A 54991-nucleotide genomic window follows, 5' to 3' on the forward strand; every position below is an offset into this window, starting at 1 on the left:
CTCGGGTGCACCTTCCATCGTGTTCGGTGTCACCGTTTATGGCCTGTTGAGTCCCGCGTTTCCGGCGCCGGATGTGGAGAAGGTGCGCATAGTCTCGGAAGTTCATGAGGGGAGGGACGAACACGTGACTGATTCCGAAAGTCCCGGGGGCCGGATTCACCCCTGCCCGCAGTGCGGGGCGCCGAGGCAACCGGACCACAGCCCGTCCTGCGACTGCGCCGAGCGCGCCGCCGAGACCCTCCGCGAGACGCGCTCGGCCGAGGCGGCAGCGGCGGAGGACTTCGACCCGCTGCGGATACGGCCGTACGTGGAGGTCGAGGGGGCCCGTACGGCACCGGGCCCGCCCGGCGTGCCGCCCGCCGCGGAGACCCAGCCGGTACCGGCCGTGGAGGCCACCCTGCCGTTACCGTCGCCGACCGGCCCCATGCCGGCCGGCTTGCGGATGTCCGGGGACGCCGGGGCCGGTCGGATGGCCGCCACGAGTGATGCAGACGGGGCAGACGGGGCCGACGAGACTGGCAGGGTCAGGGGCCACGGGGACACGAGGGGCTGGGGCGCCACTGGGCGGACCGGGGCGGCGGTGTCCCTGGGCGGCGGGGTGGACCGTCGGCGGGCCCGTCGTGGCGTCCTGGTGTCCGTCGCGGGGGCGGGCGTGGCCGTCGTGGCGGTGGCCGGGTTCGCGAGCGGGCTGTTCTCGTACCACCCACCGTCCCGGAACCAGGCCGCCCACGAGGTCAGGGAGAGCGTCCCGGACGTGAGCACACCGGGCCCGGCGTCAGCGACGGCCCCCGCATCGCCCACCGTCCCCCGCCCGCCCGCGGCGCCACCGTCCGCGCCGGTGCGTCGTCCGGGCCCGTCGGCCACGCCGTCCGCCTCACCGGCCGCGTCCCCGTCAGCCGGAACCTCCCGCCCTGCCTCACCCAGCCCGCCCATGACGGCCACCACCACCCCGCGGACCACACCCGCCGCCACGGTGCTGCACCGCGGCGACAGCGGCCCGGAGGTGACCGAACTCCAGCGGCGACTGCGGCAGGTGAACCTCTACGGCGACCGGATCAGCGGGATCTTCACCCGCTCGGTGGAGGACGCCGTCCGCACCTACCAACTGGCCCGTGGCATCCAGGGCGACCCCCTCGGCGCGTACGGCCCGGCGACCCGGAAGAGCCTGGAGTCGGAGACGTCCGGCCCGTCCAGCTCACCCAGCCCGTCCGGCACGTGAGGCCAGACCGCCCAGGCCGATCCGGGGTCCAGGGGGCCGCCCCCCTACGGCAGCACCCGACCCGGGCCCGAGCCCGGAGCGCCCGTCACCCGATGTGCAGCCGCAGCGCGCCGTCCGCCGCAGCCTCGACCCGCACCCGCGTGAGGTCGGGCACGGTCACGTCGGGCGCGTGGGCACCGGCCCGGGGCCCGACGCCCACCACCGTCATGCCCGCGGCGCGCCCCGCGGCGATGCCCGCGCCGGAGTCCTCGAAGACCACGCAGTCGGCCGGAGCCACCCCCAGTTCGGCCGCGCCCTTCAGAAAGCCCTCGGGGTCGGGCTTGCTCGCCCCGACCGACTCGGCGGTGACGCGGACCTCCGGCAGCGGCAGCCCGGCCGCGTTCATGCGGGCGGTGGAGAGGGGGACGTCGGCGGAGGTCACCAGGGCGTGCGGGAGACCCCGCAGGGAGGCGAGGAAGGCGCGCGCGCCGGGGATCTCGACCACGCCGTCGGTGTCGGCGGTCTCCTCGGCGAGGAGGCGGGCGTTGTCGGCGAGGTTCTCCTCCACCGGCCGGCCGGGCAGCAGCACGGCCATGGAGGCGTGCCCCTGCCGGCCGTGGACGACCTTCATCACCTCGTCGCCGTCCAGCCCGTGCCGCCCGGCCCAGCGCCGCCAGACGCGTTCGACGACGGCGTCCGAGTTGACCAGGGTGCCGTCCATGTCGAGCAGAAGGGCGCGGGCGGTGAGGACGGTGGACGTGGCGGTGGCCGTCATCGGCTGCTCCAGGAAGCTCCAGGGAGAAAAGGAACAAGGCGGCCCCGCCCGCCGGTCAGGGTAAACGGGCGGGAGCCACTTTGTTCCTCAACGATACAAAACCTGGGGCCAAGGGTCCACCACCTCGGTCCGGCTCGCCGGACGGGCTCAGCCCGCCACCGCCTCGTACAGGCTCCACGCGCCGAGCGCGAGCATCAGCAGCGCCGCGATCTGCGTGATCAGCCGCAGCGGCACCTTCTTCATCAGGGCCTTTCCACCGACGATGCCGAGTCCGGCGACGGCCCACAGGCCGAGCACCGCGCCGAGTCCGACGGAGACCGGGTCGTCGTAGCGGGCGGCGAGGTTGGCGGTCATGATCTGGGTGAGATCGCCGAACTCGGCGACCAGGATGAGCATGAAGCCCGTCCCCGCGACCTTCCAGAAGGACTGGTCGGCGGGCTTCTTGATCTCCTCCTCGCCCTCGTCCTTCTTCAGCAGCAGCATCGCGGCACCACCGAGGAAGAGGACGCCGGTGAGGGCGTGCACGAGCCGCTGGGGCAGCAGGGTCAGCACGCTGCCGGCCGCGACGGCCAGCACCACATGCAGCAGGAACGCGGCGGCGACACCCGCGAAGACGTGGCTCGCGCGGTAGCGGGTGCCGAGGACGAGACCGGCGAGCGCGGTCTTGTCCGGCAGTTCGGCGAGGAAGATGACGCCGAAGACGAGCGCCGTCACGGTGATACTGATCAAGATTCCTCAATCGGTCGGGGCTGCCCCACCGAGAGTGCGGTACGTCACGCGATGACACCTCGGCACGGCAGCACACTCGGCGTCCGTGTCGCGGGGACACGGACGTGCACTGCTTGCCGAAGGTCTCGCTGGCGGTCCTCGAACGACTCGAAGTCCGCCTCCGGGCGCCGGCTCAGGCTGGCTGAGCAGTATGTCGACGGTCCGGCGAAGAGCTACTCCCCTTCTGCGCCCCCCATCGTAAGGGATGTGAAGGTTCGACCCCGAAGCCAGCGCGAGCCTTGCCGTGTCATGTCCACGTCATTAGCTTCTTACCGAGCGCTCACCCCACGGCCACACGGGCTCGCGAGCATTCCCCTGCCCGCATCCAACGCCCCTACCCCACAAGGGAGTTCACGCATGTCCAGGTTCTACGCGCGTCGACGGCTGAGCATACTCGCCACGCTCACCGGCCTCCTGGCCTCCGCCGCCCTGTTCGACTCCCCCAGCGCCTCCGCCGCCCTGCCCACGCCGGTCAGCGCCGCGACCGCCCGCGGCTACCTCGCCCAGCTCAAGGTCGCCACCGAGAACCGCACCGGCTACAGCCGCGACAAGTTCCCGACCTGGATCACCGTCTCCGGCACCTGCAACACCCGCGAGTGGATCCTCAAGCGGGACGGCACGAACGTCGTCACCGACTCCGCCTGCAGGGCCACCAGCGGCAGCTGGTACTCCCCGTACGACGGCGCGACCTGGAGCTCCACGTCCGACGTCGACATCGACCACCTCGTCCCGCTCGCCGAGGCCTGGGACTCCGGGGCGGGCAAGTGGACCACCGCCCAGCGGCAGGCCTTCGCCAACGACGTCACCCGCCCCCAGCTCCTCGCCGTCACCGACAACGTGAACCAGGCCAAGGGCGACCAGGACCCCGCGACCTGGGTCCCGTCCCGGTCCGCCTACGTCTGCACCTACGTGCGCGCCTGGGTCCAGGTGAAGTACTACTACGACCTCTCGGTCGACTCCGCCGAGAAGACGGCCCTGACGAAGGACCTGGCGAGCTGCTGACCGCCCGCTCAGGCCGGGCGGCGGCGCATCAGGTACCCCGCCGCCGCGCCCGCGGCGAACAGGGCCGCGCACGAGACACCCGTGGCGAGCCAGGTCGCGCCGAGCCACTGGGCGCCGTAGTAGCCGAGGGCGACGCTGTACGCGGCCCAGGAGAGGCCGGCCAGGGCGGACCAGGGGACGAAGTCGCGGGCGCGGCGGTGGGCGGCGCCGGCGCAGAAGGACACGACCGAGCGGCCGGCGGGGGCGAAGCGGGCGAGCACGACCAGCGCGCCGCCGCCGCGGGCCAGGGCGTCGCCGAGACGTTCCTGCGCGGTGGTGAGCCGACGGGAGCGGGCGATCGCCCGGTCCAGCCGCTCACCGCCCCGCCAGGCCAGCCGGTAGGCCACCAGATCGCCGAGGACCGAGGCGGTCGCCGCGGAGAGGATCAGGGCCAGCAGGTCCGGCACGTCGTGCGGGACCCGGCCGGCCGCCGCGCCCGAGCCCGCCGCCGCTGCCGTACCCGCCGTGATGACGAGCACACCGCTCGGCAGCACCGGCAGGAACACATCGAGCAGCACGGACACGACCACCGCGGCATAGATCCATGGTCCGCTGGCCAGCGCCCCCACACTCTCGAACACGACTACTCCCGTTGCTCCCCCGTTGACAGCCATACAGCGTACGCGGGAGGTGTGACAGGAGGGGCTCGGGGGGTCAAGGCGGGATCATCGCCGCACATGAGGCGGCGCCCTTCCCCCTCGTGACGGGGAAGGGCGCCGTGCGCCGGCCCTCGTGGCGGTCGAGGGCGTCGCGCGGGTCAGGCGGCCATCGGGGCCCGCTCGGCGGTGGGCCTGCCGCCCTCGGCCGTGCGGCGGCCGACGAGCCGGTCGAGGCCGAAGGCGCCGGAGCCGGTGAAGACCAGCACGAGGAAGGCCCAGCAGAACAGGGCCGCCAGCTCACCGCCGTTCTGGATGGGCCACAGCGCGACCCGCTGGTGGATGTCGAAGTAGGCGAACGCCATCGAGCCCGAGGCGATCAGCGCGGCGCCGCGGGTACCGAGGCCGAGGAACACCAGGGCGCCGGCGGCGAGCTGGATCACGGCCGCGTACCAGCCGGGCCAGGTGCCGGACGGGATGGTGCCGCCGTGGGTGCCCGCGGCGCCGCCGAGGACGCCGAAGAGCGAGGCGGCGCCGTGCACGGCGAAGAGCAGGCCTATGACGATGCGGAAGAGCCCGAGGACGTAGGGCTGAGCGGAGTTGAGACGTGCGGTCATGAGGGGTTCTCCTCTTCGGTGTCGGTCGGGCCGGCCGGGGACGTGGGGGGTGGCCGGTCGTGGGGCGGCGGTACCGAATGGAGCCCCAGGTTAGGGGTACCTAATCAATGCTTGCAAGTTCAACATTTGGCCAACGGCGCCGGCTCGGACCGGATCCACCGCCGGCCGGACCCCGCGCCGGGTCACCGCCGCACACCCTCCGCGGGCGACACACAGGGTGACTCCCCCGGCTGGAGGGCGCCTTGACAGACAGTCAGGCGCGGGGGGACGGGCCGGCCCGAAGGCGCACCCTTATGACAGGCCTCACACGGGCCCGCGTCACCCCGCGCTCCTGACCGGCCCGCGCACCTCAAGGCCGCCGAGCAACTCGGCCGTCGCTTCGGCCACCGCGGCCACCGCGCGGTCGAAGACCTCGCGGTTGTGCGCGGCGGGAGCCCGGAAGCCCGAGACCTTCCGTACGTACTGCAGCGCGGCTGCGTGGATGTCCTCGTCCGTGGCCTCGCCGGGCAGGATGGGCGGGCGCAGTGTCTTGATGCTCCGGCACATGCCCCCAGTCTTTCGCAGACCGCGAGCCCCTGCGATGATCGCGCACAAGGCGGCCACCGACACCCGGGGCCGACCCTCGAAAGGAACAGCCTCATGGCGACCAAGAACACCGTGGCCGTGCTCGGCCCCGGCGGCACCGGCGGCCTCCTCGCCGCCCTGCTCTCCCGCTCCGGCCACCGCGTCATCTGCCTGGCCCAGGACCGTACGGCCGACACCCTGCGCCGGACCGGAATCGCCGTCCGCAGCCCCCAGTTCGGCGACTTCACGGCCCGCGTCGAGGCGGACACCGAGCTGCGCGAACCGGTGGACGCCTGCCTGGTGGCCGTCAAGCACACCGTGCTCGACGCCGCGCTCACCCGGGTGCCGCCCGCCGCCCTCGGCGACGCCCTCGTCGTACCGCTCCTGAACGGCGTGGAGCACCCCGCGCGGCTGCGCGCCCGCTACCGCCCCGACCGGGTCGCCCCGGCGGCGATCCGCGTGGAGTCCACCCGTGTCGCCCCGGGTGTGATCGAACACGGCAGCCCGTTCACGGAGATCGACCTCGCCGGGGACGGCGTGCCCCGCGCCCGTCTCGACGCGCTCGCCGCCGGCCTCGCCGCGGCCGGCACGACCGCGCGCGTGGCCGGGGACGAGACGGCGGCCCTGTGGGCCAAGATGGCGTTCCTGGCCCCCTTCGCGCTGCTCACCACCCGGTACGGCCTCCCGCTCGGCGAGGTCCGCACCCGGCACCGTGCGGAACTGGAGTCCCTGGTCGCGGAGACCACCGCGGTCAGCCGCGCCTGCGGCGCCCCCGCCGACCCGGCCCAGGCCCTGGCGCGGTACGACGCCTTCCCGCCCGGCGCCAAGTCGTCCATGCAGCGCGACGCCGAGGCGGGCCGCCCCCTCGAACTCGACGCCATCGGCGGGGCCCTGCTGCGCGCGGCCGAGCGGCACGGCGTACCGGCTCCGGTGGCGGCCCGCCTGGTGAGCGAGCTGCGCGCGGCCGGCCACTGACACCCGCCGGCCGGCCACCCGTTCGGCTGAACCTCCCCTGAACCTCAGGAAGGAACTCGCCCCTCAAAATCGAACAGGCGTAGCATTGCCGTGTGGCTACGACCTATGAATTCCCCAGTGACCTCCTCGCCGGCCAGGAGGAGCTGCATCAGGTCCGGGCCGAGCTGTCGGCCCTGCTCAAGCGCCTGCCGTGGTCGGTCGAGCCGATGGACGGCTTCAGCGACGACAACGGCTGGCGCAAGGTGGAGCGGCCCGCCTCCCCCGGCTGGACGGCGGACGAGCAGGCCGAGGTGGAGAAGCTGCGCCGCCGCGAGCACGAACTGGCGGTGTTCGTCAGCACACACCGCTTCTGGACCGAGGTCGCGGCGGCGGACCGGGTGGAGGCCCGCACCCAGCTGAAGCACGCCCACGAGAAGCCGAGCGAGGAGGAATGACAAAGCCCCCGGCCAGCCGGCCGGGGGCTTTGCCGCCGGTGGGCGCGGACGGTTTCGAACCGCCGACATCCTGCTTGTAAGGCAGGCGCTCTACCCCTGAGCTACGCACCCGGACACCCGGGCTGTGCACCCAGGACGAGTCGACAGCCTACCTTGCCTGGACGGGTGCACGGCAAACCCGTAGCGCCGGGTCACAGGGGGACACGGGGGTTATCCCCACCCCCGGCCGGGGAGCTGGCCGGATCACGGCCCTCTCCTAGATCATCTACTGTCGTGGCAGACCGTCCAGGGGGAGAACCTGTCATGACCCGTTCCATTTCTGTCCGTGCCGCCGTCCTGGCCCTGGGCACCGGTGTGCTCGTCGCCGGGCTCAGTGCCTGTGGTGCCTCCGCGGACGACGACAAGCACCCGGACCACCGGTCCTTCGCGCTGCACGGGCACACGCTCACCGTCGACGCCGACGACGCGGCGATCGAACTGGTCACCGCGCGAGGAAACAAGCAGGGAGACAAGGCCGAGGCGGTCGAGGTCACCCGGTGGTTCGACGGGTCGGTGGCCATCGGCAGCGGGCCGAAGCTCAGCTGGTCGCTCGACGGCGACCGGCTGGTGCTGCGGGAGCACTGCTCCGGGCTGTTCGCCGACTGCTCGGCCCGCTACCGCATCGAGGTGCCGTCCGGGATCGCCGTCAAGGTCGTCGACGGGAACGGAAGCGTGCGCGCGAGCGGGTTCACGGCCGCGCTCGGCATCCGTACGAGCAACGGCGATGTGCACGTCACCGATTCGTCGGGGCCGCTGGACCTGGAGTCCGACAACGGCACGGTCCGGGCGGAGGTCACCTCGCGCCGGGTGCGGGCCGAGGACAGCAACGGCGCGGTGGACCTCGAACTCGCTGCCGTACCCGACGTGGTGAACGCCCACAGCGACAACGGAGAGGTGACGGTGACCCTGCCCCGCTCCGAGTACCACGTGAAGGCCGACTCGGACAACGGGGCGGTGTCGGTGGGGGTGTCGCAGCGCGACCGGAGCCCGCACCGGGTGACCGCCGAGTCCTCGAACGGGAAGGTCACGGTGCGGAACCCGAACTGACCGGCCGGTGTCTTCGTCTGCAACGGGTGGGAGAATGACACCACCCACGGCGAGACACGGCACGGGAGAGGGATGTGACGGCGACACCGGGCACGCCAGCGACGCGGTCGTACCCGCCGTCGGCCGTTCGGGCCCGGCCCGGGTCCACGGCGCTGCGCGACACCCTCACCCTGATGAGCCTGCCGGTGCTGGCCGTACTCGCCCTGCCCGCCGCGTTCGCCGGCGGCGGCACCCGGCGCTGGTTCGGCGGCCGGGCGGAGAGCCAGCGGGCCGAGGCGCAGGCCGCCAAGGACGCCGCGGCGTCCGCGTTCTACGAATTGGACACCGCCCAGCGGGATCTGAGGATCTCCATCGAGACGATCACGGCCGTGGACGACTCCCCCGCCGCCCGGCGTGCCGCCACCGACTTCGCGGCGCTCGGGCAGCGGATCGACGAGGTCAGCCGGCGGTACATCCAGGCCGTCGACGCCCATGATCTCGACCGGGACGACCTGGAGGCCTCGGCGGCCTCCCGGGCGCGTGCCGAGCTGACCTCCGCCAAGGACGAGCTGGTCCGGGTCAAACAGGAGCTGGACCGTTTCGGCACCTCGCTCGGGCCGCTGCTCGGCACGGCCGAGACCCAGTTGGCCCGGCTGGCGCCCGCCGTGGAGCGGGCCCGGCAGGCACTGCTGGGCGCGAGCAACGCCCTGGACGCCGTACGTGAGCAGGGGCTGCGGGCCGATGACCTCGCCGGGCGGCTCGCCGCCCTCTCCCCCGAGCTGACCAGGCTGAACCAGGGCGCCGGGCAGCACGGGGTGCAGCAGACCCTGGAGCGGGCCGAGCGGGTGCAGCGGGAAGCCGGGGCGATCCGGGCCGAGGCCGAGCGGCTGCCGGAGCGGGCGGCCGAGATCGATCACCGGCTGGTCAGCCTGCGCACCCGGGCCCAGGCGCTGACCACCCGGGCCGGGCAGGTCGACCCGGTGCTGAGCGAGCTGCGGCGCCGGTTCGCCGCCGCCTGCTGGCAGGACCTGCAGCAGGTGCCCGAACAGGCCGCGCAGAACGTACGGCAGGCCGAGCTGAAGCTCCGCGAGGCACAGCAGGCGCGGGACGCCCAGCACTGGCCGGACGCCACCTCGCTGCTGTCGACGGTACGGGCCCTGCTGAACGCCACCGACGAGGCCGTGTCGGCCGCGGGTGAGCGGCTGCGGCGCCTGAACGAGGCGCAGAAGGATCCGCAGGCGGAGATCGAGCGGACCCGGTTCGCGATCCGGGACGCCCAGCGGCTGGCCATGACGGGCCGTACGACGCCGGATCCCCGGCACGCGGGCCCGCTGGACGAGGCGGTGGAGCGGCTGGAAAGGGCGATCGGTTCGCTGGAGGGACGGCACCCGGACTACTGGCACTTCCTGACCGAGACGGAGGCCGTCCGGCAGACCGCCGCTCGGGTGGTGGCGCGGATCCGGGAAGAGCGCGGGCATTGAGCGGGGCTCGCCGTAAGCGGAACGGACTCCGTCGGTTGCGGGGTGCCGCGGGGCGGGCGGATATTGGGTGGACGGATGGCCTCCGCTAGCGCCCGAGGGAGGCGGACATGGCCACACACGCAGTGCACACGAGGCCGCGACGGCGGATCCGGTTCGACGAGCACCTGCCCGTCGACCACAAGCTGAACACGGTCTACCGGATCGGCGCGGGCCTGATCGGCGCCTTCCTCGTCGCGTTCGGCATCCTGGGACTGATCAACCACATCGGTTTCTTCGACACCGGGGGCAACTCCGTCGCCGGGCTGAACACCAACGGCACGCTGAGCGTGCTGTCGATCGCCGTCGGGGCGATCCTGCTCGCGGGCATGGTGATCGGCGGGAATGTGGCGTCCACGCTGAACATGGTGTTCGGGGTGCTGTTCCTGCTGGCGGGCTTCCTGACCCTCGGCCTGCTGGACAGCAACTACAACTTCCTGGCGTTCCGGATCCAGAACGTGTTCTTCAGCTTCATCGTGGGCCTGCTGCTGATGACCTTCGGCATGTACGGCCGGGTCGGCTCGACCCTGCCGCACGACAACCCGTACTGGCGGGCACGGCATCCCGATCCCGGCACCGAGCCCCCGGGCCGGGAGCACGAGACCGGGGTCCCGCCGGTGACGATGCCGCTGCCCGGGGCGGAGGACGAGCGCGGGACGGACTGAGCCGCCCCGCGCCGGCCGGACCGGATCAGGTGCGGTAGGCGTAGAAGTACGCGTTCGGGTACGACGCGACCAGGCTGGCCACCGACCTGTTGTAGGTGTTGGTGGAGTGGTACGTCACGTACGGCACGCCATAGCGGTCGCGGTAGGTGACGATCATCGAGTGGTCCTTGGATCCGTCCCGGTTGAAGTCCATCTGGATCACGTCACCGAGGTTCGCCTGGTAGACGTTGGCGAGCGGGGTGACGCGCTTGGAGGACAGGGCGAACCACGAGAACTCGTTGACGCCGACGAACGAGTCCGACTGGATGTCGGCGTTGCCGAACCACTTGTGGAAGTCGTTCGTGTAGCCCGGGACGTGCTTCCAGCCGCCCGCCTTCAGGGACTGGCTGACGAAGTTGGTGCAGTCACCGCCGTCGGTCTCCCCGTTGTAGTTCGGGTAGGCCGGGTTGTAGTGGGACCAGTACTTCGTCGCGTACGCCACCATGGCCGTGTAGTCGTAGGCGCCGCCGGTGAGGTTCTTCGGGTTGGACGGAGCCGGCCAGCTGGTGGCCGCGCGGGGCGCGTCCGGGGGGCCGTCGTCGGCGGCGGTGGTCTTCGCCTTGGCGATGGCCGGCTTGGCGACCTGGTTCACGGCGAGATAGCCGTCGTCCGTGTCGCGGATGCCGGTCAGCTGCCAGTCCCCGTGGCCGTCGGCCTTGAAGGTCAGCTCGTGATGGGCCTGGAACCCCGTGGTCTTCGGGCCCTTGGCCGTGCGCTTCTGGTAGGTCAGGGTCGTGGTCTCGGTGACGGCGACCTTGGCGCGCCGGCCGTGGACCTCGGTCGCGTCGAGCGTGACCTTGGTGCTGCCGTCGCTGTACTTCTCGCCCAGCTTGGCGAGGCGGGTCCTGCGGGCGCGCAGCTCGCCCAGGGCGGAGCTCTGCTCGTGGGACTGCCCGCCGGACAGGCGGACGGACCCGGAGAAGCCGGACGCGTGCCGTGTCCGGGCGCTGCCCGCCCCGTCCACCAGGGCCTGGGTGCGGTCGGTGAAGACCGCGTCGGCGAGCCGCTGGAAGGTCGCCTTGGTGGCCGCGTCCACCGTCGGGTCGTTGGTGACCGCCGCGCCCGCGCTCCAGTTCGGCACGAGGGCCACGCCCGCGACCACGGAGGCAGCCGCAGCCGTGACTATGGTCGCGCGGCGCCGCTTACGGCTCAGTCTTCTTGATTTCAATGGTGTTTCCCCTTTTCGCCGGTACACCTACCGGGATGGAGCATCTTTGCATGCCGGGTGCGGTGGATGTGAAGGAAGTTGCACAAGTGGAATCCGCGCCGGGCGCAGGTCACTTGACGACCTGCGACCAGTCCGGCGACTGGGCCGGGTCGAGACTGCGCAGCGCGGTCAGGGTCTGCGGCTTCTGCACGTCGAGCCAGTCGGCCAGTTCCTTGAAGGACACGCACTTGACGCCCTTTTTGGTGCATATCTTCGGGATGATCTGGTCGATGGCTTTCATGTAGACGCCGCCGTTCCAGTTCTCGAAGTGGTTGCCGATGAACAGCGGGGCGCGGCTGCCGTAGTAGACGCGGTTGAAGCCGGCCAGGTAGGAATCGACGGTCATCTGCTGCCACTGTGCGTACTTGGCCGGGTCGCCGTTCGTCTCGCCGTTGGACTGGTTGTAGAGGAAGTTGAAGTCCATCGACAGGCCCTGGAACTTGCCGTTCTCGTACGGCAGCATCTGCAGCGGGAAGTCCCAGACGCCGTTCTTCTTCGTGGGCCATATCTGGAAGTCGCCCGGGGAACTGGCGTCGTAGCGCCAGCCGTAGCCCTTGATGGCCTTCAGCAGGTTGGGCTGGCCTTCCAGGCAGGGTGCGCGACCGCCGGCGACCTCCTTCCTGAAGTCGAAGGGCAGCGCGGGAATGTCCTTGTCACCGGTGTTGGTCTTCCAGTTCTCCACGAATTGGTAGAACTGGTCGATCTCGCTCTTCCACTGGGCGACGGACCAGTCGCCGCCGCCCTTCTTGCCGCAGAAGTGGCCGTTGAAGTGGGTGCCTATCTCGTTGCTCTGCTGGTAGGCCAGGCGGAGCTGCTCCAGGGTGGTGCGGATGTGCTCGTCGGTGGCGTAGTCGATGGCGGCGTCGCCGGGTGAGTGCATCGGGCCGTGGTAGAGCGACTTCTTGCTCTTGGGCAGCAGGTAGATGCCGGTGAGGAAGAAGGTCATGTGGGCGTGGTACTGCTCGGCCATCTTCCGGTAGTGCGAGAAGAGATGGTCGTCGCCCTCCAGGGCGCCGTCCCAGGAGAAGACGACGAACTGGGGCGGCTTCTCACCGGGCTTGAGCGGCACCGGCTTCAACTGCCCCTGCTGCGGGCCGGTGTAGGAGGTCGAGCCGTCACCGAGGATGTGGGTTTTGCCGTCCCAGGTGGGCTTCGGGCTGGGCTTCGGGGCGGCCGCCCTGGCCTTCTTGCCGGCCGAGGCCGTCGGCTCGGTGTGGTCCGGCCGGGTCAGCGCGAGGAAGCCGGCCACCAGGGAGGCCACGACGAGGAGGAGGGCGAGCGTCAGGACCTGCGGACGGGTGGCGGCGGGGGCAAGGCGACGGCCGGGGGCACGACGCCGGCCCGTCGGTGACTTCTTGCGAGACATGCGCGGCTCAATCTCCGAAAGGGGCGAGTGGGAGGTCTGTGGGGTCCGGAGTCAGCCGAGACCCATGGCGGCCGACCAGAGGGCGTACGGGACGCCGTCCGCCGGTGGGCCCGCCAGGCCCTTGAGGGGCAGCGGCTGCAGGGACTTCGCCAGGTCCATGCGGTAGACGACGACCGCTGTCGACACGGAGTCGGCCGTGCCGGCGTACCAGGCGGCGGTGTCCTTGTCGTCGGTACCGGCCTTTCCGGCCGTCCCCGGCCTGGTGGCGGCCGTGGCGGGGTGTGCGGTGCGGAAGGAGTCGGCGAGCGCCTCGTCGACCTCCTGGGCCACCTGGGCGCCGACCGCGCGCCGGGGGCGCGGGGTGGTGAGGGCGACCGGGGCGCCGTTGCGGGTGATCCGGCGCACCGAGTACGGCTCCGTGTGCGTGCCGCCGGCCGCGAAGGTGGCGTATCCGCTGGCCATGCGGATGGCGCTGGGCGTGGAGTTGCCGAGCGACAGGGCGGGCACCTGGGGGCCCATGCTGTCGGACAGCAGTCCGGAGGCCTCGGCGGTCTGGCGCACGGTCTCCAGGCCGGTGTCCATGCCGAGCTGCATGAAGGGCGTGTTGACCGACCGGGCGAGCGCCTGGCGCAGGGTGATCTGCCCGTAGGACTTCCCGCCGTCGTTGCGCGCGGCGACCTTCTTGCCGCTGCGGTCCCAGTAGGGGCCCTCGGGGGTGGTGACGGGGATGTTGTCGTCGCCGTTGTAGACGGTCTCCGGGGTGACGGGGGTGGCGGGTCCGCTGCGCGTCTTGTGGACGCCGTGTTCGAGCCCGGCGGCGTAGACGAACGGCAGGAACGAGGTGCCGGCCGGGACGGTGGCGGCGTTGGACTCGTTGTAGCCCTGCGTACGGTGGTCGGGGCCGCCGTAGACGGCGAGGATCCGGCCGTCGGTGGCGACCGACGCGGCGCCGTAGTGCGCGGTCTTCGCCGTGTCCGGGTGGTCCTTCGCCGCCTGCCTGCGGGCCTTGGTGACGGCGTCGGTGAGCGCCTGCTCCCGCTTGCGGTCGAAGGTCGTGTAGATCTGGTAGCCGCCGAGGTCGAACTGCTGGTCGGTCAGATGTCCGGCCTTCTTGGCGTACTGCGACGCCAGCTCCACCAGGTAGTCGCTCTGCGCACCGGTGTTGTACAGCGGGTTGCTCTTCAGCGGCTCGGGGAAGGTCTTGTACGTGGCGCGTTCCTGCGGCGACAGCCGGTGGATCTTGACCATGCGGTCCAGGATCCACTTCCAGCGTTCCACGGCCCGCTTGTGGTTGGCCTTGCCGAGCGTGGGGTCGTACAGGCCGGCGCCCTTGAGGAGTCCGGCGAGCATGGCCGCCTCGGAGGCGTTGAGCCTGCTGACGTCCTTGCCGTAGTAGGCCTGGGCGGCGCGCTGGATGCCGTAGCTGCCGCGGCCGAACCAGCTGGTGTTGAGGTAGCCCTCCAGGATCTGGTCCTTGCTCATCTTGTTGTCGAGCTTGAGGGCGATCATCGCCTCGGTGAACTTGCGGCTGAGGGTCTGGTTCTGGGAGAGGTAGACGTTTTTGACGTACTGCTGGGTGATGGTGGATCCGCCCTCGGTGTCCCCCTTGCCCACCGTGCGGTACAGGGCCCGCGTGATGCCTTTGACGGATATGCCCGGGTCCGTGTAGAAGCTCTCGTTCTCCGCCGCCAGCACCGCCCAGCGGACGTCCTGGGGTATGTCCTTCAGCGGCATGGCCTGCCGCTGCACCCAGCCCGTGCGGGCCATCGGGGTGCCGTCCGACCAGAAGTAGACGTTGTCCTGCTGCGTCGCGTAGGTGTTCAGGTCGGTCGGTATGTCGGTCATCGCGTACGCGGTGACGAGGAAGAGGCTCAGCAGGCAGAACGAGGACACCGTGGCGCCGAGCCACTGGCGCCAGGACGGTATCCAGCGGCGCCAGCCGGTCCGGCCGGCGCGGGGGTAGACGGGCTTCAGACGGCGCGCGTAGGGCGCGAGCCTGCGGGCGTACGGGGCCAGCCTGCGGGCGTACGGGGCGAGCGGCCCGAGCAGGCGCCGGGTGACGGCCACGGCGCGCTGCCGCGCGGAGGGGCGCGCACTGCGCCGGCGCTCGGCCCGGCCGACGGCGGCGGACGGCTCCGGCGGCGCCGGCACCCGCAGCTGCACGGTCTCGTCCGCTCTGAGGGCCTCCACCCTCAGATGCATGGTCACGTCCGCGTCGAGCGGCCTGTCATCATCGGCTCCCCCCTTGGGAGCGCCGTCCCCCTGCGACGCATCGGTCACCTGCGTCTCCCCTCCGCACTCGTTCTTGCTCGCGCGGTGAGCTGAGCACCCTCGCAACGGCGTCCACAAGTTATCAACGAAGTTTTCGATTCCCCCGTTCAAGGGGCGTGGTTTCTCGCAACACTCATGCAACATTGAGAAACGGCGCCCCGGGGCGCCACCGCTACGCTGGGCCCATGCCTCGCTATGAGTACCGTTGCCGGACCTGCGGCGACACGTTCGAACTGAGCCGTCCGATGGCGGAGTCCTCCGCCCCTGCGCCGTGCCCGGCCGGGCATGACGACACGGTGAAGCTGTTGTCCGCCGTGGCGGTGGGCGGCACCGCCACGCAGGCCCCCGCGCAGGGCGGGGGCGGCTGCTGCGGTGGGGGCTGCTGCGGTTAGCCCCTGGGGTCCGTCTCCGGCCGTCGTGCCGCTCTCAGGAACTCCCGGACGATCCGCTCCCCCGCCAGGACCCCGCGCTCCGGCAGCGCGCTGATCCCCGGCGCTGTCCAGCCCGTGTCGGCCAGCTCGCCGTGGCCGGGGCGCCAGCCCCGGTCGGCGGCGAGGAGCAGGTCGGCGTCCAGGAGGGAGTCGCCTGCCGCCAGGGTGAGGTCCGCGCCGGTGCGGCGGGCGACCTCGCGTACGGCCGCGCTCTTGGTGAGCGGCTGGGGGACGGCGTAGATCTTTCGGCCCTGGAGGGAGACGGTCCAGCCGCGGTTCTCGGCCCACACCGCGAGTTCCTTCACCCAGTCCTCGGGCAGCAGCTCGCGCTCGACGACGAGATAGGCGAAGAGGTCCTCGGCGACCCGGTGCTTGCGCACCCAGACGGGGTCGGCCGTCCGCAGCAGGTGCTCGCGCACCTCGTCCAGCGGCGCGCACTCGTCGGCGAGACGGGCCTGCACGCCCGCGTGCCAGTCGGTGTCCGTCACCCCGTCGACCAGCAGATGGCCGCCGTTGGCGCAGATCGCGTAGGCGGGGGGCGGGCCGGGCAGGTTGATCCGCTGGTACTGCTTGCGGGTCCGGGTCGTGGTCGGCACGAAGACGGCCGTGTCGCCGAGGTCGGTCAGCAGCCGGGCCGCCGTCTCGGTCATGTACGACAGCGGCCTGCTCTCGTGGACCTCCACACACAGCAGCCGGGGCGCCCGCGGGTCCGGCATGGTCAGCGCGAGGGCCGCCGAGGAGTAGATCAGCGTACGGTCGAGGTCGCTCGCCACCATCACCGGCATCAGGCGTTCACCGCCTTGCCGTCGGCGCCCGTGGCACCGCGCGTGTACTGGGGGTGGATCAGGCCGACGCAGGTGTACGGCAGGTCGCCGACCTCCTCGACGGGCACGCCCCGCTGCTCGGCGAGCAGGCGGACATGGTCGAGGTCGGCGCCCGCCCCGGCCCGCGCGAGGATCTTCCACGGCACCCGGCGCAGCAGCACCCGGGTGGTCTCGCCGACGCCGGGCTTGACCAGGTTCACGTCGTGGATGCCGTACGCCTCGCTGATCCGCTCGACGGCCCGCCAGCCGGCCCAGGTCGGGGTGCGGTCCTCGGCCATCAGCTCCTTGACCGCGGCGTCGACGGGGTCGGCGACGTCGGGGAAGCGGGCGGAGACGGCGTCGAGGAAGGCGACGGAGACGTCGGCGCCGGCGAGTTCGCGGTAGAACTTCGCGCCGTGGAAGTCGTGCGGGCCGACCAGGTCGGCGCGCAGGACCGTACGCGATATCAGCCCGGAGACGGTGGAGTTGAGGCAGGCGGAGGGGATGAGGAAGTCCTCGCGGGTGCCGTAGGTGCGCACACAGGACCCGGGGTCGGCGAGTACGGCGATCTCCGGGTCGAAGCCGGTGACGCCCTCCTTCTCCTCGAACTCCTCGATCGCCTGGGCGAGTTCGCGGGTGATGGCGCCCTTGCCGGTCCAGCCGTCGACGAACACCACGTCACGGGGGTCGTGACGGTCGGCCAGCCAGCGCAGCGCGTTGGCGTCGATGCCCCGGCCGCGCACGATCGACACGGCGTAGTGCGGCAGGTCGAGGCCGTGCCGGAACTGCGCCCAGCGGCGCATGAGGATGCCGACCGGGGTGCCCGCGCGGGCCAGGGACACCAGCACCGGCCGGGGGGACCGCTCGGCGATGACGGCCTCGGTCACCACGCCGACCGCTTGGGCGAGCCGGGCGGCGGAGGCGTCCAGGGCCGTGTGGAACAGCTCCTGGTACTGCGCGCTGGGCTGGTACTCCACGGGCAGTGACTCGGCGTAGTGCGCGCCGCCGCGCTGGATGGCCTCCTCGCGCTCCTCGGTCGGCGCCTCCAGCGTGACGTCGGAGAGGTCCTGGAGCAGCCAGCCGACCTCCTCCGGCGCGTACGAGGAGAATGCGGGGCCACGGAGGGGCTCGGGCAGCATGGCCGGCCTTTCGGGAGCGTGCGGGACGTACGAGGGGACGACCGCGAGCAGGACGTGCGGGACGTGCGCCGCGAGCCGCGCCAGCAGGCCGTCGGGGGCGTGCAGGGCGGGGGTGTCGGCGACGGAGTCGACCACGGCGACGACGGCGTCGAAGCCGCCGCCGGCGACGTTGTAGGCGTACCGCTCGCCGGGACCGTCGGCCGGGTCGTCGTGGGCGGGGAAGACCAGCCGGGTACGGATCGCGTACCCGGGGTCGTCCAGGGCGAGGACGGGCGAGCGGGTGGTGGTGGAGAACCGCACCTCGGCGTCCGTGCCCTGCTCCAGCTCACGGGCGAGGCGCAGGGGGGCGTACATCAGCTCCTCGCAGCCGAGGACCAGGATCCGGCGGGCTTCGGGGGGCAGGGCGTCGCGTATGCGGCCGGCCATGGCGGGCAGCGCGGCTTCGAGACGGGCGCGGTGAGCGGGGGTGAAACCGTGCCGCCCGCCGTCGGGAAGTCCGGCGGGCCAGTGCAGGTCCAGCCGGTGGGGGGCGCGGTCGGCCGCAACGGCCCCGCACTCCGCGGTCTCATGGCGGCCCACCAGTCGCCGCCCCTTCTCCAGCACATCCGACGGCAGCCGTACGACCCCGGAGGCGGCGGCGATCAGATCCACCCGCGCGTCGATCTCCGTGGCGAACCGTTCCATCCGCTCGACGTCCTCAGCCGAACGCATATCGACCAGAGCAACCACGACGTACCGCTCCCGCGGATACCGTTCGTGCAGGTCGCGGATGGTGTTGAGGACCGTGTTGCCGGTGGAGAACTCATCGTCGACCAGGACCAGCGGCCCCTGCCCGGACAGCAGCCGCGGATCCTCGGGAAGCAGCAGGTGCGACGTGGCGTGCGAGTGCGACTCCTCGAAGCCGCCCGCCGGGGCGACCCCGGGCACCGGGCGACGCGTGGAGTGCAGATACGGCGCCGTACCGATGCCGTCGGCGACCGCGTGGCCCAGCCCGGTCGCGGTCTCCGCGTAGCCGAGGACGACAGCGGCGGCCCCCTCCGCGCCGAGCAGCGCGGCGACCCGTCGGCCCAGCCGGTGGCCGTACTCGTACACCACCGCCGGCGACTGCGGAACGTGCTTGCCGAGCACGTTGGACACCAGCAGGTGGGCCCGCTTGGGATTGCGGCGCAGGGCGAGCCCCAGCAGGGCCCGCAGACCGTCGTCCCCCACGAGTTCGACCCCGAGCCGCTCGGCGACCCAGCTGCCGGACCAGATGCCGTCGTTCACTGCGTTGTTCATGCATTCCTTGGACGATATGGACAAGATCGACCCGGCTCAGCCGGGTATCCCGGCGGCGAGCAGCTCCACGAAGCCGACGTCCTCGTGGGCCACGCCGAAGGCCTCGGCCCGCAGCAGGGTCCGCTCGGCCCAGGCGCGGTGCGGCTTCACCTCGTTCATCTTGTTCGTGTAGGCCGAGCGAAGTACACCCCCGCCGCCGCGTTCCGGCCGCAGGATGTCCTGGGCGTCGCTGTACTCCTCGTGGCTGACCACGGACAGCGCGTGGACGGGCAGCACGTGGGAGGGGTGGATGCAGGTCTTGCCGAGCAGGCCGTTGGCGTGGTCGAGGGAGATCTCCCGCAGCAGTCCGTCCATGGCGTGCTCGATGAGCTTCTCGCGCAGCTCGACGGCCTGCACCTCAAGGAAGGGGCTCTGCCTGAGCTGCGGCTTGAACATGCGCTCGGAGACCCGGAAGTACTCCCACACGGGCCCGGTCACGGTGAACCCGGTGCCGTCGGCGCGGGCCAGCATGTTCACGACGTCGGCGATCACCGAGGCGACGATCTGGACGTCGTAGGCGGTCATGTCCGGGGCGCGGCGCAGGCCGTAGGAGGAGCAGAAGTCGGTCACGCCGAGGCGCAGCGCCAGCACCCGGTCGCGGAACTTGTCGACGGCGCGGAAGATGCCCTCCAGGGTGTCCACGCGGGACTCGCGGTAGAGCAGCTCCGGGGACTCCAGGACGGGCATGGCGAACAGCCGGCGCCCGGTCTCCGCCTCGGCGGCCGTCAGGGCCTCCAGGAAGGGGATGCCGCGCTCCTCGGTGAACTTGGGCAGCACGAATCCGGACAGCAGCCGCACGGACGGGCCGAGGCGCCGGGCCAGATCGGGGATCTGGCCGGGGGTGCGCACCCGGATGAAGAGCAGCGGCGGCTCGACTCCGGGCCGGGCGGCCAGGTCGGCGAACTGGCGGACGAGGTTCTCCTCGCCGGCCACGACGTCCGCGTCGTCGATCGAGTCCTCCAGGCACAGCACCATCGAGACCACGCCGTTCCCGGCCTGCTTGACGATGTCGTCGGCGAGCCGCGGCCGGGTGGCCGGGCTGTACAGGGTGGCGCCGAGGGCGGCGGCGAGCAGCCGGGCCGGCGAGTCGGCGCTGAATGCGCACGGCTCCCGGTGGAAGAGGCGCTGCCGCACCTCGGGGGCGATGTGCCCGAAATGACGCATAGGACTCCCCCAGGGCGCGAGCCCGAGTCTCAGTGTTCGGTAAAGGGTGGCCGGTAATAGTACGTAGGGATCCATGTCCCGGGTTCCCTGCGGGCATGAATTTCCGGTAACCCGCCCATGTCGGCGGCGCTCTGTGAGATCACCCCCCGCATTGTCGTGGCCAGGACCGAGAAGGCAGGATGACCGCATGACGCACGCGATGCTGAAGGGGTCGAACGTCCCGCTGGAAGCCGCCACGGTGCGCGCCGTGCTGCGCTGGGCGCCCGGGCAGGGTGTCCCGGACGTGGACGTCTCGGCACTGCTGCTGGGTCCTGACGGCCGGGTGCGTTCCGACGAGGACTTCGTCTTCTACAACCAGCCCCGGCACCCCTCCGGGAAGGTGTGGCGGCTGGGGAAGAAGCGCATCACCGAGGGACTGACCGACACGATCCAGACGGATCTGCCCGGCGTCGAGCCGGACGTCGGCCGGATCCTGCTGGTCGCTTCGGCGGACGGGGTCACCTTCGACCGGGTGCCGGCGCTGTGCATCCTGCTGTACGACGCCGCGGTCGCCGACGCGGAGCCGCTGGCCCGCTTCGAGATCAAGCCGGAGACGGGGGCGGAGACGGCGTTGATCTGCGGGGAGCTGTACCGGCGCGGGGAGGGCTGGAAGTTCCGCGCGCTGGGCGAGGGCTACTCGAACGGGCTGAAGGGGCTGGCCACGGACTTCGGTATCTCGGTGGACGAGGGCGAGCCGGCACCGCCGGCGGTTCCGCAGCAGCCGCCCGCGTACGGGTATCCGCAGCCGACGTCGGCTCCGCCGGCGTATGGCTACCCGCAGCCTCAGCCGGTGCCGGTGGCGGCCGGGCCGGTGGATCCGAACTTCCGGCTGCCTCCGCAGGGGCCGCAGTTCATCGGGCGGTGAGTGCGCCTGGCGGCCTGGGGGTGCTTCAGCGGTCGACCTTCGTCTTGTAGCCCCTGCCCCACTGCAGCCCCCACCCGTAGAGCCGGTCCAGTTCCCCCTGGAAGCCGTACACGAACTTCACCTCGCGGCGGACGACCAGCTCGCCCTTCACGTTCTCGATCATGACGACCGCGCAGGAGCGGGCCTGGGGGTGGCGTTCGTCGAGGCCTATCTCGATGCGGGGGCCGTTGCTGGGGTACAGCGTGACGATGGCGTGGGTACGGTCGAAGGCCGGGGTCTGGTCGTAGATGTAGACGAAGACCAGCAGGCGTTTGATGGCGTCGCGGTGGTCGAGGTTGACGTACATCGTCTCGCCGGACGCCGAGCCGAACCGGTCGTCTCCGCTGAGCTTGATGTACGGCGGCGCGTTGACGTCGCCCAGGTAGCCGCCCAGCGGCTGGACGACGCCCTTCGTGCCGTCGGTCAGTTCGTACAGGCAACCGAGGTCCAGGTCGACGTTGACCATGCTCTGGCCGTGACCGAGGACCTCCGGGGGCCTGAGGGCCTTGAAGGGGTGCCGGAAGAGGCTGGTGCGCTGGTTGCCGTCGAAGTCGGAGGTGCGCATCCGCCAGGTGAGGTTGACGCGCAGATGGCCGGTGGCCGCGCCCTGCTTGGTGAGGGACACCGCCTGGTGCCGCCTGTTGAGTTCGATGGCGTTGGACGAGGCGCTGCCCGAGTCGAAGTCGGCGGCGCTGGCGCCCCGTAGCCCGTCGAAGAAACCCATTCCCGCCCCCAGGTCATTCTTGTGAACGCCGCCGGGGCGGCCGACCGCGTCGGCCGCCCCGCTCAGAGCGTTCCTCACCGGCCGGGGTGTCACACCCCGGAAGAGACCTCGGCCTTCTCGCCGGTGCCCTCGCCCTCGGCCGCCAGCGCGCGGTTGCGGCGGACGGAGGACCAGAAGGACCAGGCGATCAGGACGACACCGACGAGGCCGGTGATGACCTCGTTGATCTCGTACTGGATGGTGACCAGGAGGATCACGGCCAGGGCGCCGATGGCGTAGTGGGCGCCGTGCTCCAGGTAGACGTAGTCGTCGAGGGTGCCCTGGCGGACCAGGTAGACCGTGAGGGAGCGGACGTACATCGCGCCGATACCGAGGCCGAGGGCCATCACCACGATGTCGTTGGTGATGGCGAAGGCGCCGATCACACCGTCGAAGGAGAACGACGCGTCCAGGACCTCCAGGTAGAGGAACATGAAGAACGCGGCCTGGCCGGCCAGCAGCACCGCCGACTTCGGCTTGCCGCTGCGGGCGGCCTCTTCCTCCGCCTCGTGCTCGCGCTCCTCCTCTTCCTCCAGCCGGTCCTCGAAGTAGCCGGACAGGCCTCCGACGATCATGTAGGTGATCAGGCCGGCGATCCCGGCGATCAGGACCGTCTGGGCCTTGTCGACGTGGGCGCCGCCGTGCTGGTGGGCCTGGGTGGCGAAGGTGAAGGCGGTGACCAGCAGGGCGATCAGGGCGATGCAGACCGCCAGCATGTCGACCTTGCCGAGCTTGGCCAGGGGCCGCTCGATCCAGCGCAGCCACTGGATGTCCCGGTCCTCGAAGATGAAGTCGAGGAAGATCATCAGCAGGAACATGCCGCCGAAGGCGGCGATCGCCGGGTGGGCGTCGGTGACCAGCTGCTGGTAGCGGTCCTTGTCGGCGAGGGCCAGGTGGACCGCGTCGTACGGGTTGAGCTTGGCGGTGATCGCGACGATGACGACCGGGAAGACCAGCCGCATGCCGAAGACCGCGATGAGGACGCCGACCGTGAGGAAGATCTTCTGCCAGAAGGCGTTCATCTTCTTCAGGACGCCGGCGTTGACCACCGCGTTGTCGAACGACAGCGAGATCTCAAGGACGGCGAGGATCGCGACGACGCCGAAGGCCTCCCACCCCCCGTAGAAGACCGCGGCGACCAGGCCGAGCGCGGTGACCGCGAACGACCAGCCGAAGGTTTTCAGAAGCACTGGCTACCCAATCGTGTCTGGGGGTCCCCCAGACGAAGTCTGGGGGAGGGGCTCCCCCGCGCCGTACTCGGCTTTGCTAAACGTTGACTCCCGAGTGTAGAGGTGCGCCCTCCCGGCCGTACCGTGCGGGGCAAGCCGTGCTACGAAACGTTCACCCCGAAGTCCAGGGCGATGCCGCGCAGGCCCGAGGCGTAGCCCTGCCCCACGGCGCGGAACTTCCACTCCCCCTGGTAGCGGTACAGCTCGCCGAAGATCATGGCGGTCTCGGTGGAGGCGTCCTCACTGAGGTCGTAGCGCGCCAGCTCCTGGCCGTCGGCCTGGTTCACGACCCGGATGAAGGCGTTGGAGACCTGGCCGAAGGTCTGGCCGCGCTCGTCCGCCATATGGATGGAGACCGGGAAGACGATCTTCTCGCAGTGCGCGGGAACCTTGGTGAGGTCCACCAGGACCGACTCGTCGTCGCCCTCGCCCTCACCGGTGAGGTTGTCACCGGTGTGCTCGACCGAGCCGTCCGGGCTCTTGAGCTGGTTGTAGAAGACGAACCACTCGTCGCCCAGCACGCGGTTCCCGGCGTCGCACAGCAGCGCGCTGGCGTCCAGGTCGAAGGGGGCGCCGGTGGTGGAACGCGCGTCCCAGCCGAGTCCGATCATGACGTTGGTGAGGTTCGGTGCGGCCTTGGAGAGGGAGACGTTGCCTCCCTTGGCGAGCGTGACGCCCATGATGCTGGTCCTCCCCTAGTGGTGCTTCCCTGGTTTCCTGCGCGTCCGGCGCCGCACGTGACGGTGCGGCGCCGGTGCCGGGCCGTTGTGCGTCAGACGTTGACGCCGAAGTCCTGGGCGATGCCGCGCAGACCGGAGGCGTAGCCCTGGCCGATGGCGCGGAACTTCCACTCCGCGCCGTGCCGGTACAGCTCGCCGAAGACCATGGCGGTCTCGGTGGAGGCGTCCTCGCTCAGGTCGTAGCGGGCGATCTCCTGCTCGCCCGCCTGGTTCACGACGCGGATGAAGGCGTTGCGGACCTGGCCGAAGGACTGCTGGCGGTTCTCGGCGTCGTAGATCGACACCGGGAAGACGATCTTCTCGATGTCGGCCGGGACGGCGGCCAGGTTGATCTTGATCTGTTCGTCGTCGCCCTCGCCCTCACCGGTGATGTTGTCACCGGTGTGCTCGACCGAGCCGTCGGGGCTCTTGAGGTTGTTGAAGAAGACGAAGTGCTGGTCGCTCGCGACCTTGCCGGAGCTGTTCAGCAGCAGCGCGCTCGCGTCGAGGTCGAAGTCGGTGCCGGTCGTGGTGCGCACGTCCCAGCCCAGCCCGACGATGACCGCGGTCAGGCCCGGGGCCTCCTTCGTCAGCGATACGTTGCCGCCCTTGCTGAGGCTGACTCCCACGGGTCCTCCATGTGGTGTCCAGGGGCGGGGAGCCCCGTCGTGCTTCGGATATGGGATCAACGAACCGATCCTAGTGACGGGTTCCCGCCCCCCGCAGACCGTGGACCCGGAGAATCACCGGTGTCGGCCACGGTCGGCCTACAGGGTGTCGAGCGCCTTCACGTAGGCGTTCAGGTCACGCGCGTCCGGCAGGCCGTTGACCACGGTCCACCGCACGACGCCCTCCTTGTCGACGATGAAGGTGCCGCGGACGGCGCATCCCTTGTCCTCGTCGAAGACGCCGTACGTGCGCGAGACGTTGCCGTGCGGCCAGAAGTCGCTGAGCAGCGGGTACTCCAGGCCCTCCTGCTCGGCGAAGACGCGCAGGGTGTGGATGGAGTCGTTGGAGACGGCGAGCACCTGCGTCTCGCGGTCCGAGAACTTCGGCAGGTTGTCGCGCAGCTCGCACAGCTCACCGGTGCACACACCGGTGAAGGCGAAGGGGTAGAAGAGCAGGACCACGTTCTTCTCGCCGCGGAAGTCCGAGAGCTTCACGGTGCGGCCGTGGTTGTCCTTGAGCTCGAAGTCGGGCGCCTTGTCGCCGACCTGGATCGCCATCGTCGTGCATCCCTTCGGTGGGCTGTTCCGGGTGAGCGCGGAGCACACGCTCGGCTCCACCCTACGCAGCGATCACCGGGGCCTTCCGGACGGGCTGGGGCGAAAACCAGCCCGTCCGGTCGACGACCCTCAGGTCACTTCTTGGACTTGGCCGCCTTCGGCGTCGCCAGCCGGCTGCCGCTCCAGTCCTTGCCCACACTGACGCTCTTCGACGCGGTCAGGCCGGCCGTCGTGGCGGCGTCCTGGATGTCGCTCGGCTCCACGTACCCCGAACGGCCGGTCTTCGGCGTGAGGAGCAGGATCGCGCCGCCCTCTTCGATGTACGTGGTGGCATCCACCAGCGCATCCGTCAGGTCACCGTCGTCGTCACGGAACCACAGCACAACGGCGTCGGCCACGTCGTCGTATTCCTCGTCCATCAGGTCGCCTTCGACGGCTTCCTCAATGGCCTCGCGGAGCTCCTGGTCGACGTCGTCGTCGTAGCCGATCTCCTGGACCACCTGCCCGGGCTGGAACCCCAGCCTGGCGGCAGGGTTCGTCCGCTCCTCCGCGTGGTCCGCGGTCGCGCTCACGGGTTGCCTCCTGATCATGTCTTGATGAGTATCTCAGCCACGCGCGTGCGCGAAGCATTGGCCGTAGTCCACACGGGCGGGACGGATCGCGCAAGTACCCGGCCGTCCGGACCGCCGAAACGGTGACGATCCCGGCCGTGTCGCCGCAACTCCCGGCACCGTATCCCGATCCAGAGTGACCCACATCACACCGATGTGCCCTGTTTGCGCCATTCGGAATCATCCTGCGATACGACCCTCGAACAGCCTTCCAAGAGTGTCACACCCCGGGCGTATCGTTGCGTTTTGACCGGCGAAGAGACCGATGGACACCGAGGAGATGACGTACGCCGTCCCGAGGTACACGATGGGGAACGGTGTAGGCAGATGCAAAAAACCGGCCCTCTGACAGGTAAGGAACAGCGTGGCTTCCGGATCCGATCGCAATCCGATCATCATTGGCGGCCTTCCGAGTCAGGTTCCTGACTTCGATCCCGAGGAAACCCAGGAGTGGCTCGACTCCCTCGACGCCGCCGTGGACGAGCGCGGCCGGGAGAGGGCCCGCTACCTCATGCTCCGGCTGATCGAGCGGGCCCGCGAGCGGCGCGTGGCCGTGCCCGAGATGCGCAGCACGGACTACGTCAACACGATCCCCACCAAGGCGGAGCCGTTCTTCCCGGGCAACGAGGAGATCGAGCGCAGGATCCTCAACGCGACCCGCTGGAACGCGGCCGTGATGGTCTCGCGCGCCCAGCGCCCCGGCATCGGCGTCGGCGGCCACATCGCCACCTTCGCCTCCTCGGCCTCGCTGTACGACGTCGGCTTCAACCACTTCTTCCGCGGCAAGGACGAGGGCGACGGCGGCGACCAGGTCTTCTTCCAGGGCCACGCCTCCCCGGGCATCTACGCGCGCGCGTACCTGCTCGACCGGCTCACCGAGGACCAGCTCGACGGCTTCCGCCAGGAAAAGTCGAAGTACCCGAACGGCCTGTCCAGCTATCCGCACCCGCGCTCGATGCCGGACTTCTGGGAGTTCCCGACGGTCTCCATGGGCCTGGGCCCGCTCGGCGCGATCTACCAGGCGCGGATGAACCGCTACATGCAGGCGCGCGGCATCGCCGACACCTCCAGGTCGCATGTGTGGGCGTTCCTCGGCGACGGCGAGATGGACGAGCCGGAGTCGCTCGGCCAGCTGTCCATCGCCGCCCGGGAGGGCCTGGACAACCTGACCTTCGTCGTCAACTGCAACCTGCAGCGGCTGGACGGCCCGGTGCGCGGCAACGGCAAGATCATCCAGGAGCTGGAGTCGGTCTTCCGGGGCGCCGGCTGGAACGTGATCAAGCTGATCTGGGACCGCTCCTGGGACCCGCTGCTCGCGCAGGACCGGGACGGCGTCCTGGTCAACAAGATGAACACGACGCCGGACGGCCAGTTCCAGACCTACGCCACCGAGTCCGGCGCCTACATCCGCGAGCACTTCTTCGGTGACGACGTCCGGCTGCGCGCGATGGTCGAGAACCTGACCGACCACCAGATCCTGATGCTGGGCCGCGGCGGCCACGACCACCGGAAGATCTACGCGGCGTACAAGGCGGCCCTGGAGCACAAGGGCCAGCCGACGGTCATCCTGGCCAAGACGGTCAAGGGCTGGACGCTGGGCCCGAACTTCGAGGGCCGCAACGCCACGCACCAGATGAAGAAGCTGACGGTCGACGACCTCAAGCGCTTCCGGGACCGGCTGCACCTGCCGATCTCCGACAAGGAGCTGGACTCCGGCCTGCCGCCGTACTACCACCCGGGCCGGAACACCGAAGAGATCCAGTACATGCACGACATGCGCAAGGCGTGCGGCGGGTACGTCCCGACCCGCGTCGTGCGCTCCAAGCCGCTCGCCCTGCCGGACGACAAGGCGTACGCGACGGTGAAGAAGGGCACCGGCCAGCAGTCCATCGCCACGACCATGGCGTTCGTCCGGCTGCTGAAGGACCTCATGCGGGACAAGGAGATCGGCAAGCGGTTCGTGCTGATCGCGCCGGACGAGTACCGCACGTTCGGCATGGACTCCTTCTTCCCGAGTGCGAAGATCTACAACCCGCTCGGCCAGCAGTACGAGGCGGTCGACCGGGACCTGCTGCTCGCCTACAAGGAGTCGCCGACCGGCCAGATGCTGCACGACGGCATCTCCGAGGCGGGCTGCACGGCCTCCCTGATCGCGGCGGGCTCCGCGTACGCCACGCACGGCGAGCCGCTGATCCCGGTGTACGTCTTCTACTCGATGTTCGGTTTCCAGCGCACGGGTGACCAGTTCTGGCAGATGGCCGACCAGCTGGCGCGCGGATTCGTACTGGGCGCAACCGCCGGTCGTACGACCCTGACCGGTGAGGGGCTGCAGCACGCGGACGGCCACTCGCAGCTGCTCGCCTCGACCAACCCGGCGTGCGTGGCCTACGACCCGGCGTACGCCTACGAGATCGCGCACATCGTCCAGGACGGCCTGCGCCGGATGTACGGCTCGGACGCGGAGCACCCCCACGGCGAGGACGTCTTCTACTACCTGACCGTCTACAACGAGCCCATCCAGCACCCGGCCGAGCCGGCGAACGTGGACGTCGAGGGCATCCTCAAGGGCGTCCACAAGATCGGCGAGGGTACGGCGGGCTCGATCCCGGCGCAGATCATGGCGTCCGGCGTGGCGGTCCCCTGGGCGCTGGAGGCGCAGCGGATCCTCGCCGAGGACTGGAACGTACGCGCCGACGTCTGGTCGGCCACCTCCTGGAACGAGCTGCGCCGTGAGGCGGTGGAGTGCGAGGAGCACAACCTGCTGCATCCGGAGGAGGAGCAGCGGGTGCCGTACGTGACGCGGAAGCTCAGCGGCGCCGAGGGGCCGTTCGTGGCCGTGTCCGACTGGATGCGGTCGGTTCCGGACCAGATCGCGCGGTGGGTGCCGGGCACGTACCAGTCGCTCGGCGCGGACGGCTTCGGCTTCGCCGACACCCGGGGCGCGGCCCGCCGCTTCTTCCGCATCGACGCGCAGTCGATCGTCGTCGCGGTGCTGACCGAGCTGGCGCGCGAGGGCAGGATCGACCGCTCCGCGCTCAAGCAGGCCATCGACCGGTACCAGCTGCTGGATGTGTCGGCGGCGGATCCGGGGGTCGCGGGTGGCGACGCGTAACGCGCCGCGTTTCTGACAGAGGGCGGTGCCGGTGGCACCGCCCTCGTTGCTTTTTCTTTACCATTGCGGTCATGAACGATCAGTCGGCACAGACGCGTTGGGAGCGGCTCACCCAGCGTCCGTTGCTCGCGCTGGCGGTGGCGTTCGCCGTCGCCTATGCCGTACCGATCGTGGACAACCCCGCGAGCCGGTCCGTGACGGTCGTCTGCACCGGCACCGAGTGGGTGGTGTGGGCCGCGTTCGCGGTGGACTACCTGATACGGCTGGCGATCACTCCGAGGCGCCGGGAGTTCGTGCGCACGCACTGGATAGACCTGTGCGCCGTGGTGCTGCCGCTGCTGCAGCCGCTGCGCCTGCTGCGGATGGTCTCGACCCTGCTGCTGGTGGGGCGGCGGGCCCGGATGGCCTCACAGATCCGGCTCACCACGTATGTCGCCGGGGCGGTGGTCGGGCTGCTGATGTTCGGGTCGCTGGCGGTGCTGTCCGTCGAGCGGGACTCGCCGAACGGGAACATCCGGACGCTGGGTGACGCGGTGTGGTGGTCGTTCACGACCATGACGACCGTGGGGTACGGGGACCACGCGCCGACGACCGGGCTCGGGCGGATGATCGCCGTCGGGCTGATGCTGTCCGGGATCGCGCTGCTGGGTGTCGTCACCGCGAACATCGCGGCGTGGTTCATCGCGCGGTTCGAGAAGGACGATGTGGAGGAACGGCGGCAGACGGAGGCCATCGCGGGTCTGGCCGAGGAGGTACGGCTGCTGCGGGCGGAGGTGGCCCGGTTGGCCGAGGAGCGGGAGCGGCAGCGGAGTTGACCGGCACCCGGTGCTGAGGCCGGCCGGGGGCGGGTCGCTCACGGGCGCGTGCAGGGTGCGGGCAGTCGTGCCCGCACCCTGCACGCGCCCGGCCACGCCCCCCGGCGAGGACCCGTCGGCGAGGACCCGTCGGCGAGGACCCCTCGGCTAAAGGAGCCCGTGGCCCCACGTGGCCGCGCCCGCCAGGGCGATGATGGCCAGCAGTGTGTCGATCGCGCCGAGGACCAGGGCCACCAGGGCCGGGATGTCGCGGTCGTCGGACCACTTGCGGCCCATCGCCTGCCAGCCGCAGAACATCGCCACCGGTCCCAGGACGATGCCCAGTGCGAAGAAGCCGGCCACGGCACAGATCGTGCCGATGATCCCGAGCGTCGCACGGTCCGGCCCGGTCCGTTGCCACGTCCGGCCACGTGACCGGGGGTACCCGTGCGTTCCGTGCCCGAAGCCCGCCATCATCAACTCCCTGAGGTTCCTGGACAGTTCGGCTTCGGTGTGCGGGTACCCCGGTTTCGCGCGGGCAGACCTGTGCGCGCTGCCCCCCTCCGGCAGCGCGCCCCGGCCCGGTGGTCCTCCCATGCGCTGCGGAGGACTTGACCCACTGTGACCTGCGGCGCGCGCCGGCGCGAGGAATCTTTAGCGGAGTCACCCTGATAGGCGAAACTCCGCCCCGACGTCAGATGTGGCCCACGCCCGCGCCCGCCTCGGCGTTCGCGCCCCGCTTGGTGAGCAGCGCGACGAGGACGGCGACCGCCGCCACGCCCGCCGCGACCAGGGAGGCGAGGCTCATGCCGGAGATGAAGGTGTGGTGCGCGACCTCGGTGATCTTCGCGGCGACCGGCGCCGGAACCCCCTTCGGCACCGGGGCGACGCCGACCTGCACCGCCTCCGAGGCCTTGTCCAGCTGACCCGGAGTCAGCCGCGGCAGTCCGGCCCCGGTCCAGTTGCCCGGCAGGTCGCTGTCGACCCTGGAGGCCATCACGGCGCCCAGCACGGCCGTACCCAGGCTGCCGCCGATCTGCATGGCCGCCTGCTGGAGGCCGCCCGCGACGCCGGACAGCTCCATGGGGGCGTTGCCGACGATGACCTCGGTGGCGCCCACCATGACCGGCGCGAGGCCGAAACCGAGCAGCGCGAACCAGACGGACATCACACCGCTGCCGGTGTCGGCCTTGAGCGTCGACATGCCGTACATGGCGATGGCGGTCGCGGCCATGCCGCCGGCCAGCGGGATGCGCGGGCCGAGCTTGGTGATCGCGGCGCCGGCCAGCGGCGAGCCGACGATCAACATGCCGGTGAGCGGCAGCAGGTGCAGGCCGGCGTCGATCGGGCTCATCCCGTGCACGTTCTGCAGGTAGAAGGTGACGAAGAAGAGCCCGCCCATGAACGCGATGGCCATGAGGACCATCAGGACGACACCGGCCGACAGCGGTATCGAGCGGAACAGGCCCAGTGGGACGAGGGGTTCCGCGACCCTCGTCTCCCAGAAGGAGAACACCGCGAAGAGCACCGCGGACGCGGCGATGAAGATCCACGTCCTGCCGTCGCCCCAGCCCCACGCCGGAGCCTTGATGAGCGCCCAGACCAGGCAGAACATCGCGCCGGAGAGCAGGGCGATGCCGAGGATGTCGAAGGAGCGCGGTGCGCTGTGTTCCTTCAGCGGGCTCCGCTCGCGGGGGGCGCGGTGGTCGAGCAGGATCAGCAGGCCGAGGAGCAGGGCGAGCGCGCCGACCGGGACGTTGATGAAGAACACCGACTGCCAGTTGACGTGCTCGACGAGGACACCGCCGAGGATCGGGCCGCCCGCGGTGGACGCGCCGATCACCATGCCCCAGATGCCGATGGCCATGTTGAGCTGCTCGGCCGGGAAGGTGGCCCGCAGCAGGCCGAGCGCGGCCGGCATCAGCAGCGCGCCGAACAGGCCCTGGAAGACGCGGAAGGTGACGACCGCGGCGATGCTGTGGGACAGGCCGATCGCGCCGGAGGCGGCGGCGAAGCCGGTCACGCCGATGAGGAAGGTCTGCCGGTGGCCGAAGCGGTCACCGAGCTTGCCCGCGGTGATCAGGGCGACCGCGAGGGCGAGGAAGTAGCCGTTGGTGATCCACTGCACCTGGGCGAAGGTGGCCCCCAGGTCCTTCTGGATCGCCGGGTTGGCGATGGCCACGATGGTCCCGTCGAGGGCGACCATCATGACGCCCACGGCGACGGTGATGAGAGTGAGCCAGGGATGGCCGCGCAGCCCGGCGGCCGGCGGCCCGGGCGGGGCTGCCGAGCGAGCGTCCCCCGGCCCGGTCGCGTCGATGGCGGTCTGACTAGTCATACGTTCGAGGCTAGTGACAGCCTCTGACAATTGACAAACCATTTCAGGAGTCAGTAACTGACACCCATGGAAACACTCCGCGAACGCAAGAAACAACGCACCCGGGAGGCGCTGCTGAGAGCCGCTCTGGAACTGTTCACCACCCAGGGGTACGAGCACACGACCGTCGACGAGATCGCCGAGGCCGTCGGCGTCTCCCAGCGCACCTTCTTCCGCTACTTCGCCGGCAAGGAGGACGCGGCGTTCGCGGTGCAGGCGATGACCGAGGAGTACTTCGTGGCGGCCGTACGGGCGCGGCCCGCGCACGAGGCGCCGATGGAGGCCCTGCGGCAGGCGGTCCTGGAGGGCTGGGACGCGATCCGCGAGACCGTCGAGTCGGCCGTGCCGGTCGAGCTGTATCTGCGCATGTACCGGACGATCGAGTCGACGCCCGCACTGCTCGCCGCCCATCTGCGCCGCTCGGCGGCGACCGAGGAGACCATCGCGCGCCTGCTCGCCGAGCGCGAGGGCGTGGACGTGGACGCCGACCCGCGACCGCGGCTGGCCGTGGCCGTGTTCGGCGGGGTGATAAGGGTCACGGAACGGCAGTGGTGCACGGGCGACGACTTCAGCCTGGAGGCCATACGCCAACTCACCGCGTCCTGCCTCGATCAGGTGGGTTCCGCACTGACCGGAAACTGGCGCGCCGCAAAAGATCGCTGACGCGGTGTTCGACGTTCCGCGAAACGTGATCCCTGCCACTTGGTTACCCCGAGACCCTCTCGTTCTCCTAGTGTGTCCTCCCAGTGACTTCCTTCGACACCTCCCCACCCCTGAACGTCTGGCGCGCCCTGCTGGCGCTGGCCGTGGTGTTCGTGATGCTGGCGACCACCGGCTGGACCGCCCTGCGCAGTCACCGGGAGTCGACCGCGCTGCAGGCCTCGCTCGCCAAGTGGGAGCACGGCAGCATCCACGGTCTCCACCTGCCGGACCCCCAGGCCGCGCCGGTCCGGCTCAGCCGTTTCTTCACCTCCCTCCCGCCCGAGGACCAGGACCGTCTCGCCCACCGCTACCCGCTCGCGGTCGGCAACATGAACGGCGCCCCCGCCGCCCTGCGCTACCGCGCCAACCGCATCGCGCTGGAGCAGCAGCGCGAGGTCGAGCGGAAGCGCATGCACGACAGCCGGCTGAGCACGGCGGGACACCAGGACGCGGGCAGTCGCATGCGTCGCTACGAGTCCCTGCTGGCCCCCGGCCGGCAGATCCTGGCCTTCGACCCCGAGGGCTCGGGCCGCGTCGCCGAGGTGTTCGGGAACCTGGACGAGGCGCAGCGGATCTCGGTCGTCGTCCCCGGTGTCGACACCGATCTGCTCACCTTCGAGAAGACCTCCGGCCCGTACACCGCCCCGGTCGGCATGGCCAGGGCCCTGTACGCGCAGGAGCGCGCGCAGAGCCCCGCCACGCGTACGGCCGTGATCGCCTGGGCCGACTACACCGCCCCCGACGGACTCGGCATGGACGCGGCCACCGGGCTGCGCGCCGCGGAGGGCGCCGTACGGCTGAACGCCCTGGTGGGCGGCCTGCCCGGCCGTGCCCCCGTGGCGATGATCTGCCACAGCTACGGCTCGGTGGTCTGCGGGGTCGCCGCGCACGCCCTGCCCCGCCGGGTGACCGACATAGCGGTGGCCGCGAGCCCCGGCATGCGGGTCCCCAGCGCCTCCCACCTGGACACCCGGGCCCGGGTGTGGGCCATGCGGGACGCCACGGACTGGATCCAGGACGTGCCGTATCTGGAGCTCGGCGGGCTCGGGCACGGCGCCGATCCGGTGTCCGCGGCGTTCGGCGCGCGCGTGCTGTCCGCGCGGGACGCGCAGGGGCACGCCGGTTACTTCCAGCCGGGCACGGACAGCCTGCGCAACCTCGCCCGCGTCGGGGTCGGCAAGTACGGCGCGGTGACGTGCGCACGCAAGAACGACGCGTGCCGGGCCGGTGTGCCCGGCACTACCACGGCCGGACGCGCGTAGAAACAGCAGGAAGTGCGGTCTGCGCGGGTGGCGACGGAGGAGCACGTGCCGCATACGATGAGCCGCATGGGTGACGTACTGGCGGGTTTTCATGCCGTCTGGGAGTTCGAGTCCGACTCCGTGCTCATCCGTTACGAACGGGGGATTCGAACACCGAAGCTGTTGCAGGCGCTCGGGGAACGGCGCGTCCCGCTGTCCGCGGTCGAGGGCGTGACCCTCACCCCGGGCAAGCGCGGCACGGTCGTCCTGCGGCTGGTGCCCCGTCCCGGCGCCGATCCGCTGATGGAGGCGGCGGACGGGCAGCTGAAGGAGGGCTCCGATCCGTACCGGCTGGTGCTGTCGGCCGAGCGGGAGGCACTCGCCGAGTACTACGCGGACGAGCTGAAGCCGCTGCTGACCGAGGCCGGGTCCGGGCCGGCCGACCGGTTCCTGGTGCCGGTGCCCGAGGCGCCGCTGCAGTTCAAGGCGTACGACGGCAAGGCGTCCTTCGACGGGACGTCCGTGCAGTTCCGCTGGTCGTGGACGGGGGCGTCGTCGGCGAAGTGGAAGGCCGGCGACCAGAGCTTCTCGGTCGCCGACCTGAGCGGGGTGGAGTGGCGGTCACCGGAGGTGTTCGAGGGGCACCTGCGGCTGGTGCGGCGGGACGGCTCGGGCCCGTCCGCGCAGCCCGACCAGGACCCGGCGGCCGTGGTGTTCGGCCTAGGGTACGGGCCGGTGCACGAGTCGTTGCCGTTCGCCGCGGCCGTGCTCGCCGCCGTACGCACCCGGGGGCCGGTACCGGTGGTACCGGCCCCGTCCCGGCGCGACCCCGCGGACATCGCCGAACGCATCCGGCATCTCGGGGAGTTGCACCAGGCGGGGCTGGTCACCGATGAGGAGTTCTCCTCGAAGAAGGCCGAGCTGCTGGCGGAGCTCTGAGCTACTCCCGGCCCGCGGACGTGAACGTCATGTCCGCGTACCGGTCACCCGCCACCTTCGCCGCGATCGGCTCCAGTCGGGCCAGTTCCCCGGCGCTGAGGGTGATGCGCGTCGCCGCCACGTTCTCCTCCACCCTGCCCGGCTTGCGGGTGCCCGGGATCGGGACGACCGGCAGGGTGTCGAGCGTGGCGCGCTGCTGGACCCAGGCCAGGGCGATCTGGCCGGGGGTGGCGTCATGGGCCTCGGCGATCGTGCGCAGGGGCTCCAGGAGTGCGGCGTTGGCGGCCGCGTTGGCGCCGGTGAAGCGGGGCTGCTGGCGGCGGAAGTCGTCGGCCGTCAGGTCCTGTTCGGCGTTGGAGAAGGAGCCGGTGAGGAAGCCGCGGCCGAGCGGCGAGTACGGCACCAGGGCGACGCCCAGGTCCCGTGCGGCCGGTACGACCTTCGCCTCGATGTCCCGGCTGAACAGGGACCACTCCGACTGGACGGCCGCGATCGGGTGCACGGCGTGCGCGGCGCGCAGCTCCTCGGCGGTGACCTCGCTCAGCCCGAGGTGCTTGACCTTGCCCTCGCGGACCAGCTCCGCCATCGTGCCGACGGTCTCCTCGATGGGGACGTTCACATCGCGGCGGTGCATGTAGTAGAGGTCGATCACGTCGACGTCGAGGCGCTTCAGGCTGGCCTCGACGGCCTCGCGGATGTACGGCGCGTCGTTGCGGATGATCCGCTTGGTCGGGTCGCCGTCCGGTATCGACAGGGCGAACTTGGTGGCGATGACCACCTCGTCCCGGTGCGCCTTGAAGAAGGGGGACAGGAACCGCTCGTTCTCGCCCGCGCCATAGGCGTCCGCCGTGTCGTACAGCGTCACGCCCAGCTCCAGCGCCCGGTCCAGCGCGGCGCGCGCCTGGCCGGCGTCGGTGGGGCCGTAGGCGAAGCTCATGCCCATGCAGCCGAGGCCCTGTACGCCGACCTCCGGTCCGCTCTCGCCGAGCCGTACCGTCGGAATCCTGGCGTCGGTCATCGTGTGGTCCCCTCCGTGGCGTAAAAACTGATCTTGCGGTCGAGTACGGCGAGCGTGTCCCGCAGTTCGGCGATCCTGTCCAGGACGTCGCGGCGGGTGGACTCCAGCAGTTCCCGCCGTTCCCCGTAGGTGCTCTCGCCCGCCCGGACCAGCTCCGCGTACCGGACCATGTCCGCCACCGGCATGCCGGTCAGCCGCAGCTTGCTCACGAAGTCCAGCCAGTCCAGGTCGCGGTTGCGGTAGCGCCGCTGGCCGGTGTGCGAGCGGTCGACGTGCGGCATCAGGCCGATCCGCTCGTACCAGCGCAGGGTGTGCGCGGTCAGGCCGGTGAACGCGACGACCTCACTGATCGTGTAGTGGTCCTGGCCGTCGGCGCGCGGATGGCGTCTGGGCGGGGCGGAGCAGATGTCGGCGGGGGCCGTGGGCGCGGTGTCCGCTGGCGTGGTCTGCATCACCGTCATGGCCCCCACGCTATGACCTTGGAGTGCACTCGAAGCAAGCGGGTCCGGCAAGAAATCCGCAGGACGCGGGCCGGGGGGCCTGGCTAGCGTGCGGCACATGAGTCTTGCACGCCGGGCCGTGCCCGAGGATGCCGAAGAAGTGCTGCGGTTGCGTCAGGTGATGATCGACTCCCTGGGGCGGCCGGGTGGTTCCCGGGCGGGCGGGTGGCACGCCGACTCCCTGCCGGTGCTGCGGGAGCGGCTCGGCGAGGAGGACGGGGACTTCGCGGCCTTCGTCGTGGACCGTCGGGACCGGCCGGGGGCACTGGCCGCGCTGGTGGCCGGGACGGTGGACTACCGCATCGGCAAGCCCGGCAACCCGCGGGGGCGGGTCGGGTACGTCTTCAGCGTGGCCACGGATCCGGAGGCACGGCGCCGGGGGTACGCGCGCGCCTGCATGGAGGAGCTGCTGGCCTGGTTCCGGGAGCGGGGCGCCGGGCAGGTGCTGCTGACCGCCTCCCCGGAGGCCGAGCCGCTGTACGCCTCCCTGGGCTTCACCCGTGACCCGGACCCGTCGATGCGGCTGCTGCTGTGAGCCGCATAGGCTCGGCACCATGTCGTTGAACAGCTTGGCGTCGATCGAGAACTGGCCCGTCCCCACCGCCGCGGCGGGCGTCGTACGAGCCGACGGGACCGTCCTCGGGACGCACGGCCCCGCCGGACACCGCTTTCCGCTCGCCTCGGTCACCAAGCCGCTGGCGGCCTACGCGGCGCTCGTCGCGTACGAGGAGGGCGCGATCGAGCTGGACGAGCCCGCCGGGCCGGCCGGGGCGACCGTCCGGCACCTTCTCGCGCACACCTCCGGGCTGGCCTTCGACGAGCACCGGGTGATGGCGCCCCCCGGTGACCGCCGCCTCTACTCCAACGCCGGGTTCGAGCAGCTCGGCGACCACATCGCCAAGGCGACGGACATTCCGTTCGCGGAGTATCTGCGGCAGGCGGTGCTGGAGCCGCTGGGGATGACGTCGACCTCGCTGGAGGGCTCCCCGGCGAAGGACGGGGTGTCGACGGTCGAGGACCTGCTGCGCTTCGCGGCCGAGGTGCAGGCGCCGCGCCTGCTGGATGTGCGCACGGTCGCGGAGGCGATGAGCGTGCAGTACCCGGGGACGAAGGGGGTGCTGCCGGGGTACGGACACCAGAACCCGAACGACTGGGGGCTGGGCTTCGAGATCCGCGACTCCAAGTCGCCCCACTGGACGGGGAGTTCCTCGTCGCCGCGCACCTTCGGGCACTTCGGGCAGTCCGGTACGTTCCTGTGGATCGACCCGGACGCGGGGCTGGCGTGTGCCGCGCTGACGGACCGGGCGTTCGGGCCCTGGGCGGTCGAGGCCTGGCCGGCGCTGACGGACGCGGTGCTGCGGGAGGCCCGCGGCATGTACTGATCAACTTCGGATAACCTCCCGTGTGCACGAGGCGATCACAGGCGCAGGCATCGGGGGACGCTGATGAGCGGGCTTCAGACCGACGGTCAGTTCCGGCCGCTGGAGAGCGGCGACCCTCAGGCGGTGGCGGGCTACCGGCTGGCGGCACGGCTCGGTTCGGGCGGCATGGGCACGGTATACCTGTCGTACACGCCCGGCGGCCATCCGATCGCGCTCAAGACCATCCGGCCGGAGCTGAGCGAGGACCCGGAGTTCCGCCGCCGGTTCCGGCAGGAGGTCCAGGCCGCACAGCGCGTGCAGGGCCTGTACACGGCACCGGTCATCGACTACGACACCGAGGGCGACCGGCCCTGGCTGGCCACCGCCTATGTGCCCGGTCCCTCGCTGGCGGCGGCCGTCGCCGAGCACGGTCCGCTCCCGGTGCCCACGCTCCTGCTGCTGGTCGCGGGCGTGGCGGAGGCGCTGACGGTCATCCATGGCGCCGGCATCGTGCACCGCGATCTGAAGCCGTCCAACGTGCTGCTGGCCGCCGACGGCCCCCGCGTGATCGACTTCGGTATCGCCCGCGCCGCCGACGCGACCGCGCTGACCGGCTCCGGCGTCTCCATCGGCACCCCGGCGTTCATGTCGCCGGAGCAGGCCGCCGGCCGGGAGATCACGCCCGCCTCGGACGTGTTCGCGCTCGGCCAGGTCGCCGTGTTCGCCGCGCGCGGCCAGGGTGCGTACGGCGACGGCCCCTCGCACGCCGTGCTGTACCGGATCGTGCACGAGGAGCCCGACCTCGCCGGGCTGCCCGAGCCGCTGGCGTTCGCCGCCCGCTGCCTGGCGAAGGATCCGGCGGACCGGCCGTCCCCCGGCGAGGTCATCGCGCTGTGCCAGGAGGCGTCGCCCACACCGCTGCGGCAGTCCGGTTCGTGGCTTCCGGAGGCGCTCACCGCACAGATCACCCGGCGGGTGTCGGCGTCGGCCGCGCTCGCGGCGGCGCCGACGGCCGCGCCGCCCACCGCACCACCCACCGCGCCGCTCACGCGGCCGAACCCGACCGCCGTCGCGCCGCATCACCCGCCGGCCCACGCGGTACCCACCGCCACCGCCCCGCACGCTCCGCAGACGCCCGCCCACCCGCACGCGGCACCGCATCCGCCGTATCCGGGGCCGGCCGCACCCCAGCCCCCGTATCCAGGGCCGGCCGTGCCCCGGTCGCCGTACGTCCCGCAGCCGGGCTGGCGGCCACCGGCCCCGACGCCGGCCCGGCGGAAGGTCGGACGGTGGATCGGCATCGGCGCCGCCGCGGTGGCCGCGTTGCTGTGGGCGGCGGGCTGCGCCACGGTGCTGAACCACCTCGGCCGCTCCTCGGACGCCACCAAGGACAGCCCGTCCGGCGGCACTTCCTCCGCGCACGGCAAGCCGGCGCCCGACCCCAAGCCGGTGAGCTACCGCGGCATCAACATCCCGCTGAACTACTACGTCCGGTTCGCGGACTCGCCCCCGAAGCCGATCAGCTCCGACGTCGGTCCCCGGTACGAGGACAGCGGCGATTTCTACTACGACAACTACACCTCCAACGGCAAGGGCGTGGGCAGCACGGGCAAGAAGGTCGTGCTGCTGAACAACGCCGAGAAGGGTTCGCTGAAGACCTGCCGCGCGGAGACCCGGTACGCGGAGGACGTCGCGCTCGACCAGCTCGCCCCGGGCACCCAGCTCTGTGTGCACACCTCGTCCGGGCACATCGCGCTGGTCACGTTCAAGGGAACCGCCCCGAAGGGCGACCCCAGCGACTACGTCTCGGTGGACATCACCCTGTGGCGCAACGCGGAGGAGCCCACCCGGGGCTGAGCCCGCTCAGCGCGCCATCTCCCACATCAGCACCTCGGCACGCGTCACCGCGACCGCCTCCAGATCCCCGGCGTCCGTGATGCGTGCCGCGTCTCCCGCCGCCAGTTCCCAGCCGGCCAGCCGGACCTCGCCGCGTACGACATGGACGTACGCGTGCGCCGCGTCCGGCACCGCAGTCCGCTCCCCCGCCGCCAGCCGCCGTACGTGCAGCATCGCGCCCGCTTCGGGGACGGCGTACGGGGTGGAGTCGGCTATCCCGCGGACGACCTCGTACGACGGCTCGCCGCCCGGCTCCAGGGGCGCCAGCCACATCTGGAGGAAGGTCAGCGCGGTGTCGCCGTCGTTGCGCTCCACGTGCCGGACGCCCGCCGCCGAGCTGAGCCGCTGGACGTCCCCGGGGCGGACCCGCGTCTCATGCCCCGTGGAGTCGCGGTGGGTCAGCTCCCCCTCGACGACCCACGTGATGATCTCGGTGTGGCTGTGCGGGTGCTCGTCGAAGCCGGCGCCGGGTGCGAGGCGCTCTTCGTTGCAGGCGATCAGCGTGCCGAAGCGGAGGTTGCCGGGGTCGTAGTGCGGCCCGAAGGAGAAGGCGTGCCACGACTCGATCCCGGCCTCCGCCTCGCCCCCGGGGTAGCGCTCACCGGCGCGCCGTACGTCCATCACGCGCACCACGGTAGACCCGCGGGGAACCGCGCCCGCCCCTCACCCCTGACCCGGCGGAACACCTCCGCGTCCGGATAAGGCAGTCTTGTCCCCGTGCCCGAACCCGAATCCCACCGCAGCGATCCCCACGCACACGCCGTCCATCCGCACGCCGCGACCCTGAAGCGGCTGGAGAAGTCCTCCGGGTCTCTCGCCGCGCAGGCCATCGCGCGGATGGACGAGACCCTGCCGTGGTACCGGGCCATGCCCCCGGAGAACCGTTCCTGGATCGGGCTGGTCGCCCAGGCGGGCATCGCGGCCTTCACCGAGTGGTTCCGGCACCCGGACGCCCCGCAGGCGATCTCCACCGATGTCTTCGGCACCGCCCCGCGCGAGCTGACCCGGGCCATCACGCTGCGCCAGACCGTGGAGATGGTGCGGACCACCATCGAGGTGATGGAGAGCGCCATCGACGAGGTGGCCGCGCCGGGGGACGAGAGTGTGCTGCGCGAGGCCCTGCTCGTGTACGCGCGGGAGATCGCCTTCGCCACCGCGCAGGTGTACGCCCAGGCCGCCGAGGCACGCGGTGCCTGGGACGCGCGGCTGGAGTCGCTGGTCGTCAACGCGGTGCTGAGCGGGGAGGCGGACGAAGGTGCCGTCAGCCGGGCCGCCGCCCTCGGGTGGAACTCGCCCGAGCATGTGTGCGTCGTGCTGGGGACGGCGCCGGACGGTGACAGTGAGCTGACCGTCGAGGCCATTCGGCGGGCCTCCCGGCACGCCAAGCTCCAGGTGCTCACCGGGGTGCTCGGGGACCGGCTGGTCGTGATCGCCGGGGGCAGCAGCAATCCGCTCGCGGTGGCCAAGTCGCTGATCGGGCCCTTCGCCGCCGGACCGGTGGTCGCGGGGCCGGTCGTCCCCGATCTGCTGGCCGCCACGCGGTCCGCGCAGGCCGCCGCCGCGGGCCTGAAGGCGTGTTCCGCCTGGCAGGACGCACCGCGGCCGGTGCTGGCGGACGATCTGCTGCCGGAGCGGGCGATCGCGGGTGATCCGGGCGCCCGCGAGCAGCTGGTGGAGGAGATCTACAGACCGCTGGAGGAAGCGGGCTCGGCTCTGCTGGAAACACTGAGTGTCTATCTGGAGCAGGCGAGCAGCCTGGAAGGCGCGGCCCGAATGCTCTTCGTTCACCCGAACACCGTGCGCTACCGGCTCCGACGTGTGACAGACGTCACCGGTTGGTCTCCGTCGGATGTACGATCCGCCTTCACACTGCGGATCGCGCTGATCCTCGGGCGTCTGGCCGACGGCGAGACCCAGGCATAGGGTTTTGTCGGGGCCCCACAAAAGCCCTTCGTGTTCTTCGTCCCTGTCCTCACGGGCGGCCGTGCCCGTCCCCAAGAGAGAGTGTGAGAGTGCTCGTACTCGTCGCTCCCGGCCAGGGCGCCCAGACGCCCGGCTTCCTGACCCCCTGGCTCGAACTGCCCGGCGCCGCCGACCGTGTGGCGGCCTGGTCGGACGCCATCGGACTGGACCTGGTCCACTACGGCACCCAGGCCGACGCCGACGCCATCCGTGACACCGCGGTGGCCCAGCCGCTGCTGGTCGCCGCCGGACTGCTGTCCGCCGCGGCACTCGGTGACATCGCGGAGGTCGCGCCGGGCGCGGTCGCGGGTCACAGTGTCGGTGAGATCACCGCCGCCGCCTTCGCCGGCGTCCTGGACGACACCGCCGCGCTGGGCCTCGTACGCAAGCGGGGTCTGGCGATGGCCGACGCCGCCGCGATCACCGAGACCGGCATGTCGGCGCTGCTCGGCGGCGACCCCGAGACCTCGGTCGCGCACCTGGAGAGGCTGGGCCTGACCCCGGCGAACATCAACGGCGCGGGCCAGATCGTCGCCGCGGGCACCCTGGAGCAGCTGGCCGCGCTGAACGAGGACAAGCCCGAGGGGGTCCGCAAGGTCGTCGCGCTGAAGGTCGCCGGCGCCTTCCACACCCGCCACATGGCGCCCGCCGTCGAGACGCTGGCCAAGGCCGCCGCGGAGCTCACGCCCGCCGACCCCAAGGTGCCCTACGTCTCCAACAAGGACGGACGGACCGTCGCCTCCGGCGCGGAGGTGCTGGACCGGCTGGTCGGCCAGGTCGCCAACCCCGTGCGCTGGGACCTGTGCATGGAGACCTTCAAGGAGCTCGGCGTCACCGCGCTCATCGAGGTGTGCCCGGGCGGCACCCTGACCGGCCTGGCCAAGCGGGCGCTGCCCGGCGTCACGACGCTGGCCCTGAAGACCCCCGACGATCTCGACGCGGCCCGCGCGCTCATCGCTGAGCACGCCGGCGCCTAAGGAGCCCGCACATGGCGAAGATCAAGCCCAGCAAGGGCGCCCCGTATGCGCGCATCCTCGGTGTCGGCGGCTACCGGCCGACGCGGGTGGTGCCCAACGAGGTGATCCTGGAGAAGATCGACTCGTCCGACGAGTGGATCCGTTCGCGCTCCGGCATCGAGACCCGGCACTGGGCCGGCCCCGAGGAGACCGTGGCCGCGATGTCGGTCGAGGCGGCCGGCAAGGCCATCGCGGACGCCGGTATCGGCGCCGGGCAGATCGGTGCCGTGGTCGTCTCGACCGTCTCGCACTTCAGCCAGACCCCGGCCGTCGCCACCGAGATCGCCGACAAGCTGGGCACGAACAAGGCCGCCGCGTTCGACATCTCGGCGGGCTGCGCGGGCTTCGGTTACGGCCTGACCCTCGCCAAGGGCATGGTGGTGGAAGGTTCCGCCGAGTACGTGCTCGTGATCGGCGTGGAGCGGCTCAGCGACCTGACCGACCTGGAGGACCGGGCCACGGCCTTCCTGTTCGGCGACGGCGCCGGCGCGGTCGTCGTCGGCCCCTCCGAGGAGCCGGCGATCGGCCCCACCGTGTGGGGCTCCGAGGGCGACAAGTCCGAAACGATCAAGCAGACCGTCCCCTGGGACCGGTTCCGTATCGGTGACCTCGGCGCGCTGCCCGTGGACAGCGAGGGCAACGTCAAGTTCCCCGCCATCACGCAGGAGGGCCAGGCGGTGTTCCGCTGGGCCGTGTTCGAGATGGCGAAGGTCGCCCAGCAGGCGCTGGACGCGGCCGGGATCAGCCCGGATGAGCTGGACGTCTTCATCCCGCACCAGGCCAATGTGCGGATCATCGACTCGATGGTGAAGACCCTCAAACTGCCGGAGCATGTCACGGTCGCCCGGGACATCCGTACCACCGGCAACACCTCGGCCGCCTCGATTCCGCTCGCGATGGAGCGGCTTCTGGCGACCGGGGAGGCGAAGAGCGGCGACACCGCGCTCGTCATCGGCTTCGGGGCGGGTCTCGTGTACGCCGCCACGGTCGTTACCCTCCCCTAGGCACTCCGTGCCGGATCCTGCGATCCGGCACGGCAGCAAATGCCACAAACCGTCTGGAACATCGAAGAAGGAGCGCCTGACATGGCCGCCACTCAGGAAGAGATCGTCAAGGGTCTCGCCGAGATCGTGAACGAGATCGCTGGCATCCCGGTTGAGGACGTCCAGTTGGACAAGTCCTTCACCGACGACCTGGACGTCGACTCGCTGTCCATGGTCGAGGTCGTCGTCGCCGCCGAGGAGCGCTTCGACGTGAAGATCCCGGACGAGGACGTCAAGAACCTCAAGACCGTCGGCGACGCGACCGACTACATCCTCAAGCACCAGGCCTGAGTCACCCCTTAGGCCTCAAGGCTGCAAGGCCCCGCCACCCGGCGGTGGCGCCGTAGATCCCGCATCTGTTGGAGAAAGAATTCCCGTGAGCCCGACCAATCGCACCGTGGTCGTCACCGGTATCGGCGCAACCACACCGCTGGGTGGCGACGCAGCCTCGACCTGGGAGGGTCTGGTCGCCGGCAAGTCCGGCGTCAAGCCCCTGGAGCAGGACTGGGCGGCCGAGCAGGCCGTCAAGATCGCGGCCCCGGTCGCCGTGGAGCCCACCGAGGTCCTCCCGCGGCCGCAGGCCCGCAAGCTGGACCGCTCGGCGCAGTTCGCGCTGATCGCGGCCCAGGAGGCCTGGAAGGACGCCGGCTTCACCGGCAAGGCCGGCGAGGACGGGTCCGTCGACCCCGACCGGCTGGGCGCGGTCATCGCCTCCGGCATCGGCGGCGTGACGACCCTGCTGGACCAGTACGACGTGCTGAAGGAGAAGGGCGTCCGCCGCGTCTCCCCGCACACCGTCCCGATGCTGATGCCGAACGGCCCCTCGGCCAACGTGGGCCTGCTGGTGGGCGCCCGTGCGGGTGTGCACACGCCGGTCTCCGCGTGCGCCTCGGGCGCCGAGGCCATCGGCTACGCCATCGAGATGATCCGCACCGGCCGCGCCGACGTCGTCGTCGCCGGCGGTACGGAGGCGGCCATCCACCCGCTGCCGATCGCCGCGTTCGGCAACATGATGGCGATGTCCAAGAACAACGAGGACCCGCAGGGTGCCTCGCGCCCCTACGACGTCGACCGCGACGGCTTCGTCCTCGGCGAGGGCGCCGGCGTGATCGTCCTGGAGTCCGCCGAGCACGCCGCGAAGCGCGGGGCACGCGTCTACGCGGAGGCCGTCGGACAGGGCATCTCCGCCGACAGCCACGACATCGTGCAGCCGGAGCCCGAGGGCCGCGGCATCTCGCACGCGCTGCAGAACCTGCTGGACAACACCGACCTGGACCCGGCCGAGATCGTGCACGTCAACGCGCACGCCACGTCGACGCCGGCCGGTGACATCGCCGAGCTGAAGGCGCTGCGGAAGGTGTTCGGCGACGACGCGGACCACATGGCGGTCTCCGCGACCAAGTCGATGACCGGTCACCTGCTCGGTGGCGCGGGCGGTGTGGAGTCGGTCGCGACCGTGCTCGCGCTGTACCACCGGGTGGCGCCGCCGACGATCAACGTCGAGAACATCGACCCCGAGGCGGAGGCCAACGCGGACGTCGTCCGCGGGGAGGCCCGCAAGCTCCCGGTCGAGGGCCGCATCGCCGCGCTGAACGACTCGTTCGGCTTCGGCGGCCACAACGTGGTCCTGGCGTTCAGGACCGTCTGAGAACGTGAGTGAGGGCCCCTGCCGCTCGGCAGGGGCCCTTTTCTCATGCAGTCGGTTGCGGGAACTCACACCACCTGGTGCAGCCAGCGGACCGGGGCGCCTTCGCCGGCGTACCTGAAGGGCTCCAGCTCGTCGTCCCAGGGCTTGCCGAGGAGCTTGGCGATCTCGGCCTCCAGGTCGGTCTCGTCCCGCTGGGACCGTGTCAGCGCCGCGCGCAGGCGGTCCTCGGGGATGAGGATGTCGCCGTGGATGCCGGTGACGGCGTGGAAGATGCCGAGGTCGGGGGTGCAGCTGTAGCGCTCGCCCTCGGCGGTCGCGCAGGGCTCCGCGGTGACCTCGAAGCGGAGCAGGTGCCAGCCGCGCAGCGCGGAGGCCAGCTTGGAGGCCGTGCCCGCCTCGCCCTGCCAGGAGAACTCCGAGCGCCAGGTGCCGGGGGCCGCGGGCTGCCGGATCCAGTCGAGGTTGACGCGCGTGCCGAGCACCCCGGCGATGGCCCACTCGACGTGCGGGCACAGCGCGCGCGGCGCGGAGTGCACGTACAGAACTCCACGTGTCGTCACCGGAACCTCCGGGCAGAGCGGGACATCTTGCGGACTGGCTGGCGGCAGTGGCACGACGGCCGCGTTGATGGCGAGGCTACCCTGCGGCGGTGCAAGGAGTGTGACGTACCGTCGCTCCCGGCGCCGGGAAACCTCTGCCATTCACCCAGGGGGACGCTTGTACGGGGGTACTCCGTTCCAAGGTGCCAGGTCGGGAACCCTCGCACGTTGTTATGGAAAGAAGCACCCGAACACCGGATTCGACGACGAGGGGATCACCAGGGGATGCGGAAGCGAAGCAGCCGTGGGCGGGCCGCTGCCGCCGTCGTGGCGGCCGCCGTGCTGGGCGTCGCCGGGTGCGACGCCGGGGGCGGCAGTTCGCCCGCGCCCGAGGGCACCAAGGCGCGCGCCGCCAGGCCCGCGCCGGTGTGGAACCGCAGCCCGGCCTCGATCGCCGCGGTCGGCGACTCCATCACGCGCGGCTTCGACGCGTGCACGGTGCTGTCGGACTGCCCCGAGGTGTCGTGGGCGACCGGCAGCGACGCGAAGGTCGACAGCCTGGCGGTGCGCCTGCTCGGGGTCACGGGCGCGGCGGAGCGCAGCTGGAACTACGCGCAGACCGGCGCCCGCATGGCTGACCTGCCGGGGCAGATGGCCCAGGCGGCGGCCCGCGGCCCGGAGCTGGTGACGGTGATGGTGGGCGCGAATGACGCCTGCCGTGCGTCGGCGTCGGCGATGACCCCGGTGGCCGACTTCCGTGCGCAGTTCGAGGAGGCGCTGCACACCCTGCGTGCGGCGCGGCCGAAGACGCAAGTGTACGTGGCGAGCGTGCCGAACCTGAAGCGGCTGTGGTCCGAGGGCCGGGCCGATCCGCTGGGCAAGCAGGTGTGGAAGCTCGGCATCTGTCCGTCGATGCTGTCCGACGCGGACGACCTGACCGGCGCGGCCACGCTGCGCCGGGACCAGGTGCAGCGGCGGGTGGTGGAGTACAACAAGGTGCTGAAGGAGGTCTGCGCCAAGGACCGCCGCTGCCGTTTCGACAACAACGCGGTGTACGACTACCGCTTCGACACCGACCAGCTCAGCCACTGGGACTGGTTCCACCCCAGCAGGGACGGCCAGGCCCGGCTGGCGGCGATCGCGTACCGGACGATCATCGCGCCCCGTCCGGTCGCCCAGGTCCGCTAGCTGGTCTCGCCGCGCATCCGTTTGGCCGCCTTGGTCAGCAGGGACATCGCGGCGCCGCAGATCAGCAGCGTGCCGCCGCCGACGGCGATCCCGGGGAGGTCCAGGCCCTTGATGCCCTCCCCCGTCACCGTCGTGGCCAGCACGAAGATGATGGAGTACAGGCTCCGCCCCACCTTCGCCCCGGCCGGAATCACCTGGAGCAACTGCGGAATGGTGGTCGCGGCGGCCAGCGCCATCCCGAAGGGCAGGGCCGCGCCCAGCATCAGCGCGCCGAAGCCGAGCGAGTTGCCGTACGCGCCCCAGCCGGCGCCCTTGTAGAGCAGATAGCCGGTCGCGGCGAGGGACAGCAGGACCAGCAGGCCGTTGAGGTAGGCGGCCTGGGTCGCGGCCTTGCGGGCGCCGGGCAGATGCGCGGCCGGGGAGCGCCAGGCGTCGGCCGTGACGAGCCGCAGCTGCCGCTTGAGGGCCTGCATCTGCAGCAGCGAGAAGACACCGAAGGCCAGCAGGCCGAGTCCGGCGAGCGCCGCGACGAAGCCGGCGGGCTGCCGCGTGATGCCGTAGTGGACACCGCCGAAGGTGAGCGGGATGCCGAGGACCATGCCGTAGGCCATCGGCTTGGACTTGGCCTGGATCCTCAGCGCCAGATCACGCTGGGCCGGGCTGAGGTTCGGGTCCAGCCGCATCCGTCCCTCGCCGACGTGCTGGGCGGGTGGTTGGGGGGGCTGCTGCGGGTGCCCCTGGGGCGGATACGGCTGCTGCGGCGGGTAGGGCTGCTGCGGATACGGCTGCTGGTACTGCGGCGGATACGGCTGCTGGTACGGCTGTTGGTACTGCGGCGGCTGCCCGTACGGCCCCGTCGGCTGCTGCTGGCCGTACGGCCCCGGCTGCTGGCCTGGATACACGATGTCTCTCCCCCGTGCCCGGTGTGTTCCGGTGTTCGCGGGCCGGGAGTCTATCCGTATCCGGAGGTGACGAGCCCCGGTCCAGGGGTCAGGTCCCGGACCGGGGCTGCTCGTGGGGGGACTTGTCCCGGATCAGACGTTAATAGGTGCGGCGAGCCTGCGGTCCGCGATCGAGCGTCCGACGGCGATCTCGTACGAACCCTTCACAACCGCCCACGTCTTCGCCTCTTCGTCCCAGACCTCGAAGGCGCGGCGCGGCAGGGCGACCGTCACCTCGGCGCTCTCGCCGGGACCGGCCTCGGCGGAGGCGAAGCCGGCCAGCTGCCGGGCCGGGCGCTCGGGGCCGGGCCCGGCCGGGGCGACGTAGACCTGGACGACCTCCCGGCCGGGGCGCTCGCCGGTGTTGCGCAGGCGGATGCGCACGGTGGTGCCGTCGACGTCCAGGGCCTCGTAGGACCAGTCGGTGTAGCCGAGGCCGTGGCCGAAGGGGTATGCGGGGGTGCGGCCGGACTTCTCCCAGGCGCGGTAGCCGATGAAGACGCCCTCGGAGTAGCGAAGTTCACCGTCGGTGGGGACGACCTGGGTGACCGGGGCGTCGGTGAGGGAGCCCCAGGTGGTGGGGAGCCGGCCGCCGGGTTCGTGGGTGCCGGTGAGGACGTCGGCGAGGGCGGCGCCGCCCTCCTGGCCGGGGAACCAGCTGAGCAGGACGGCGGCGGCCTCGTTCCGCCAGGGCAGTTCGACCGGTGAGCCGGAGTTGACGACCACGACCGTGTTCGGGTTGGCGGCGGCGACGGCGCGGACCAGGTCGTCCTGGCGGCCGGGGAGCCTCAGGTCCGTACGGTCGAAGCCCTCGGACTCGACCCGGTCGGTGGTGGCGACCATGACGACGGCGGTGTCGGCGTTGCGCGCCGTCTCGACGGCCTCGGCGATCAGCTCGTCGGGGTCGCGCTGCGGCTCGGCGTGGGCGAGCGCGAAGGCGACGACCTTCATCGGGATGTCCTCGGGGAGCCGGACGACATGGGTGAGGGAGACGTCGACCGGCTCGCCGGCGGTGAGTTCGGCCCGGGCCCGGGGCACGGGAGCGCCGAAGAAGACCTCGAAGGGGTCCTGCTTGTCGGGGCGCTGGACGTCGTCGTAGTACGTCGTCCCGTCGATGGTGAGGGTGAAGGGGCCCATGCCCTTGATGCCGAAGGTGTGCGGGCCGGTCGTGCGCGGGGTGAAGGTTCCGGTGAGCTCGACGGTGTGCAGGGTGCCGTGGGTGACGCCCTCGGGGAGGTCGGAGCCCATCCACTGGATCAGGCCGTTCGGGGCGGAGCGGGTGCCGATGACCCGGCCGTCGCTGTCGCGGCAGACGGCGCCGAGCCGGAACCCCCGGTCGGCGACGGCGAGTTCGGTGGCCGGGTCGGCGCCGACGGCGTAGCTGAGGGTGCCCTCGGGGAGTGCGGCGGTGAGGCCGTCGAGCGGGGAGACGATCCGGGCCGGGAAGACGGTGGCCGAGCCGCCGCCGAGGACGCGGGCATCGCGGGCGGCGGCGCCGATGAGGGCCACCGTGCCGTTCGGTTTCAGGGGCAGGGCGGCGTTCTCGTTGCGGACGAGGACGAAGGAGCGGCGGGCGATCTCGCGGGCGAGGGCCTCGCCGTCGACGGGCGCGGGCGGTTCGGCCACGACGGGTTCGGCACCGTCGAGGATCCCGACGCGGGCGGCGAGCCGCAGGACGCGCCGCACGGCCGCGTCGACGGTGGCCTCGGCGACGCGGCCGTCGCGTACGGCCTGGGCGAGGGCCTCGCCGTAGACGGTCCGCGGCCCGGGCATGGCCACGTCCAGGCCGCCCTCGATCGCGCCGACGGTGTCCCGGGCGGCCATCCAGTCGGACACGTTGAACCCGTCGAATCCCCATTCACCCCGCAGGACTTCGCCCACCAGATGCCGGTGCTCGGTCATCGTCATGCCGTTGACGGAGTTGTAGGCGGTCATGACACCCCAGGGGCGGGCGTTCTCGACGATGGCCTCGAACGGGGCCAGGTACAGCTCGCGCAGGGCGCGTTCGGGGACGACGTTGTCCACGGTGAACCGGTCGGTCTCGGCGTCGTTGGCCACGAAGTGCTTGACGGTGGTGCCGACTCCGCCGGACTGGACGCCGGCGACATACCCGCTGCCGATCACGCCGGTGAGATACGGGTCCTCGCTGTAGCACTCGAAGTGCCGGCCGCCGAGCGGGGACCGGTGCAGGTTGACCGTGGGCGCGAGCAGCACATGGACGCCCTTGCGACGGGCCTCCTGGGCGAGCAGCACACCCGCCCGGCGGGCGAGTCCGGGATCCCAGGTGGCGGCGAGCGCGGTGGGCGAGGGCAGGGCGACGGAGGGGTCGTCGGCGCTCCAGCGCACGCCGCGCACGCCGATCGGGCCGTCGGACATCACCAGGGACCGCAGTCCGATCTCCGGCAGCGCGGGCAGACTCCACACGTCCTGGCCGGCCAGCAGCCGCGCCTTGGCGTCGAGACCGAGCTTGCGGAGAGCGGCCTCGACGACCGCCTCACGGGCCGTGTCGGCCGGGCTGGGCTGTGATCCCGCCATCGCGGTGCCTCCTCGTTGACGCGCGCGGACGCCTCAATCCTGCCTCCGCTGCCTGCCAGGGAATCAAGACCGCCCCGTGGCTCTTGAACCCTGAGCCGGATCAGTCCGCCACCGGGCCGCAGCCGGACAGCCGTCAGTCACCCACCCCGAACCGCCGCGACGACCTCGATCTCCACCTGTGCCTCCGGGCGGAACAGCCGCGGTACTTCGAAGGTCATGCTCGTCGGCGGGGTGCCCGGGAGGAACTCCCGGCGTACCGCGCCGTATTCGCCGAGTCTGGTGATGTCGGTCAGGTACGTGCGGATGTTGATGACGTCCGCGAGCGTCGCGCCGTGGGCCTTGAGCAGCGCGTCGATCGTCTCGAAGGCTCCGCGGGTCTGGTCCGCCAGGGTGGTGCCCTCGGCGATCTGGCCCGAGAGGAACAACAGGGCGCTGCCGTCGGCGTGTTCGACGCGGGCCACCTGGGAGTAGTAGGGGCTGAGGGGCTGCGGTGCGCAGGCGGGGCTGTCCAGGGTGATCTGCACGGGGGCTCCTTCAGCTGGTACGGATGATGTGGGTGGCCGCCTGCGCGATGTCGGCGTGGGACAGGGCCGGTTCGTGCCGGGTGGTCCGCCTGAGGCGTTCCAACACCGTTGTGGTGACCGGGAGTTCGGTGGCACTCGTGGCGATCCGGAGGTCCTTGACGGCCAGGTCGGTGGTGAACAGCACCCCGTCGGCGAAGGCACGCTCCACGGCGCCGCCGAGCGGGCCCGCCCTCAGGGCATCGCGGGCGGTGTCGCCGTCGAGGCCCAGCGCGGCGGCGAGCCGCAGCGCCTCGGCGACAATGCCGACGCCGCCGATCACCGCCGTGTTGACGACGAGTTTGAGCGCCGCGCCCGAGCCGGGCGGACCGGTGCGGGTGACCGTGCCGAGGCGGGCGAGGACATGGTCGACGGCGGCGGTGTCGCCGCCCGCGAGGATGCCGAGCGTGCCCTCGGCGGCCCGGTCCGTGCTGCCCGTGACCGGTGCGTCGACCAGGTTCACGCCGTCCTTCAGGCGTGCGGCCAGCTCCCGTACGGCGTCCGGTCCCACGGTGGACATCTCGATCCAGGTCGTGCCCGGCCGCAGTTCCGGCGCGACGGCGTCGGCGACGGCGGTGAGCGCGTCCGGTCCGGCGAGCATGGTGATCACGACGTCGGCGTCCCGCACGGCGCCGGCCGGCGACCCGGCGAGCGCGGCTCCCTCGGCGACGAGCGGCTCGGCGCGCGCCCGGGTGCGGTTCCAGACGGTGAGCGGGTGACCGGCCGTGAGCAGCCTGCGGGCCATCGGGGCGCCCATGTGGCCCAGCCCCAGGAAGGCGATCTTCTCCGTGTGCTCCATGCCGTCGACGCTAGGACCGGCCGTGCGATGCGACAAGCGAATGTCTAGCATCAGTGCCATGCCGTCTCCGCATGCCGAGCCCGAGCTTCCCGATCTGTCCACCGTCTGGCTGCGCGTGTTCCTGGAGGTCGCCCGGCACGGTTCGTTCACCGTGGCCGCGCGCACGCTGGGCTGGACCCAGTCCGCGGTGTCCCGGCAGATCTCGTCACTGGAGGCCGCCCTCGGCGGCGGTCCGCTCTTCGACCGGCTGCCGCGGGGGGTGCGGCTCACGGAGGCCGGCCGGGCGCTGGTGCCGTACGCCGAGGCCGTGGCGGAGTCGCTGCGCGGCGCCACGCGGGAGCTGGCCGAGTTGCGCACGGCAACGGGCGGGCGGCTGCGGTTCGGCGCGTTCGCCACCGCCGACGCCGCGCTCGTCCCGCACGCGCTGGCCGCCTTCCGGGCCCGTCACCCCCGGGTGCGCGTCACGCGCGAGGAGGGCCTCTCCCCTGCCCTGCTGGACCGGCTGACGGCCGGCCGGCTCGACCTCGCGGTGGTCTCGACGACGGGCCGCGCCCCGCTGGAGGCGTATGCGCTGCACCACCTCCTCGACGAGACCCTGTACGTCGCCGTCCCCGCCGGCCATCCGCTCGCCGCGGCCGGCGAGCCGGTGCGGCTGGCCCGGCTCGCCGACGCCGACTGGATCGCCGGCAGCGCCCGGCCCGGGGGCACCCTCCTCGACGCGGCCGTACGGCAGGGTTTCCGGCCGCGCGTCGCCCATGTCGTCGCCGAGTGGACCGCGAAGCAGGGCTACGTCGCGGCCGGCCTGGGCGTGACCCTGGTCCCGGCACTGGCCGCCGCGTCCGTGCGTCCGGATGTCGCCCTGCTGCCGGTGCACGCCGAGGACGCCCCGCCGCGGACCGTGTACGCGGCGACGGTGCGGGGACGGTCGCCGACGGCGGCGGCCCGGGCCTTCGTGGCGGCGCTCCGGGAGGCGGCGCGGCGGATCCCGCGCTGAGCCGGAGCGGTGCCGCTCAGTGCGACGGCGCGAGCGCGAGGCTGATGCCGAGGCCGGCCAGGACCGAGCCGATGACCTTGTTGAGGATCTTCTGGCCGCGCAGCATCAGGGCCCGCATCCGGGCCTGCGAGAAGAACGCGGCGACCACGCCGAACCACAGCAGGTGGGCGAGCGACATGAACAGGCCGTAGCCCACCTGCCGGTACAGCGGGGTGTCCGGGCTGACGACCTGGGCGAAGGTGGAGACGACGAAGAGGGTCGTCTTCGGGTTGAGCACGTTGGTGAGGAAGCCGGTGCGCAGCGCGGCGAACGGGGTCAGCTCGCGCCGGTCGTCCAGGTCGATCCTGAGCTCGCCGCGGGTGCGGTAGGTGCGGATGCCGACGTAGACCAGGTAGGCCGCGCCGATCAGCTTGATCACCGTGAACAGGGCGGTGGAGGAGGCGATCAGCAGGCCGACGCCGAGCAGGGTGTAGGTGACGTGGACCAGGACGCCGGCGGCGACGCCCGCGGCGGCGAGCAGGCCGGTGCGGCGGCCGTACAGGTAGCTGTTGCGGACGATCATCGCGAAGTCGGCGCCGGGGGCGATCACGGCGAGGACCGTGATGACGGCGACGGCGAGTATCTGGGTCATGGGGTGACATCCTCCGGTCGGGGCTCCCCGTCGGGAGCCGGGTCGTCGTCGGCGCTGTCCTCGCCCAGCAGGTCGCGGGCGAGGAGCGTGGCGCCCGCGACCGCGCCCGGCATCAGGAACACCGCGACGAACGGGATCAGGAAGGCCAGGCCGAGGGGCGTACCGAACCCCCAGACCAGGGTCTTGCGGGAGCGGAGCAGGGCGAGCCGGGCTCGCAGGTCGACGCCCCGGCGCTGCAGGGCCACGGCGGCCAGTTCCTCGGTGAGGAAGAAGCCGGTGACGAAGAAGCCGAGCACGGGGACGACGGTCTGGCCGACGAACGGCAGGAAGCCGAGGGCGAAGAGCAGTACGCCCCACAGCGCGGCCCGTACCAGGACGCGCAGGCTGTCCCGGGCCGAGATCCACAGCTCGCGCCAGAGCGGCAGGTCCGACCGCGGGGCGGTGCCGTCGGGCGAGACGTCGGCGTCGACCCGCTCCGACAGGTTCTCGTAGAAGGGCTGGCCGATCAGCAGGGTGACGGCGGTGAACGTCAGCACGGCCAGCAGCAGGCCGAGGGCGAACAGGACGGCCGTGAGGAGACCCCGGAACAGTCCCTGCCAGGGGCTGGACCAGTCGTCCGCGAACGGGGTCGCCCAGGTGACCGCGTCCTCGCCCCACACGGCGAGCGCGACCAGCGCGGCCGTGTAGAGGACCAGGGTGATCAGCCCGGGCAGCAGCCCGAAGCCGTACTGGCGGCCGTGCCGGGCCATCCAGCGCTGCCCCTTCAGCAGATGACCGAATCCCGCCCCAAGATCGCGCATGGCGGAACTCTACCGATGGTCAGCCGGCCAGCATGCGGCGCAGCAGATCGCGCAGGGAGCGGCGTTCGTCCTCGGAGAGACCGGCGAGGGGTTCGCGGGCGAAGTGGAGGCCCTCGCGGAGGTCGCGGGCGACGCGCAGGCCGTCGTCGGTGGCGGCGGCCACCTTCACCCGGCGGTCGGCCGGGTCGGGGCGGCGCTCCACCAGGCCGCGGGACTCCAGGCGGTCCACTATGCCCGTGACGTTCGACGGCTCGCACTTCAGCTTGTGCGCCAGCTTCCGCATGGGCAGCGGCTCCACCGACAGCAGGCTGAGGAGCCGGGCCTGCGGTCCGGTCAGTGCGTGCTCGCCCGCCGCTGCCTCGTAGTCCGCGTAGAAGCGGGCCACGACGTCCCCGATGAGTTCGACGACCTCCATCGTCAGGGCGTCGGGGCGGTGGGTCTTCGGTGGTGTGGCCATAACCGCCAGAATACCCGCTTACTTGACATCATGAAATATCGAAGCGCATGGTTGTTTCAGGTACTGAAGTAATCAGGAAAGGCGCTGTCATGATCAACCGCGAGTGGCACCTGCTCAGCCGCCCCGAGGGCTGGCCGAAGCCCGAGGACTTCGCGCTCGTCGAGACCCCCGTCCCGGCCCCGGGCGAGGGCCAGGTGCTGGTACGGAACAAGTTCCTGTCCGTGGACCCGTACATGCGCGGCCGGATGTCGGCGGCCAAGTCGTACGTCGCCCCCTTCGAGCTGGGCAAGGTCATGCAGGGCGGCGCGGTCGGCGAGGTGATCACCTCCAACGCCGAGGGCATCGAGGCCGGTGACCACGTCCTGCACTTCTTCGGCTGGCGCGAGTACGCGGTCGTGGACGCGAAGAACGCGGTCAAGGTGGGCCCGGCGGCCATCCCGGCCGTCAAGGTCGACGACAAGGCCCCCGAGGTGCCGCTGTCGGCGTACCTCGGCG

Annotated in this window: 57 protein-coding genes and 1 tRNA gene (2 of these 58 only partly in view); 25 read left to right on the plus strand and 33 right to left on the minus strand. The window is 71.4% G+C overall.

Annotation, left to right across the window (positions count from 1 at the left end; translation table 11 throughout):
* Both ABT171_RS18705 and ABT171_RS18710 read right to left on the minus strand, forming a co-directional pair.
* Nucleotides 1-18, minus strand: the beginning of a protein-coding gene (locus ABT171_RS18705) for a DHA2 family efflux MFS transporter permease subunit (RefSeq protein WP_351245030.1). The gene continues 2055 nt to the left of window position 1, outside the view; the window shows 18 of its 2073 coding nt (coding positions 1-18); its start codon is at nt 16-18; its stop codon lies beyond the left edge, outside the window.
* A gap of 138 nt (nt 19-156) precedes the next feature.
* The gene (locus ABT171_RS18710) at nt 157-480 is read right to left on the minus strand and encodes a hypothetical protein (protein ID WP_351245032.1); all 324 of its coding nucleotides are present in this window, start codon (nt 478-480) and stop codon (nt 157-159) included.
* Nucleotides 481-931: 451 nt separating this feature from the next.
* Between ABT171_RS18710 and ABT171_RS18715 the strand changes: the two genes are divergently transcribed.
* Nucleotides 932-1219, plus strand: a complete 288-nt coding sequence (locus ABT171_RS18715; protein ID WP_351245034.1) for a peptidoglycan-binding domain-containing protein — start codon at nt 932-934, stop codon at nt 1217-1219.
* A gap of 85 nt (nt 1220-1304) precedes the next feature.
* On the opposite strand, the gene ABT171_RS18720 is transcribed toward ABT171_RS18715, so the two are convergent.
* Together ABT171_RS18720 and ABT171_RS18725 are read right to left on the minus strand one after the other, a co-directional pair.
* A complete protein-coding gene (locus tag ABT171_RS18720) occupies nt 1305-1973 on the minus strand; it encodes an HAD-IA family hydrolase (RefSeq protein WP_351245036.1) in 669 nt (222 codons plus the stop codon).
* Between the two features lie 147 nt (nt 1974-2120).
* A complete protein-coding gene (locus ABT171_RS18725; RefSeq protein ID WP_351245038.1) occupies nt 2121-2702 on the minus strand; it encodes a TMEM165/GDT1 family protein in 582 nt (193 codons plus the stop codon).
* Between the two features lie 396 nt (nt 2703-3098).
* Between ABT171_RS18725 and ABT171_RS18730 the strand changes: the two genes are divergently transcribed.
* Nucleotides 3099-3743 (plus strand): HNH endonuclease family protein, encoded by a 645-nt coding sequence (locus tag ABT171_RS18730; RefSeq protein ID WP_351245040.1) that lies wholly within the window; start codon nt 3099-3101, stop codon nt 3741-3743.
* 8 nt (nt 3744-3751) lie between these two features.
* Here the strand turns inward: ABT171_RS18730 and ABT171_RS18735 are convergent, their stop codons facing one another.
* From ABT171_RS18735 to ABT171_RS18745, 3 genes are all read right to left on the minus strand, one after another.
* Nucleotides 3752-4363, minus strand: coding sequence for a DedA family protein (locus ABT171_RS18735; RefSeq protein ID WP_351245042.1), 612 nt, complete (start codon nt 4361-4363; stop codon nt 3752-3754).
* Nucleotides 4364-4539: 176 nt separating this feature from the next.
* On the minus strand, nt 4540-4995 hold the full coding sequence (locus tag ABT171_RS18740) for a DoxX family protein (protein ID WP_351245044.1): 456 nt from the start codon (nt 4993-4995) through the stop codon (nt 4540-4542).
* A 318-nt stretch (nt 4996-5313) separates the two neighbouring features.
* A complete protein-coding gene (locus ABT171_RS18745) occupies nt 5314-5541 on the minus strand; it encodes a DUF2277 domain-containing protein (protein ID WP_351245046.1) in 228 nt (75 codons plus the stop codon).
* A 93-nt stretch (nt 5542-5634) separates the two neighbouring features.
* Here ABT171_RS18745 and ABT171_RS18750 point away from each other — a divergent pair, with 93 nt between their 5' ends.
* Both ABT171_RS18750 and ABT171_RS18755 read left to right on the plus strand, forming a co-directional pair.
* Nucleotides 5635-6534, plus strand: a complete 900-nt coding sequence (locus ABT171_RS18750; protein WP_351245048.1) for a ketopantoate reductase family protein — start codon at nt 5635-5637, stop codon at nt 6532-6534.
* Between the two features lie 92 nt (nt 6535-6626).
* On the plus strand, nt 6627-6968 hold the full coding sequence (locus ABT171_RS18755) for a DUF8825 domain-containing protein (RefSeq protein WP_351245050.1): 342 nt from the start codon (nt 6627-6629) through the stop codon (nt 6966-6968).
* A 39-nt stretch (nt 6969-7007) separates the two neighbouring features.
* On the opposite strand, the gene ABT171_RS18760 is transcribed toward ABT171_RS18755, so the two are convergent.
* Nucleotides 7008-7079 (minus strand) — tRNA-Val (locus tag ABT171_RS18760).
* 192 nt (nt 7080-7271) lie between these two features.
* Between ABT171_RS18760 and ABT171_RS18765 the strand changes: the two genes are divergently transcribed.
* The 3 genes from ABT171_RS18765 (at nt 7272) to ABT171_RS18775 (ending at nt 10215) form a co-directional block, all read left to right on the plus strand.
* The gene (locus tag ABT171_RS18765) at nt 7272-8054 is read left to right on the plus strand and encodes a DUF4097 family beta strand repeat-containing protein (RefSeq protein WP_351245052.1); all 783 of its coding nucleotides are present in this window, start codon (nt 7272-7274) and stop codon (nt 8052-8054) included.
* A gap of 74 nt (nt 8055-8128) precedes the next feature.
* Complete coding sequence (locus tag ABT171_RS18770) at nt 8129-9514, plus strand: coiled-coil domain-containing protein (protein WP_351245054.1); 1386 nt, start codon at nt 8129-8131, stop codon at nt 9512-9514.
* Nucleotides 9515-9621: 107 nt separating this feature from the next.
* Nucleotides 9622-10215 carry a DUF4383 domain-containing protein gene (locus ABT171_RS18775; RefSeq protein WP_351245056.1) on the plus strand — a complete coding sequence of 198 codons (594 nt, stop codon included), beginning with the start codon at nt 9622-9624 and terminating at the stop codon, nt 10213-10215.
* A gap of 25 nt (nt 10216-10240) precedes the next feature.
* On the opposite strand, the gene ABT171_RS18780 is transcribed toward ABT171_RS18775, so the two are convergent.
* The 3 genes from ABT171_RS18780 to ABT171_RS18790 all read right to left on the minus strand — a co-directional run bounded on the left by ABT171_RS18780 (nt 10241) and on the right by ABT171_RS18790 (nt 15029).
* Nucleotides 10241-11344 carry an amidase domain-containing protein gene (locus tag ABT171_RS18780; protein ID WP_351245058.1) on the minus strand — a complete coding sequence of 368 codons (1104 nt, stop codon included), beginning with the start codon at nt 11342-11344 and terminating at the stop codon, nt 10241-10243.
* 187 nt (nt 11345-11531) lie between these two features.
* Nucleotides 11532-12827 carry a polysaccharide deacetylase family protein gene (locus ABT171_RS18785; protein ID WP_351245060.1) on the minus strand — a complete coding sequence of 432 codons (1296 nt, stop codon included), beginning with the start codon at nt 12825-12827 and terminating at the stop codon, nt 11532-11534.
* Nucleotides 12828-12878: 51 nt separating this feature from the next.
* Nucleotides 12879-15029, minus strand: a complete 2151-nt coding sequence (locus tag ABT171_RS18790; protein ID WP_351245173.1) for a transglycosylase domain-containing protein — start codon at nt 15027-15029, stop codon at nt 12879-12881.
* 254 nt (nt 15030-15283) lie between these two features.
* On the opposite strand from ABT171_RS18790, the gene ABT171_RS18795 reads away from it, so the two are divergent.
* Complete coding sequence (locus ABT171_RS18795; RefSeq protein WP_351245062.1) at nt 15284-15490, plus strand: FmdB family zinc ribbon protein; 207 nt, start codon at nt 15284-15286, stop codon at nt 15488-15490.
* Here the strand turns inward: ABT171_RS18795 and ABT171_RS18800 are convergent.
* From ABT171_RS18800 to ABT171_RS18810, 3 genes are read right to left on the minus strand one after another with little or no spacing between them, the layout of a single operon-like run.
* Nucleotides 15487-16314: an HAD family hydrolase gene (locus tag ABT171_RS18800; protein WP_351245064.1), complete on the minus strand. Its 828-nt coding sequence runs from the start codon at nt 16312-16314 to the stop codon at nt 15487-15489. The genes ABT171_RS18795 and ABT171_RS18800 overlap by 4 nt on opposite strands.
* The gene (locus tag ABT171_RS18805) at nt 16314-18749 is read right to left on the minus strand and encodes a phosphoribosyltransferase (protein WP_351245066.1); all 2436 of its coding nucleotides are present in this window, start codon (nt 18747-18749) and stop codon (nt 16314-16316) included. Before ABT171_RS18805 ends, ABT171_RS18800 begins: the two co-directional genes overlap by 1 nt.
* Before the next feature lie 36 nt (nt 18750-18785).
* The gene (locus ABT171_RS18810) at nt 18786-19952 is read right to left on the minus strand and encodes an HpcH/HpaI aldolase/citrate lyase family protein (RefSeq protein ID WP_351245068.1); all 1167 of its coding nucleotides are present in this window, start codon (nt 19950-19952) and stop codon (nt 18786-18788) included.
* Between the two features lie 187 nt (nt 19953-20139).
* On the opposite strand from ABT171_RS18810, the gene ABT171_RS18815 reads away from it, so the two are divergent.
* Entirely contained in the window at nt 20140-20856 is a 717-nt protein-coding gene (locus ABT171_RS18815) for a TerD family protein (protein WP_351245070.1), read from the plus strand.
* 25 nt (nt 20857-20881) lie between these two features.
* On the opposite strand, the gene ABT171_RS18820 is transcribed toward ABT171_RS18815, so the two are convergent.
* The 6 genes from ABT171_RS18820 to ABT171_RS18845 all read right to left on the minus strand — a co-directional run bounded on the left by ABT171_RS18820 (nt 20882) and on the right by ABT171_RS18845 (nt 25404).
* Complete coding sequence (locus ABT171_RS18820; RefSeq protein WP_351245175.1) at nt 20882-21619, minus strand: TerD family protein; 738 nt, start codon at nt 21617-21619, stop codon at nt 20882-20884.
* Between the two features lie 89 nt (nt 21620-21708).
* Entirely contained in the window at nt 21709-22848 is a 1140-nt protein-coding gene (locus tag ABT171_RS18825) for a DUF475 domain-containing protein (RefSeq protein WP_351245072.1), read from the minus strand.
* Between the two features lie 140 nt (nt 22849-22988).
* Complete coding sequence (locus tag ABT171_RS18830; protein ID WP_351245074.1) at nt 22989-23567, minus strand: TerD family protein; 579 nt, start codon at nt 23565-23567, stop codon at nt 22989-22991.
* Nucleotides 23568-23659: 92 nt separating this feature from the next.
* On the minus strand, nt 23660-24235 hold the full coding sequence (locus tag ABT171_RS18835) for a calcium homeostasis/redox stress adaptation protein (RefSeq protein ID WP_351245076.1): 576 nt from the start codon (nt 24233-24235) through the stop codon (nt 23660-23662).
* A 138-nt stretch (nt 24236-24373) separates the two neighbouring features.
* Nucleotides 24374-24832, minus strand: a complete 459-nt coding sequence (locus tag ABT171_RS18840) for a peroxiredoxin (RefSeq protein ID WP_351245077.1) — start codon at nt 24830-24832, stop codon at nt 24374-24376.
* Nucleotides 24833-24966: 134 nt separating this feature from the next.
* Complete coding sequence (locus ABT171_RS18845; RefSeq protein WP_351245079.1) at nt 24967-25404, minus strand: DUF3052 domain-containing protein; 438 nt, start codon at nt 25402-25404, stop codon at nt 24967-24969.
* Nucleotides 25405-25807: 403 nt separating this feature from the next.
* Between ABT171_RS18845 and aceE the strand changes: the two genes are divergently transcribed.
* Together aceE and ABT171_RS18855 are read left to right on the plus strand one after the other, a co-directional pair.
* Nucleotides 25808-28555, plus strand: coding sequence for a pyruvate dehydrogenase (acetyl-transferring), homodimeric type (gene aceE / locus ABT171_RS18850; RefSeq protein WP_351245081.1), 2748 nt, complete (start codon nt 25808-25810; stop codon nt 28553-28555).
* Nucleotides 28556-28626: 71 nt separating this feature from the next.
* Nucleotides 28627-29370, plus strand: coding sequence for a potassium channel family protein (locus ABT171_RS18855; RefSeq protein ID WP_351245083.1), 744 nt, complete (start codon nt 28627-28629; stop codon nt 29368-29370).
* 147 nt (nt 29371-29517) lie between these two features.
* On the opposite strand, the gene ABT171_RS18860 is transcribed toward ABT171_RS18855, so the two are convergent.
* The gene (locus tag ABT171_RS18860) at nt 29518-29823 is read right to left on the minus strand and encodes a small hydrophobic protein (protein WP_351245085.1); all 306 of its coding nucleotides are present in this window, start codon (nt 29821-29823) and stop codon (nt 29518-29520) included.
* Nucleotides 29824-30043: 220 nt separating this feature from the next.
* The gene (locus ABT171_RS18865; RefSeq protein ID WP_351245087.1) at nt 30044-31687 is read right to left on the minus strand and encodes an MFS transporter; all 1644 of its coding nucleotides are present in this window, start codon (nt 31685-31687) and stop codon (nt 30044-30046) included.
* A 66-nt stretch (nt 31688-31753) separates the two neighbouring features.
* Between ABT171_RS18865 and ABT171_RS18870 the strand changes: the two genes are divergently transcribed.
* The 3 genes from ABT171_RS18870 (at nt 31754) to ABT171_RS18880 (ending at nt 34608) form a co-directional block, all read left to right on the plus strand.
* On the plus strand, nt 31754-32389 hold the full coding sequence (locus ABT171_RS18870; RefSeq protein ID WP_351245089.1) for a TetR family transcriptional regulator: 636 nt from the start codon (nt 31754-31756) through the stop codon (nt 32387-32389).
* 83 nt (nt 32390-32472) lie between these two features.
* Complete coding sequence (locus ABT171_RS18875) at nt 32473-33690, plus strand: alpha/beta hydrolase (RefSeq protein WP_351245091.1); 1218 nt, start codon at nt 32473-32475, stop codon at nt 33688-33690.
* A 66-nt stretch (nt 33691-33756) separates the two neighbouring features.
* A complete protein-coding gene (locus ABT171_RS18880; protein WP_351245093.1) occupies nt 33757-34608 on the plus strand; it encodes a DUF4429 domain-containing protein in 852 nt (283 codons plus the stop codon).
* A 1-nt stretch (nt 34609) separates the two neighbouring features.
* Here ABT171_RS18880 and ABT171_RS18885 read toward each other — a convergent pair whose 3' ends face one another.
* Both ABT171_RS18885 and ABT171_RS18890 read right to left on the minus strand, forming a co-directional pair.
* Nucleotides 34610-35626, minus strand: coding sequence for an aldo/keto reductase (locus ABT171_RS18885; protein ID WP_351245095.1), 1017 nt, complete (start codon nt 35624-35626; stop codon nt 34610-34612).
* Nucleotides 35623-36087 (minus strand): MerR family transcriptional regulator, encoded by a 465-nt coding sequence (locus tag ABT171_RS18890; RefSeq protein ID WP_351245097.1) that lies wholly within the window; start codon nt 36085-36087, stop codon nt 35623-35625. The genes ABT171_RS18885 and ABT171_RS18890 overlap by 4 nt, the downstream gene beginning before the upstream one ends.
* 97 nt (nt 36088-36184) lie before the next feature.
* Here ABT171_RS18890 and ABT171_RS18895 point away from each other — a divergent pair, with 97 nt between their 5' ends.
* The 3 genes from ABT171_RS18895 to ABT171_RS18905 all read left to right on the plus strand — a co-directional run bounded on the left by ABT171_RS18895 (nt 36185) and on the right by ABT171_RS18905 (nt 39344).
* Nucleotides 36185-36661 (plus strand): GNAT family N-acetyltransferase, encoded by a 477-nt coding sequence (locus ABT171_RS18895; RefSeq protein WP_351245099.1) that lies wholly within the window; start codon nt 36185-36187, stop codon nt 36659-36661.
* Nucleotides 36662-36680: 19 nt separating this feature from the next.
* A complete protein-coding gene (locus ABT171_RS18900; RefSeq protein ID WP_351245101.1) occupies nt 36681-37508 on the plus strand; it encodes a serine hydrolase domain-containing protein in 828 nt (275 codons plus the stop codon).
* A 63-nt stretch (nt 37509-37571) separates the two neighbouring features.
* Nucleotides 37572-39344 (plus strand): serine/threonine-protein kinase, encoded by a 1773-nt coding sequence (locus tag ABT171_RS18905; protein WP_351245103.1) that lies wholly within the window; start codon nt 37572-37574, stop codon nt 39342-39344.
* Between the two features lie 6 nt (nt 39345-39350).
* On the opposite strand, the gene ABT171_RS18910 is transcribed toward ABT171_RS18905, so the two are convergent.
* Nucleotides 39351-40004: a pirin family protein gene (locus ABT171_RS18910; protein ID WP_351245177.1), complete on the minus strand. Its 654-nt coding sequence runs from the start codon at nt 40002-40004 to the stop codon at nt 39351-39353.
* Between the two features lie 96 nt (nt 40005-40100).
* Between ABT171_RS18910 and fasR the strand changes: the two genes are divergently transcribed.
* The 5 genes from fasR (at nt 40101) to fabF (ending at nt 45052) form a co-directional block, all read left to right on the plus strand.
* Nucleotides 40101-41306: a fatty acid biosynthesis transcriptional regulator FasR gene (gene fasR / locus ABT171_RS18915; RefSeq protein ID WP_351245105.1), complete on the plus strand. Its 1206-nt coding sequence runs from the start codon at nt 40101-40103 to the stop codon at nt 41304-41306.
* 89 nt (nt 41307-41395) lie between these two features.
* Nucleotides 41396-42322 carry an ACP S-malonyltransferase gene (locus tag ABT171_RS18920; RefSeq protein ID WP_351245107.1) on the plus strand — a complete coding sequence of 309 codons (927 nt, stop codon included), beginning with the start codon at nt 41396-41398 and terminating at the stop codon, nt 42320-42322.
* A gap of 11 nt (nt 42323-42333) precedes the next feature.
* The gene (locus ABT171_RS18925; protein ID WP_351245109.1) at nt 42334-43365 is read left to right on the plus strand and encodes a ketoacyl-ACP synthase III; all 1032 of its coding nucleotides are present in this window, start codon (nt 42334-42336) and stop codon (nt 43363-43365) included.
* A gap of 81 nt (nt 43366-43446) precedes the next feature.
* Nucleotides 43447-43695: an acyl carrier protein gene (locus tag ABT171_RS18930; RefSeq protein ID WP_067123645.1), complete on the plus strand. Its 249-nt coding sequence runs from the start codon at nt 43447-43449 to the stop codon at nt 43693-43695.
* 85 nt (nt 43696-43780) lie between these two features.
* Complete coding sequence (gene fabF, locus ABT171_RS18935; protein ID WP_351245111.1) at nt 43781-45052, plus strand: beta-ketoacyl-ACP synthase II; 1272 nt, start codon at nt 43781-43783, stop codon at nt 45050-45052.
* Between the two features lie 65 nt (nt 45053-45117).
* On the opposite strand, the gene ABT171_RS18940 is transcribed toward fabF, so the two are convergent.
* Nucleotides 45118-45612 carry a DUF3145 domain-containing protein gene (locus tag ABT171_RS18940; protein ID WP_351245113.1) on the minus strand — a complete coding sequence of 165 codons (495 nt, stop codon included), beginning with the start codon at nt 45610-45612 and terminating at the stop codon, nt 45118-45120.
* A 264-nt stretch (nt 45613-45876) separates the two neighbouring features.
* On the opposite strand from ABT171_RS18940, the gene ABT171_RS18945 reads away from it, so the two are divergent.
* Nucleotides 45877-46779 (plus strand): SGNH/GDSL hydrolase family protein, encoded by a 903-nt coding sequence (locus tag ABT171_RS18945; protein ID WP_351245115.1) that lies wholly within the window; start codon nt 45877-45879, stop codon nt 46777-46779.
* Here ABT171_RS18945 and ABT171_RS18950 read toward each other — a convergent pair.
* The 4 genes from ABT171_RS18950 to ABT171_RS18965 form a co-directional block, all read right to left on the minus strand.
* Entirely contained in the window at nt 46776-47681 is a 906-nt protein-coding gene (locus ABT171_RS18950; protein ID WP_351245117.1) for a hypothetical protein, read from the minus strand. The two genes, ABT171_RS18945 and ABT171_RS18950, sit on opposite strands and share 4 nt — an antisense overlap.
* Nucleotides 47682-47813: 132 nt before the next feature.
* Complete coding sequence (locus ABT171_RS18955; protein WP_351245119.1) at nt 47814-50255, minus strand: glycoside hydrolase family 3 protein; 2442 nt, start codon at nt 50253-50255, stop codon at nt 47814-47816.
* 137 nt (nt 50256-50392) lie between these two features.
* Nucleotides 50393-50779 (minus strand): RidA family protein, encoded by a 387-nt coding sequence (locus ABT171_RS18960; protein ID WP_351245121.1) that lies wholly within the window; start codon nt 50777-50779, stop codon nt 50393-50395.
* 10 nt (nt 50780-50789) lie between these two features.
* Entirely contained in the window at nt 50790-51614 is an 825-nt protein-coding gene (locus ABT171_RS18965; protein ID WP_351245122.1) for an NAD(P)-dependent oxidoreductase, read from the minus strand.
* 58 nt (nt 51615-51672) lie between these two features.
* On the opposite strand from ABT171_RS18965, the gene ABT171_RS18970 reads away from it, so the two are divergent.
* Complete coding sequence (locus ABT171_RS18970) at nt 51673-52608, plus strand: LysR family transcriptional regulator (RefSeq protein WP_351245124.1); 936 nt, start codon at nt 51673-51675, stop codon at nt 52606-52608.
* 16 nt (nt 52609-52624) lie between these two features.
* On the opposite strand, the gene ABT171_RS18975 is transcribed toward ABT171_RS18970, so the two are convergent.
* From ABT171_RS18975 to ABT171_RS18985, 3 genes are read right to left on the minus strand one after another with little or no spacing between them, the layout of a single operon-like run.
* Nucleotides 52625-53239 carry a LysE family translocator gene (locus ABT171_RS18975; protein WP_351245126.1) on the minus strand — a complete coding sequence of 205 codons (615 nt, stop codon included), beginning with the start codon at nt 53237-53239 and terminating at the stop codon, nt 52625-52627.
* Nucleotides 53236-54039 (minus strand): EI24 domain-containing protein, encoded by an 804-nt coding sequence (locus ABT171_RS18980; RefSeq protein ID WP_351245128.1) that lies wholly within the window; start codon nt 54037-54039, stop codon nt 53236-53238. Before ABT171_RS18980 ends, ABT171_RS18975 begins: the two co-directional genes overlap by 4 nt.
* Nucleotides 54040-54058: 19 nt before the next feature.
* Entirely contained in the window at nt 54059-54496 is a 438-nt protein-coding gene (locus ABT171_RS18985; protein ID WP_351245130.1) for a MarR family winged helix-turn-helix transcriptional regulator, read from the minus strand.
* A gap of 89 nt (nt 54497-54585) precedes the next feature.
* On the opposite strand from ABT171_RS18985, the gene ABT171_RS18990 reads away from it, so the two are divergent.
* Nucleotides 54586-54991, plus strand: the 5' portion of a protein-coding gene (locus ABT171_RS18990) for an NADP-dependent oxidoreductase (protein WP_351245132.1). It continues 629 nt past the right edge of the window; the window shows 406 of its 1035 coding nt (coding positions 1-406); its start codon is at nt 54586-54588; the stop codon falls past the right edge of the window.

The sequence above is a fragment of the Streptomyces sp. NPDC001851 genome, assembly GCF_040297165.1.
Taxonomy (GTDB): Bacteria; Actinomycetota; Actinomycetes; order Streptomycetales; family Streptomycetaceae; genus Streptomyces.

Excerpts from the sequence above, each read along its gene's own strand:
- ABT171_RS18715 (WP_351245034.1), top strand. The coding sequence starts at position 932 with ATGACGGCCACCACCACCCCGCGGACCACACCCGCCGCCACGGTGCTG.
- ABT171_RS18720 (WP_351245036.1), bottom strand. The coding sequence starts at position 1,973 with ATGACGGCCACCGCCACGTCCACCGTCCTCACCGCCCGCGCCCTTCTG.
- ABT171_RS18730 (WP_351245040.1), top strand. The coding sequence starts at position 3,099 with ATGTCCAGGTTCTACGCGCGTCGACGGCTGAGCATACTCGCCACGCTC.
- ABT171_RS18740 (WP_351245044.1), bottom strand. The coding sequence starts at position 4,995 with ATGACCGCACGTCTCAACTCCGCTCAGCCCTACGTCCTCGGGCTCTTC.
- ABT171_RS18745 (WP_351245046.1), bottom strand. The coding sequence starts at position 5,541 with ATGTGCCGGAGCATCAAGACACTGCGCCCGCCCATCCTGCCCGGCGAG.
- ABT171_RS18750 (WP_351245048.1), top strand. The coding sequence starts at position 5,635 with ATGGCGACCAAGAACACCGTGGCCGTGCTCGGCCCCGGCGGCACCGGC.
- ABT171_RS18765 (WP_351245052.1), top strand. The coding sequence starts at position 7,272 with ATGACCCGTTCCATTTCTGTCCGTGCCGCCGTCCTGGCCCTGGGCACC.
- ABT171_RS18775 (WP_351245056.1), top strand. The coding sequence starts at position 9,622 with ATGGCCACACACGCAGTGCACACGAGGCCGCGACGGCGGATCCGGTTC.
- ABT171_RS18785 (WP_351245060.1), bottom strand. The coding sequence starts at position 12,827 with ATGTCTCGCAAGAAGTCACCGACGGGCCGGCGTCGTGCCCCCGGCCGT.
- ABT171_RS18790 (WP_351245173.1), bottom strand. The coding sequence starts at position 15,029 with ATGCATCTGAGGGTGGAGGCCCTCAGAGCGGACGAGACCGTGCAGCTG.
- ABT171_RS18795 (WP_351245062.1), top strand. The coding sequence starts at position 15,284 with ATGCCTCGCTATGAGTACCGTTGCCGGACCTGCGGCGACACGTTCGAA.
- ABT171_RS18800 (WP_351245064.1), bottom strand. The coding sequence starts at position 16,314 with ATGCCGGTGATGGTGGCGAGCGACCTCGACCGTACGCTGATCTACTCC.
- ABT171_RS18805 (WP_351245066.1), bottom strand. The coding sequence starts at position 18,749 with ATGAACAACGCAGTGAACGACGGCATCTGGTCCGGCAGCTGGGTCGCC.
- ABT171_RS18810 (WP_351245068.1), bottom strand. The coding sequence starts at position 19,952 with ATGCGTCATTTCGGGCACATCGCCCCCGAGGTGCGGCAGCGCCTCTTC.
- ABT171_RS18815 (WP_351245070.1), top strand. The coding sequence starts at position 20,140 with ATGACGCACGCGATGCTGAAGGGGTCGAACGTCCCGCTGGAAGCCGCC.
- ABT171_RS18820 (WP_351245175.1), bottom strand. The coding sequence starts at position 21,619 with ATGGGTTTCTTCGACGGGCTACGGGGCGCCAGCGCCGCCGACTTCGAC.
- ABT171_RS18830 (WP_351245074.1), bottom strand. The coding sequence starts at position 23,567 with ATGGGCGTCACGCTCGCCAAGGGAGGCAACGTCTCCCTCTCCAAGGCC.
- ABT171_RS18840 (WP_351245077.1), bottom strand. The coding sequence starts at position 24,832 with ATGGCGATCCAGGTCGGCGACAAGGCGCCCGACTTCGAGCTCAAGGAC.
- ABT171_RS18855 (WP_351245083.1), top strand. The coding sequence starts at position 28,627 with ATGAACGATCAGTCGGCACAGACGCGTTGGGAGCGGCTCACCCAGCGT.
- ABT171_RS18860 (WP_351245085.1), bottom strand. The coding sequence starts at position 29,823 with ATGGCGGGCTTCGGGCACGGAACGCACGGGTACCCCCGGTCACGTGGC.
- ABT171_RS18865 (WP_351245087.1), bottom strand. The coding sequence starts at position 31,687 with ATGACTAGTCAGACCGCCATCGACGCGACCGGGCCGGGGGACGCTCGC.
- ABT171_RS18870 (WP_351245089.1), top strand. The coding sequence starts at position 31,754 with ATGGAAACACTCCGCGAACGCAAGAAACAACGCACCCGGGAGGCGCTG.
- ABT171_RS18880 (WP_351245093.1), top strand. The coding sequence starts at position 33,757 with ATGGGTGACGTACTGGCGGGTTTTCATGCCGTCTGGGAGTTCGAGTCC.
- ABT171_RS18885 (WP_351245095.1), bottom strand. The coding sequence starts at position 35,626 with ATGACCGACGCCAGGATTCCGACGGTACGGCTCGGCGAGAGCGGACCG.
- ABT171_RS18890 (WP_351245097.1), bottom strand. The coding sequence starts at position 36,087 with ATGACGGTGATGCAGACCACGCCAGCGGACACCGCGCCCACGGCCCCC.
- ABT171_RS18895 (WP_351245099.1), top strand. The coding sequence starts at position 36,185 with ATGAGTCTTGCACGCCGGGCCGTGCCCGAGGATGCCGAAGAAGTGCTG.
- ABT171_RS18900 (WP_351245101.1), top strand. The coding sequence starts at position 36,681 with ATGTCGTTGAACAGCTTGGCGTCGATCGAGAACTGGCCCGTCCCCACC.
- ABT171_RS18905 (WP_351245103.1), top strand. The coding sequence starts at position 37,572 with ATGAGCGGGCTTCAGACCGACGGTCAGTTCCGGCCGCTGGAGAGCGGC.
- ABT171_RS18910 (WP_351245177.1), bottom strand. The coding sequence starts at position 40,004 with ATGGACGTACGGCGCGCCGGTGAGCGCTACCCCGGGGGCGAGGCGGAG.
- ABT171_RS18925 (WP_351245109.1), top strand. The coding sequence starts at position 42,334 with ATGGCGAAGATCAAGCCCAGCAAGGGCGCCCCGTATGCGCGCATCCTC.
- ABT171_RS18930 (WP_067123645.1), top strand. The coding sequence starts at position 43,447 with ATGGCCGCCACTCAGGAAGAGATCGTCAAGGGTCTCGCCGAGATCGTG.
- ABT171_RS18945 (WP_351245115.1), top strand. The coding sequence starts at position 45,877 with ATGCGGAAGCGAAGCAGCCGTGGGCGGGCCGCTGCCGCCGTCGTGGCG.
- ABT171_RS18955 (WP_351245119.1), bottom strand. The coding sequence starts at position 50,255 with ATGGCGGGATCACAGCCCAGCCCGGCCGACACGGCCCGTGAGGCGGTC.
- ABT171_RS18965 (WP_351245122.1), bottom strand. The coding sequence starts at position 51,614 with ATGGAGCACACGGAGAAGATCGCCTTCCTGGGGCTGGGCCACATGGGC.
- ABT171_RS18970 (WP_351245124.1), top strand. The coding sequence starts at position 51,673 with ATGCCGTCTCCGCATGCCGAGCCCGAGCTTCCCGATCTGTCCACCGTC.
- ABT171_RS18975 (WP_351245126.1), bottom strand. The coding sequence starts at position 53,239 with ATGACCCAGATACTCGCCGTCGCCGTCATCACGGTCCTCGCCGTGATC.
- ABT171_RS18980 (WP_351245128.1), bottom strand. The coding sequence starts at position 54,039 with ATGCGCGATCTTGGGGCGGGATTCGGTCATCTGCTGAAGGGGCAGCGC.
- ABT171_RS18985 (WP_351245130.1), bottom strand. The coding sequence starts at position 54,496 with ATGGCCACACCACCGAAGACCCACCGCCCCGACGCCCTGACGATGGAG.